55 protein-coding genes, 1 pseudogene and 1 riboswitch are annotated in these 57157 nt (G+C 58.4%); of the genes and pseudogenes, 32 read left to right on the top strand and 24 right to left on the bottom strand.

From position 1 onward, the window contains the following. Positions 1-435: 435 nt before the first annotated feature. Positions 436-906, top strand: coding sequence for an MEKHLA domain-containing protein (locus PY650_RS22765; RefSeq protein WP_285881852.1), 471 nt, complete (start codon positions 436-438; stop codon positions 904-906). A 377-nt stretch (positions 907-1283) separates the two neighbouring features. On the opposite strand, the gene PY650_RS22760 is transcribed toward PY650_RS22765, so the two are convergent. Further along, positions 1284-2075, bottom strand: a complete 792-nt coding sequence (locus PY650_RS22760; RefSeq protein ID WP_285881851.1) for a S24 family peptidase — start codon at positions 2073-2075, stop codon at positions 1284-1286. 275 nt (positions 2076-2350) lie between these two features. On the opposite strand from PY650_RS22760, the gene PY650_RS22755 reads away from it, so the two are divergent. Together PY650_RS22755 and PY650_RS22750 are read left to right on the top strand one after the other, a co-directional pair. Continuing rightward, positions 2351-2767 (top strand): hypothetical protein, encoded by a 417-nt coding sequence (locus tag PY650_RS22755; RefSeq protein WP_285881831.1) that lies wholly within the window; start codon positions 2351-2353, stop codon positions 2765-2767. Continuing rightward, positions 2739-3407, top strand: a complete 669-nt coding sequence (locus PY650_RS22750; RefSeq protein WP_285881830.1) for a DUF6362 family protein — start codon at positions 2739-2741, stop codon at positions 3405-3407. Before PY650_RS22755 ends, PY650_RS22750 begins: the two co-directional genes overlap by 29 nt. Before the next feature lie 21 nt (positions 3408-3428). On the opposite strand, the gene PY650_RS22745 is transcribed toward PY650_RS22750, so the two are convergent. Next, complete coding sequence (locus PY650_RS22745) at positions 3429-4145, bottom strand: class I SAM-dependent methyltransferase (protein WP_285881850.1); 717 nt, start codon at positions 4143-4145, stop codon at positions 3429-3431. Positions 4146-4659: 514 nt separating this feature from the next. On the opposite strand from PY650_RS22745, the gene PY650_RS22740 reads away from it, so the two are divergent. The 9 genes from PY650_RS22740 (at position 4660) to PY650_RS22700 (ending at position 14401) form a co-directional block, all read left to right on the top strand. Beyond that, a complete protein-coding gene (locus PY650_RS22740) occupies positions 4660-4989 on the top strand; it encodes a hypothetical protein (protein WP_285881829.1) in 330 nt (109 codons plus the stop codon). A 275-nt stretch (positions 4990-5264) separates the two neighbouring features. Next, on the top strand, positions 5265-6359 hold the full coding sequence (locus tag PY650_RS22735; protein WP_285881828.1) for an NAD(P)H-dependent flavin oxidoreductase: 1095 nt from the start codon (positions 5265-5267) through the stop codon (positions 6357-6359). A 93-nt stretch (positions 6360-6452) separates the two neighbouring features. After that, positions 6453-7973, top strand: a complete 1521-nt coding sequence (gene arfA / locus PY650_RS22730) for an arabinosylfuranosidase ArfA (protein WP_285881827.1) — start codon at positions 6453-6455, stop codon at positions 7971-7973. A gap of 73 nt (positions 7974-8046) precedes the next feature. Then, complete coding sequence (locus tag PY650_RS22725; protein ID WP_285881826.1) at positions 8047-9183, top strand: ABC transporter ATP-binding protein; 1137 nt, start codon at positions 8047-8049, stop codon at positions 9181-9183. Positions 9184-9367: 184 nt separating this feature from the next. Next, positions 9368-10636 (top strand): ABC transporter substrate-binding protein, encoded by a 1269-nt coding sequence (locus PY650_RS22720; protein ID WP_285881825.1) that lies wholly within the window; start codon positions 9368-9370, stop codon positions 10634-10636. Positions 10637-10702: 66 nt separating this feature from the next. Next, positions 10703-11584: a carbohydrate ABC transporter permease gene (locus PY650_RS22715; RefSeq protein ID WP_285881824.1), complete on the top strand. Its 882-nt coding sequence runs from the start codon at positions 10703-10705 to the stop codon at positions 11582-11584. After that, positions 11584-12408: a carbohydrate ABC transporter permease gene (locus tag PY650_RS22710; protein ID WP_285881823.1), complete on the top strand. Its 825-nt coding sequence runs from the start codon at positions 11584-11586 to the stop codon at positions 12406-12408. The genes PY650_RS22715 and PY650_RS22710 overlap by 1 nt, the downstream gene beginning before the upstream one ends. 138 nt (positions 12409-12546) lie before the next feature. Further along, complete coding sequence (locus PY650_RS22705) at positions 12547-13470, top strand: ArsR/SmtB family transcription factor (protein WP_285881822.1); 924 nt, start codon at positions 12547-12549, stop codon at positions 13468-13470. A 70-nt stretch (positions 13471-13540) separates the two neighbouring features. Continuing rightward, positions 13541-14401, top strand: coding sequence for a sugar phosphate isomerase/epimerase family protein (locus PY650_RS22700; RefSeq protein ID WP_285881820.1), 861 nt, complete (start codon positions 13541-13543; stop codon positions 14399-14401). Positions 14402-14655: 254 nt separating this feature from the next. Here the strand turns inward: PY650_RS22700 and PY650_RS22695 are convergent, their stop codons facing one another. The 4 genes from PY650_RS22695 to PY650_RS22680 form a co-directional block, all read right to left on the bottom strand. Continuing rightward, on the bottom strand, positions 14656-14859 hold the full coding sequence (locus PY650_RS22695) for a hypothetical protein (protein ID WP_285881819.1): 204 nt from the start codon (positions 14857-14859) through the stop codon (positions 14656-14658). 157 nt (positions 14860-15016) lie between these two features. Next, the gene (locus PY650_RS22690; RefSeq protein WP_285881818.1) at positions 15017-15163 is read right to left on the bottom strand and encodes a hypothetical protein; all 147 of its coding nucleotides are present in this window, start codon (positions 15161-15163) and stop codon (positions 15017-15019) included. Beyond that, complete coding sequence (locus PY650_RS22685) at positions 15160-15456, bottom strand: hypothetical protein (RefSeq protein WP_285881817.1); 297 nt, start codon at positions 15454-15456, stop codon at positions 15160-15162. The genes PY650_RS22690 and PY650_RS22685 overlap by 4 nt, the downstream gene beginning before the upstream one ends. 135 nt (positions 15457-15591) lie before the next feature. Then, positions 15592-16563, bottom strand: a complete 972-nt coding sequence (locus tag PY650_RS22680; RefSeq protein ID WP_285881815.1) for a polysaccharide lyase family 20 protein — start codon at positions 16561-16563, stop codon at positions 15592-15594. Between the two features lie 243 nt (positions 16564-16806). Here PY650_RS22680 and PY650_RS22675 point away from each other — a divergent pair, with 243 nt between their 5' ends. After that, positions 16807-17295, top strand: a complete 489-nt coding sequence (locus tag PY650_RS22675; protein WP_285881814.1) for a heme-degrading domain-containing protein — start codon at positions 16807-16809, stop codon at positions 17293-17295. Between the two features lie 45 nt (positions 17296-17340). On the opposite strand, the gene PY650_RS22670 is transcribed toward PY650_RS22675, so the two are convergent. Beyond that, positions 17341-18597 carry an AGE family epimerase/isomerase gene (locus tag PY650_RS22670; RefSeq protein ID WP_285881813.1) on the bottom strand — a complete coding sequence of 419 codons (1257 nt, stop codon included), beginning with the start codon at positions 18595-18597 and terminating at the stop codon, positions 17341-17343. A 270-nt stretch (positions 18598-18867) separates the two neighbouring features. On the opposite strand from PY650_RS22670, the gene metH reads away from it, so the two are divergent. The 3 genes from metH to PY650_RS22655 all read left to right on the top strand — a co-directional run bounded on the left by metH (position 18868) and on the right by PY650_RS22655 (position 23351). After that, positions 18868-22641 (top strand): methionine synthase, encoded by a 3774-nt coding sequence (metH, locus tag PY650_RS22665; protein WP_285881812.1) that lies wholly within the window; start codon positions 18868-18870, stop codon positions 22639-22641. A gap of 78 nt (positions 22642-22719) precedes the next feature. Beyond that, positions 22720-22953, top strand: a complete 234-nt coding sequence (locus PY650_RS22660) for a type II toxin-antitoxin system Phd/YefM family antitoxin (protein WP_285881811.1) — start codon at positions 22720-22722, stop codon at positions 22951-22953. Continuing rightward, a complete protein-coding gene (locus tag PY650_RS22655; RefSeq protein WP_285881810.1) occupies positions 22950-23351 on the top strand; it encodes a type II toxin-antitoxin system VapC family toxin in 402 nt (133 codons plus the stop codon). Before PY650_RS22660 ends, PY650_RS22655 begins: the two co-directional genes overlap by 4 nt. An 8-nt stretch (positions 23352-23359) precedes the next feature. Here PY650_RS22655 and PY650_RS22650 read toward each other — a convergent pair whose 3' ends face one another. Together PY650_RS22650 and PY650_RS22645 are read right to left on the bottom strand one after the other, a co-directional pair. Next, positions 23360-24124 carry a GntR family transcriptional regulator gene (locus PY650_RS22650; RefSeq protein WP_285881809.1) on the bottom strand — a complete coding sequence of 255 codons (765 nt, stop codon included), beginning with the start codon at positions 24122-24124 and terminating at the stop codon, positions 23360-23362. Beyond that, complete coding sequence (locus tag PY650_RS22645) at positions 24121-25005, bottom strand: glucosamine kinase nucleotide-binding domain-containing protein (protein WP_285881808.1); 885 nt, start codon at positions 25003-25005, stop codon at positions 24121-24123. Before PY650_RS22645 ends, PY650_RS22650 begins: the two co-directional genes overlap by 4 nt. A 552-nt stretch (positions 25006-25557) precedes the next feature. Here PY650_RS22645 and PY650_RS22640 point away from each other — a divergent pair. The 5 genes from PY650_RS22640 to PY650_RS22620 all read left to right on the top strand — a co-directional run bounded on the left by PY650_RS22640 (position 25558) and on the right by PY650_RS22620 (position 31001). Next, a complete protein-coding gene (locus PY650_RS22640; RefSeq protein WP_285881807.1) occupies positions 25558-26817 on the top strand; it encodes an ABC transporter substrate-binding protein in 1260 nt (419 codons plus the stop codon). Between the two features lie 298 nt (positions 26818-27115). Next, positions 27116-28069: a carbohydrate ABC transporter permease gene (locus PY650_RS22635; RefSeq protein ID WP_285881806.1), complete on the top strand. Its 954-nt coding sequence runs from the start codon at positions 27116-27118 to the stop codon at positions 28067-28069. 13 nt (positions 28070-28082) lie between these two features. Further along, positions 28083-28922 (top strand): carbohydrate ABC transporter permease, encoded by an 840-nt coding sequence (locus tag PY650_RS22630; RefSeq protein WP_285881805.1) that lies wholly within the window; start codon positions 28083-28085, stop codon positions 28920-28922. Further along, positions 28919-29983 carry a Gfo/Idh/MocA family protein gene (locus PY650_RS22625; RefSeq protein WP_285881804.1) on the top strand — a complete coding sequence of 355 codons (1065 nt, stop codon included), beginning with the start codon at positions 28919-28921 and terminating at the stop codon, positions 29981-29983. Before PY650_RS22630 ends, PY650_RS22625 begins: the two co-directional genes overlap by 4 nt. A 13-nt stretch (positions 29984-29996) precedes the next feature. After that, positions 29997-31001, top strand: a complete 1005-nt coding sequence (locus tag PY650_RS22620; RefSeq protein WP_285881803.1) for an ABC transporter ATP-binding protein — start codon at positions 29997-29999, stop codon at positions 30999-31001. A gap of 294 nt (positions 31002-31295) precedes the next feature. Here the strand turns inward: PY650_RS22620 and PY650_RS22615 are convergent, their stop codons facing one another. The 6 genes from PY650_RS22615 to PY650_RS22590 form a co-directional block, all read right to left on the bottom strand. Further along, a complete protein-coding gene (locus tag PY650_RS22615; RefSeq protein WP_285881801.1) occupies positions 31296-31772 on the bottom strand; it encodes a 6,7-dimethyl-8-ribityllumazine synthase in 477 nt (158 codons plus the stop codon). Positions 31773-31864: 92 nt separating this feature from the next. Beyond that, positions 31865-32012, bottom strand: a riboswitch (FMN riboswitch). Between the two features lie 91 nt (positions 32013-32103). After that, complete coding sequence (locus tag PY650_RS22610; RefSeq protein WP_285881800.1) at positions 32104-33165, bottom strand: ABC transporter ATP-binding protein; 1062 nt, start codon at positions 33163-33165, stop codon at positions 32104-32106. A gap of 11 nt (positions 33166-33176) precedes the next feature. Then, the gene (locus PY650_RS22605) at positions 33177-33965 is read right to left on the bottom strand and encodes an ABC transporter permease (protein WP_285881798.1); all 789 of its coding nucleotides are present in this window, start codon (positions 33963-33965) and stop codon (positions 33177-33179) included. After that, the gene (locus PY650_RS22600) at positions 33962-34852 is read right to left on the bottom strand and encodes an ABC transporter permease (protein WP_285881797.1); all 891 of its coding nucleotides are present in this window, start codon (positions 34850-34852) and stop codon (positions 33962-33964) included. Before PY650_RS22600 ends, PY650_RS22605 begins: the two co-directional genes overlap by 4 nt. Before the next feature lie 74 nt (positions 34853-34926). Then, entirely contained in the window at positions 34927-36030 is a 1104-nt protein-coding gene (locus PY650_RS22595) for an ABC transporter substrate-binding protein (protein ID WP_285881796.1), read from the bottom strand. A gap of 185 nt (positions 36031-36215) precedes the next feature. Then, positions 36216-37088 (bottom strand): MurR/RpiR family transcriptional regulator, encoded by an 873-nt coding sequence (locus tag PY650_RS22590; RefSeq protein WP_285881795.1) that lies wholly within the window; start codon positions 37086-37088, stop codon positions 36216-36218. Positions 37089-37269: 181 nt separating this feature from the next. Here PY650_RS22590 and PY650_RS22585 point away from each other — a divergent pair, with 181 nt between their 5' ends. The 6 genes from PY650_RS22585 (at position 37270) to PY650_RS22560 (ending at position 44914) form a co-directional block, all read left to right on the top strand. After that, complete coding sequence (locus tag PY650_RS22585; protein WP_432761567.1) at positions 37270-38037, top strand: N-formylglutamate amidohydrolase; 768 nt, start codon at positions 37270-37272, stop codon at positions 38035-38037. A gap of 122 nt (positions 38038-38159) precedes the next feature. Next, positions 38160-39731, top strand: coding sequence for an amino acid permease (locus PY650_RS22580; protein ID WP_285881793.1), 1572 nt, complete (start codon positions 38160-38162; stop codon positions 39729-39731). A 148-nt stretch (positions 39732-39879) separates the two neighbouring features. Next, on the top strand, positions 39880-41250 hold the full coding sequence (locus tag PY650_RS22575) for a glutamine synthetase family protein (protein WP_285881791.1): 1371 nt from the start codon (positions 39880-39882) through the stop codon (positions 41248-41250). A 145-nt stretch (positions 41251-41395) separates the two neighbouring features. Further along, on the top strand, positions 41396-42781 hold the full coding sequence (locus PY650_RS22570; protein WP_285881790.1) for an aldehyde dehydrogenase family protein: 1386 nt from the start codon (positions 41396-41398) through the stop codon (positions 42779-42781). Beyond that, positions 42778-43926 (top strand): iron-containing alcohol dehydrogenase, encoded by a 1149-nt coding sequence (locus PY650_RS22565; protein ID WP_285881788.1) that lies wholly within the window; start codon positions 42778-42780, stop codon positions 43924-43926. Before PY650_RS22570 ends, PY650_RS22565 begins: the two co-directional genes overlap by 4 nt. Positions 43927-44200: 274 nt before the next feature. Beyond that, positions 44201-44914, top strand: a complete 714-nt coding sequence (locus tag PY650_RS22560) for a ParA family protein (protein ID WP_285881787.1) — start codon at positions 44201-44203, stop codon at positions 44912-44914. Positions 44915-45120: 206 nt separating this feature from the next. On the opposite strand, the pseudogene PY650_RS22555 reads toward PY650_RS22560, so the two are convergent. The 5 genes and pseudogenes from PY650_RS22555 to PY650_RS22535 all read right to left on the bottom strand — a co-directional run. Further along, a pseudogene (locus PY650_RS22555) lies at positions 45121-45406 on the bottom strand (NADPH-dependent F420 reductase); the annotation flags it as partial. Between the two features lie 267 nt (positions 45407-45673). After that, positions 45674-46114 carry a DUF4411 family protein gene (locus PY650_RS22550; protein ID WP_285881849.1) on the bottom strand — a complete coding sequence of 147 codons (441 nt, stop codon included), beginning with the start codon at positions 46112-46114 and terminating at the stop codon, positions 45674-45676. Between the two features lie 63 nt (positions 46115-46177). Beyond that, complete coding sequence (locus tag PY650_RS22545) at positions 46178-47371, bottom strand: ImmA/IrrE family metallo-endopeptidase (RefSeq protein ID WP_285881786.1); 1194 nt, start codon at positions 47369-47371, stop codon at positions 46178-46180. A gap of 254 nt (positions 47372-47625) precedes the next feature. After that, positions 47626-47799, bottom strand: coding sequence for a hypothetical protein (locus PY650_RS22540; protein WP_432761566.1), 174 nt, complete (start codon positions 47797-47799; stop codon positions 47626-47628). A gap of 78 nt (positions 47800-47877) precedes the next feature. Continuing rightward, positions 47878-49356 (bottom strand): L,D-transpeptidase, encoded by a 1479-nt coding sequence (locus PY650_RS22535; RefSeq protein WP_285881785.1) that lies wholly within the window; start codon positions 49354-49356, stop codon positions 47878-47880. A gap of 230 nt (positions 49357-49586) precedes the next feature. Here PY650_RS22535 and PY650_RS22530 point away from each other — a divergent pair, with 230 nt between their 5' ends. The 3 genes from PY650_RS22530 (at position 49587) to PY650_RS22520 (ending at position 51277) form a co-directional block, all read left to right on the top strand. Then, the gene (locus PY650_RS22530; protein ID WP_285881783.1) at positions 49587-50426 is read left to right on the top strand and encodes a DUF4432 family protein; all 840 of its coding nucleotides are present in this window, start codon (positions 49587-49589) and stop codon (positions 50424-50426) included. 73 nt (positions 50427-50499) lie between these two features. Continuing rightward, positions 50500-50838 (top strand): protein tyrosine phosphatase family protein, encoded by a 339-nt coding sequence (locus tag PY650_RS22525; protein ID WP_285866278.1) that lies wholly within the window; start codon positions 50500-50502, stop codon positions 50836-50838. A 94-nt stretch (positions 50839-50932) separates the two neighbouring features. Further along, a complete protein-coding gene (locus PY650_RS22520; protein ID WP_285881782.1) occupies positions 50933-51277 on the top strand; it encodes a RidA family protein in 345 nt (114 codons plus the stop codon). A gap of 42 nt (positions 51278-51319) precedes the next feature. Here the strand turns inward: PY650_RS22520 and PY650_RS22515 are convergent, their stop codons facing one another. From PY650_RS22515 to PY650_RS22500, 4 genes are read right to left on the bottom strand one after another with little or no spacing between them, the layout of a single operon-like run. Then, positions 51320-52978, bottom strand: coding sequence for a thiamine pyrophosphate-binding protein (locus tag PY650_RS22515; protein ID WP_285881781.1), 1659 nt, complete (start codon positions 52976-52978; stop codon positions 51320-51322). Then, positions 52975-54177 (bottom strand): succinate--glutarate CoA-transferase, encoded by a 1203-nt coding sequence (caiB, locus tag PY650_RS22510; RefSeq protein WP_285881780.1) that lies wholly within the window; start codon positions 54175-54177, stop codon positions 52975-52977. Before caiB ends, PY650_RS22515 begins: the two co-directional genes overlap by 4 nt. Positions 54178-54194: 17 nt before the next feature. Continuing rightward, on the bottom strand, positions 54195-55154 hold the full coding sequence (locus PY650_RS22505; protein ID WP_285881779.1) for a DMT family transporter: 960 nt from the start codon (positions 55152-55154) through the stop codon (positions 54195-54197). Between the two features lie 19 nt (positions 55155-55173). After that, entirely contained in the window at positions 55174-56106 is a 933-nt protein-coding gene (locus tag PY650_RS22500; protein ID WP_285881778.1) for an alpha/beta fold hydrolase, read from the bottom strand. Between the two features lie 165 nt (positions 56107-56271). Between PY650_RS22500 and PY650_RS22495 the strand changes: the two genes are divergently transcribed. Together PY650_RS22495 and PY650_RS37170 are read left to right on the top strand one after the other, a co-directional pair. After that, positions 56272-57018 carry a ribonuclease T2 family protein gene (locus tag PY650_RS22495; protein WP_285881777.1) on the top strand — a complete coding sequence of 249 codons (747 nt, stop codon included), beginning with the start codon at positions 56272-56274 and terminating at the stop codon, positions 57016-57018. Between the two features lie 46 nt (positions 57019-57064). Further along, on the top strand, positions 57065-57157 hold a 93-nt coding region (locus PY650_RS37170), incomplete at its 3' end, for a MerR family DNA-binding transcriptional regulator (RefSeq protein ID WP_285880423.1).

Raw genomic sequence — 57157 nt, 5'->3', positions numbered from 1 at the left:
TAGGGAAGTCCGAAATCTCTGGCAAGGCGCTCCGGCGAAATGAATGTCCGTGATTTACATACTAATTAATATGTATGTTATTTCGAACTCGGTAGTGCCCCAATATGCCACGGTATCCGGCAGTACGACAATCCAGAAAATCGTTGTGTTTCAATGTGCTCCAGCGTGATCGTGCGTGATCGAAAAGGGGGTAGTGGGATGGTTGTGCACAATCAGAGCGCTCGCGCCGCCGACTTCGATGACGACCACTAGCCGAGTTTGTGATTGGGATTGGGCTACTGGAAGAAGGTTTTCCGATCCCATATTCGGCTAATTTTCGATGGTTGTGGTTTTTTTGATTTCTGCACCGGACCAATTACAAGCGTGAGTGAGATGTTCTATTTGGTTTCCAGCATTTCCGGCGTAAACCGCATGTGCATGACAGGAAAGATATCAATGGCCGCTAATCCAGAACGCAATGCCTCCGATTTGTGGGATGATCCTGAGTTCTTTGATCTGCTGACCGGAAGCTATTCCCGCATCGTTGGGACGCCCCTCATCGGCGAGGGGCTCGGGCCAAGCTGGCTTTATGACGATGCCCCGTTCGTGGTCGTGGCGCACAATATCGACGCCGATCCGCGTTTCATTTATGCCAATAAGGCCGGCCAGGCTTGTTTCGAATATCCCTGGGAGGAATTCATCACTTTGCCGTCGCGTCTTTCGGCGGAGCTTCCCAATCGCGCCGAACGTCAGCAATTATTGGATGCGGTTACACGCGACGGCTTTATCTCGGGTTATCGTGGGTTGCGGATCACAAAATCGGGGCGACGCTTCTGGATGGAAGACGGCATCGTCTGGCAGCTCATCGACCGCGACGGAAATTGGCGTGGGCAGGCCGCGACCTTTTCGAAATGGAAAGACGTGTAGACCAAGTGGCAGGAATCTCGGCCTATTGCTCGGGCAAGCCATCCCTGTCGCCGACACAAGCGTTTTAGTTGCCCGATAGCAAATCTCGACAGGCATGAATGACATTGTCTTTTTCTGCAGCCGGTGGGGGCGACATCGGCATTTGCGGCCATCCGATCCGGCCTCGCTGGCTTCGCACAAGATCTGCCAATCTTGCGCGGGTTCCTTCAGTCTCGGCCTGCTAGCTCGCAAAAGAGAAATTGTTAAGCCATATTGGTGAGTTTCGACATATTTTGTGTCGACACCATAAATGTCTTTTGCTTCGAGGCGCGGCCTGTAAGATTTCGGTCCAGCTGGAACGAGGTGGCAGAAAGGGGCATAGAAACAGCGGCGCGGCCCTATTTCCTGGCAATATGCCCACAGATGCGCCCTATGATTGTCAGTCGGGCCAACTCCACCGTAAAGGTTTCCAGCGCCGGGTTGTCAGAAATAATCTTGACCTCGCTTGGTTGGGTGAAGGGAACGCGCTGAAGGCGCTTGATCTGTGGTTCGCAATAGCCGTCGCTGATGGCATAGACTGTATCGGTCGCCATTTGGTTCTGCGAGAGATCGACGATCACGCGGTCGCCGGGCATGTACGTGGGCTGCATGGAATCGCCGATGACTTCCATAATGATGGTATGGTTCGGCGATGCCTTCGCTTCGTTGCGCAGATAGCCCGAGGGAATCAACCATTCCGCGACAATTTTGTGGCCAGCGACGTTGCCCGCGCCGACTGGCAGATTGATGACGTCACCGACAACGCCGCTGCCGGCGCCCAGTTTGACGTCCACTTCCGGCGTCGCACCTTCGACCTTCGGTTGCCAATGTTCCCGACTGTAGCTGAAGTCTTCGACACCCTCGGCAAATCCTTCGTTGTATTGTTCATCCGGGTCGAAGGAGGTGACCACCATGCGTGGCCCCGGCCGCTCTACCTTCCTTGGACCCTCGCCGGTCAGGAGATAGCCGGCGGTAGTGCCGAACTTCTTTGCATAGCGATCGGCGATCTCGGGCCCGAATTCGTTCTGGCCGTTTTCATGCGCGCGGTAGGTCGATAGCCCAATACCGAGTGCCTCAGCCGCCTTTGTCGCTGAGGGATAATTTGCAGCTTCGCGCGCCGCCTTCAGTCGTTCGCCCATGGATTTTCGCATGATCCAACACTCGCCAAAGAACAAACACAAATAATGTTGACATGGGTATTTATATAAGCATATTTTGTGTCCATCAAGGTGCCAACGGTGAAATTCGCTGCGGACTGAAGCCATACATGATGGTGCAAGGGTGGAGGCGATGTCAAAGGCGCAAGCGCTATTCAAGCCAAGGCATCCCATTGCCGACGCCGGAACGGCGAACGGAAAGGTGACATGACCCAGGCGCTGTCGTTGATTGCGTTCATTTTTTCTTCCAGAAGGGAGGCGATTTCCCCATGAGTAAAGGTAGCCTCGATAGTCTTCTTGACGGCCTCGGCATCAAGCTGGTCCCGGTTCACCGCCGCCGCGCACCGGCCCAAAGTCATGCGCGTGGCACCATGCAGGAAATCAGGGGACAGCATGGCGACGGGCATCTGATCTTCGTCTTGCGCTGTATCCGCGAGACCGGCAACAACCGTGATGAACTTTGGTCGGATACGATCGGAGCCGTTTCCGACATTCTTGTTCAGCGGAAGGATTGGGCGCTGCTGCGGCCGGGCGATCTGCTGGCTGCCTTCGACGATATCGCGCTCGGCGCTTTGCGTGCCGATGCCGTGGCGCGGCGTCCATGGCCGGTACGCGCGACGCTTCGGATTTTGATCTATCGCGAACTGGAGAGACGCCTTGACGCACCGGAACGCCTTGCAGGATGACGATCTGTCGGAACCCGCGGCTGAGATCGCCAATCTGAGCCTCATCGTTCGCGCCCGTTTTGTCGAGGCTGCCGACACGATTATCCATCTTAGTGTGCGTGGCGTGCGCCCCGATCAGGTGCGCTCGCTTTGGCCCGATGTTATTCCCGAACCGAGCGACCACGCCGATATCAGCATCCGTTATCGCCCGGATGCGGCAGCCATCAGCCGTGCGGAAGAAGTGCTGCAGAACTGGTTGCTGACCCACGTCAGAGACGAAGAACGTCGTATCCTGCTTTCGCGATGGTCGGTCTGTCTTGCTGCGCCGAACATCGTTGGTTCCTTCCGCGATTTTTGCGGAAGGACTGGCCGGGTAAGGCGAACGGCGGAACGGCGCATCCAGAGCGAACTTCAAAACGTTGCTAATCTACTGCTGACGATTTCGCCAACGCTGCAGGAGCCCGATTGGTCACGCATATCGTCGATAATGTCGAATTCGACCGGCAGTCTCGAGCGGGTGAAAACTCCGCCGGCAAAGCATGAGGTGCACTGGCTTCCGGAAGATGCAAAGCCGGTCTTTGATGCGGCCAGCCCGGAACTAGCGGCGCTGGCGAAGCGACTGGAACGGGGGAACCGACGGCGTGCAAAATTAAGAGTTTGACTTCTCGCTATCGGCCCCGGTCTAAACCCAGGGCCATGTCAATCGGGTTTCATCGCCCAGGTTCTGCCGAGAGGTTTTGCTTACAAATGCAAAGATCCCGCTCGGCCGAGAGCTCGCGGAGGCACCAAAATCCGGCACAATGTATTCAGCCAGTAGCCGCAGCCGCGAATGCGGCAGATGGGCGCGCCATGGATCTCCGATCAAGACCTCGATGCCTTGTTCAAGGCAATGATCGAGAAACCCCGTCACGCGCTCGGCAAGCGCGGCATCATAGAAGAGGTCACCGACGCAGATAATGTCTGTGGCGGGAGGCTTGCCTTTTGTCAAATCAGTGAGAAGAGGCTTTATTGTCACCTCGTTGAGGGCAGCATTCAGCCCGGTCGCGGCAATCGCATAAGGATCCACGTCGGCCGCGATCACCTCCGTCGCGCCCGCCTTTGCGGCGGCAATACCGACAATGCCGGAGCCAGCGCCGAGATCGAGCACGCGGCGGCCGGCTACGATATGAGGCCCGTCGAGAAGATAGCGCGCCAGCACCAACCCTCCACCCCAGTAATGCGCCCAATAGGGTGGACTAAACTCCGGATCCTGTTCGGCAAGCCGCCACAAGCCGCTTTGCGGTCCGGCCCTGTGCAGGCGAATTTCCGGAATCGACGGCACAGGCAGGACAGGAAGATTGGTGGAGATGAAATTCCGCGCCCTGCCTATCCTTTGACCCCATTCGCGCGGAAGTTTCATTGGGACCTGCGAAAGATCCTGATCGGGCTGCTGTCGATCGCGCTTGTCGGTCATCCGCTCGTCCGGCGTTGAACTGTTTCAGGGAAGGGGAGAGCATTCCTGCTCTTATCGTCGGACGATAGAATGCGATATTTTTAAGCGATTTCAAATGATTATATCTGGCGCAGTCAAAGATTTCCCAATCCTTGCAGCCTGCGCGTCGATTGCGGGTGTCGCCAACAGCGCCGAATAGGGATATTGATTTTGGCATGATGAGAACAGTTGCGGTGACGCACTGTTGACCACAAGCGGCCCAAACTATCGGCCGCTTGTTTCCTTTTAAGCGTTCCACCGGAAATCCCAAAGCGTGTTCACTGCACAAGCCTGTCGTGCCGGCATGCCGAAGCCGCTCGGCCATAGGCTGAAAGTCATGCGCGACGACGCTGTCGATCAAAAGCGGCGGGATGCATAGCGCGACGTCTGGTTTGGTGGGAAGCGGTCGATTGTCGATTCAAGTGTTTTGCGGAGATAGATCATGACGTTGAACGATTGTGTCGATGCACTAGGTGTCAAGCTCACCGTCGTCGTCGCTGGCCTTTCCGGCGGTATTTTGCACGGCTTATCCCGTCGTCGATATACCACAAGGGAAATCGTCGCGTCACCCATTTGCGGGGCGCTGGCGGCGGCCTATCTGACGGAGCCGGCGCTTTACTATCTGCGCGCGGTCAACTGGCCGTTGCCGCAAAAAGACGGTGCTGCCATGAATGCCACGGCCTTCGTGGTCGGTGTTTGCGCAATGTGGATCGCCGACCTGATTTTCCATGCGATTTCGCGATTGATCCGAGGCGGCAGGGCCACGCCCTGAATAGCATCGCCACTCGCCGTATTGTCGCAACTTTTTCAGACTGCTCTGATGGATTTGCCGATTTTGCCCCATGCCGGCCATTCCCCAGTCTCGCCCTCTCCTTGGCAGGACAGGGCCTCTTTTGTGATTCCGGACAGCTTTGCTGCAGCACATGGATCGGACCACGACGTTTCTATCGACAGGCGCCATAGCTTTCATCTGAACTAATCATTATCGCCGCCGTCGTTTGGCTGGTAATAGTGATTGCCGGAAATCGAAGATGAGAGGCGTTTGCGATGAGCCAATGGCCCGACAACAGGATTCTTGATCTGTTCGGTATCGACATCCCTATCATCCAGGCCCCGATGGCAGGCGCGACGACGCCGGAAATGGTGATTGCGGTCAGCGAGGCCGGCGGGCTCGGTTCCCTGCCGAGCGCGCAATATAATGTCGAGCAACTCCGGGCAGCTCTGGATATGATACGAGCAGCAACGAAAAAGCCGATCAATGTCAACTTCTTCGCCCATACCATGCCTGAAAGCGATCCCGCGCGACACATGGCGTGGCGCGCGCGGCTTGCGCCGTATTATGTCGAGACAGGGCTTGATCCGGCAGCACCAGTCCCGGCAGGCGGTCGGGCGCCGTTCGATACCTTTTTCTGCGAAGTCCTGGAGGCCTATCGACCCGAGGTCGTCAGTTTTCATTTCGGATTGCCGGATGCGGACCTGGTCCAGCGGGTACGGGCAACTGGAGCGAAGATTATCTCCTCAGCGACGACGGTGGCGGAGGCGCGGTGGCTTGCCGAGCGTGGGGTCGACGCTGTCATCGCCATGGGTTTCGAGGCTGGTGGCCATCGCGGCAATTTCCTGACGGTGGATATGGCGACCCAGGTCGGCACGATGGCGCTGGTGCCGCAGATTGCCGATGCTGTCACCGTTCCCGTTGTTGCAGCGGGCGGAATTGCGGACGGGCGCGGGATTGCCGCAGCTTTCGCACTCGGCGCCGCCGCCGCTCAGCTCGGCACCAGCTATCTGTTTACGCCCGAAGCGAAAATTCCTCTGGTTCACCGCGCGGCACTGGAGCGCGCAGGCGACGACAACACTGCGTTGACCAATGTCTTTACCGGACGGCCGGCGAGGGGGGTGATGAACCGTATCATGCGCGAAGTTGGGCCACTCTCCGACTTAGCTCCTGCCTTTCCGACGGCTGGCGGTGCGCTGGCGCCCCTGCGCGCCAAGGCCGAGGCGGCTGGTTCCGGCGATTTCACCAACCTCTGGTCCGGTCAGGCTGCGAAACTGGCGCGGTCGCTCCCATCGGCAGAGTTGACCACTCTTTTGGCGCAGGATGCGCTCGCGCATATGAAGCGGTTGGCGGGCATGGCGCTCAAGTAAAACAAAAAATGCGATATAAAACAAAAAACTTGAATTAAAAAATTTTCCATAATACTCTCGCCAGCAACCAACAGCAATAAGCGAGGGAACACGATGAAAGCTCAAGCCGTCATCAACAAGGACTTTACCGTCTCCAACGTCGACAAGCGGGTCTTCGGCTCGTTTTTGGAGCATATGGGGCGGGCGGTTTATACCGGAATTTATGAACCGGCTCATGAGACGGCAGACAAGAACGGCTTTCGTCAGGATGTTCTGGAGTATGTTCGCGATCTCGATATGCCGATCGTGCGTTACCCGGGTGGCAACTTCGTTTCTGCCTATCGATGGGAGGATGGGATCGGTCCGCGCGAAGAGCGGCCTGTGCGTCTCGACCTGGCCTGGCGGACGCGCGAAACCAACCAGGTCGGCGTCAACGAGTTCTCCGACTGGGCGAAGCTCGCCAAGACCGAAATGATGCTCGCCATGAACCTCGGTTCGCGTGGCCTCGATGATGCGCGTAACTTCCTGGAATATTGCAATCATCCAAGCGGTACCTATTGGAGCGACTTGCGCATCAAGCATGGCTACAAAGACCCGCACAACGTCCGCATCTGGTGCCTTGGCAACGAGTTGGATGGTCCCTGGCAGGTGGGTCATAAAAGTGCCGCCGAATATGGTCACCTCGCCAACGAGGTCAGCAAGGCGTTCAAATATTTCGATAAAACACTTGAGACGGTGGCCTGCGGTTCATCCAACGACAAGATGAAGAGCTATCCCGAATGGGAGGCGACCGTTCTCGATCAGGCCTATGAGAGCGTCGACTATATCTCGCTGCACAAATATTTCGGCAATGAGGAGCAGGATACGCTCAATTACTTCGCCAAGGCGATGGATCTTGACCGTTATATCGTCACCGTCGGCGGCATCATCGACTATATCAAGGCAAAGAAGCGCTCGAAGCGCGATGTGAAGATCTGCTTCGATGAATGGAACGTCTGGTATCACGATCGCAAGCAGGACGGTGAGCGTATCGCGAGCTGGAATTGGCCGGAAGCGCCGGCGCTGCTTGAAGAGGTCTATAACCTCGAGGATGCGTTGTTCGTAGCCTCGCTCCTCAATGTGTTCATTCGCCGTTCCGATCGCGTCAAGATCGCCTGCATGGCGCAGCTCGTGAATGTCATCGCGCCGATCCTGACGCGCACCGATGGCCCGGCCTGGCGCCAGACTATCTATTATCCGTTGCAGCTTGCGTCGAAATATGGACGTGGCACGGCGCTGAACGTTGCCGCATCAGGGCCGACCTATGATTGCGAGGTCGCCCAGGACGTGCCCTATCTCGACATTTCGGCGGTGCTGCATGAGGGCGGCAGAAGCATCGCGCTTTTCGCAGTCAACCGCAGCGTCGATCAATCGCTCGATCTGTCCGTCGCGCTTCAGGGCTTCAAGAACGTCAAAATCGAGAAACACACGGTTATGGCCGGCGAAGATCTCAGGGCCCGAAACACGGTCGACGCGCAGCACACCGTTGTGCCGAAGGACGGCTCCGGTCTTGTTCTGACGGATGAGGGCGCTCTTGCCGGCAAGCTGGCGCCGAAATCCTACCACTTCATCCTGCTGTCGGTCGCAACAGCCTGACAGGCGGGTCCACTGGACGGTGGCGCAAGAGGCCGCCGTCCGGGGGAGAGTTGATCACGGGAGGATCAGCACCATGGTGGGAATTCTAAGTGCCGACGTTCAAAATGCCAAAGTTCAGAATTTAGGAATCCAGTTGACGGATGTGAGCAAGTCCTTCGGTGCGCTGAAGGTTATCCACGGCGTTGACATCAAGATAGAGCAGGGCGAGTTCGCCGTCTTCGTTGGCCCGTCCGGCTGCGGAAAATCGACCTTGTTGCGCATGATTGCCGGCCTGGAGGAAACGTCAGGTGGCCGGATCGAGATCGAGGGCCGGGATGTCACGCACAAGGAAGCATCCACGCGCGGCGTCGCCATGGTTTTCCAGTCCTACGCGCTTTATCCCCATCTGACCGTCTTCGACAACATGGCCTTCAGCCTGTCCGTGGCGGGGCGACCCAAGGCCGAGATCAAAGAAAAGGTCCGGTCTGCCGCCGAGGTTCTGCGTTTAACCGATTACCTCAAGAGCAAACCCAGCCAGCTTTCCGGCGGCCAGCGGCAGCGCGTCGCGATCGGTCGCGCCATTGTCCGTCAGCCCCGGGTTTTTCTGTTCGACGAACCGCTGTCAAATCTCGACGCCGAGTTGCGCGTGAAGATGCGCATGGAGATTGCCCGATTACATCGCCAGATCGGTGCGACGATGGTCTATGTCACCCACGACCAGGTCGAAGCCATGACCCTTGCTGACAAAATCGTGGTGCTGAAGTCCGGCGTTGTGCAGCAGGCCGGGGCGCCGCTCGACCTCTACCGCAACCCCGACAATATGTTTGTTGCAGGCTTTATCGGTTCGCCAGGAATGAACTTTCTCTCAGGCAAGGTAACCGGCAACGCTGACAATCGCCTGGTCATCACGCTTGACGATCAGCCCGAAACCTCAATCGCCCTACCTCTGACGGATGCTTTGCCGCAGACAGGGGCCAAGGTTTTCATCGGCGTCAGGCCCGAGCAAATGGCGCTTAATGGCGAAATTCGGTCCGCGTCCCTAAAGGTGAAGGCGGAGTTCATCGAGGAACTCGGTGGTATCGCATACCTGCACGCGTTGACCCGCACCGGCACGGAACTGACGATCGAATGCCGCAGCGACCACCGTCCAAAACCGGGCGAACCGGTGGTGCTGACGATGACGCAGGAAACGCTGCTGGCCTTTAGCGAAAATGGCAGTCGTATCCGATAATATCAGTTTTTCTGATACGTATCGCAAAATCTTGAGCATGCAGGCAGTTTGAGAGTGTGCAGGCATTTCGAGAATGACGGAGCGCGGCCGGCAAGAGGATGCCGGACGTTTCCGGTGGGTCTTCCGGCTCGGTGGAGCGAGCCGGTTCAATGGCAATCATGCCCCTGTGGAGGAGGAGACAGACATGAGACGACTTTTGAAATTGGCGATGGCAGCCGCTTTGACCTTGCTGCCGGCAACGGCGGTCTTTGCGCAGACTGAAATCACCTGGTGGGACTTCCTTAGCGGTGGCGACGGCGTGCGCATGAAGGCGTTGATCCAAAAATTCAACGACACGCATCCAGACATCAAGATCAATGCAACGACGCTGGAATGGGGCGTGCCCTTCTACACAAAGGTGCAGACGGCGGCCGCGGTCGGTCAGCAGCCCGATATCATGACCTACCACATCTCGCGCTATCCGCTGGCCGTACCGACCGGCATCCTGCGCCCGTTTACGGCCGATGAGCTTTCGGCGGCCGGCATCAAGAAGGAAAACTATGTCGATGCCGCCTGGAACTCGGCAAGCGCCGACGGCAAGACCTACGGCATTCCCTTTGATGTCCACTCCATCATTCTCTACTACAACAAGGACGTACTGAAGCAGGCGGGCCTGCTCGGCGATGACGGTTTGCCGAAGGGGCTGGATGGGCTCGACAATTTCAATGCGGTGCTGGGCAAGATCAAGGCGCTCGGCAAGGTCGAATATCCGCTGTCGATCAATAGCGACCAGGGCGCTTCCATCTGGCGCATCTTTTACACGCTCGTCGCCCAGCAGGGCGCCAAGTTCATGGATGGCAAGGAAATCATGCCGGGCGATTCCAGCCTGAAGGCGCTGGATGTGATCACAAACTGGATCAAGAGCGGTTATTCCCCGCAGCTCGTCTCGTATGAGGCCTCGATAGCGCTCTTCACTTCGGGCAAGGCGGCGATGCATATCAACGGGGTCTGGGAAGTGCCGACCATGGTCGACCTGGAAAAGAAAGGTCAGCTCGGCTTTCATTGGGGTGCGATCGAAATTCCGAACCTGATGGGGCAGCAGGCCACCTGGGTCGACTCCCACTCCTTTGCAATTCCGGCCAGCACCGTCAAACCAATCTCGGAGGATAAGGTCAAGGTGGTGCTCGAAGTGATCCGTTGGATGAACGAGAATAGCATCTCTTGGGCAAGCGCCGGCCACATCCCGGCCTACAAGCCGGTGACGGCAAGCGCCGACTTCAAGAATATGCAGCCGAACGCCGTCTATTCGAAACTTGCCGATACCGCCGTCTATGATCCGATCTCGCCGCTCGCCGGCGTCGCCGGACCGATCTACGAAGCCGCGCAGAACTTCATCATTCCGGCAATCAATGGCCAGCTCGATCCGAAGGACGCCATCGATCAGATGCGCGAAGAGCTGCAGGGCCAGCAATAACAGCTCTGAGCACCAAGGCCGACCGGAATTGTTCCGGTCGGCAATCGGCCGGCAAAAGGAAGCGCTATGTTTTCGAGCGAAGGACGAAAGAAGGCTCTGACCGTCGTGCTGATGGTGGCGCCCTTCGTGATTGTTTACCTGACAGTATTTGCCTATCCCGTTTACAAGATGTTCGCGTTGAGCTTCACCAACGCTCCGCTGATCGGCGACGGCCAATGGATAGGCTTCGACAACTACGTCAAACTCTTTAGCCAGAAGCTGTTTTATACCTCGATGTGGAACACGGGCTATTTTGTTCTTTTGAGTGCCGCGCCCAATACGTTGATCGGGCTTGCGCTGGCGCTGATGGTCGTTCGGTTGAATGGCCGGCTGCAGAGCCTCGTGCTCGTGCTGTTCTTCATTCCCTACATTCTGCCCGTATCGGTCGTCACGACGATCTGGAAATGGGTGCTGGACCAGCAATTCGGCATCGCGCAAAACGTGATCCAATTGTTTACCGGTCGTCCTGTCAGCGTTTTCCGCGATCCGATCTGGGCGATGCCGATGGTTGCGTTTGTGACGATCTGGTGGACAAACGGCTTCAACCTGCTGCTCTTCATCGCCGCGCTCAAGAACATCCCCAACGATTATTATGAAGCCGCAGCCCTTGACGGCGCGTCTCGGCTGCAAGCATTTCGGCGCATAACCTGGCCGCTGATCTGGCCGGTGACGACGCTTGTGCTGACGCTGCAACTCATCCTGCAACTGAAGATCTTCGATCAGATCTATCTGCTCACCGAAGGCGGGCCGTTCAATTCGACCTATGTGTTGCTGCTGCTTGTCTATCGCGAAGGCTTTCGCCTCAGCCACGGTGGCGCCGCTTCGGCGATCGCGGTCATATTGTTCCTGATCATCGTGGCTGTTTCGGTGTTGCAGTACCAGCTTTTGAGAGTGAGGAGGGCAAGCTGATGCCAGGACGCGCGATCGGCAATTCGCTGCTGTTGATCTTGACGCTTTTCATCGCCGGTCTCTGGGCCTTCCCGATCTACTGGGCGATCATAACTTCGGTGAAGCCGGAGCAGGACGTTATTGCAAGCACCACCTTCATCCCGCGTGTCTTCGATTTTTCGTCCTATTATTTTGCGCTGTTTGAGACCAACTTGCCGACCTGGTACTTCAATTCGGTGGTGACATCGATCAGCGTGACGGTGATCGTCATTTTTATCAGCATGATGTGCGGCTATGCGCTGTCGCAGATTGTCTTCGCCGGGCGGCGGGTGCTCTATTTCGTTATTCTGGCAAGTTTCATGGTGCCGTCGCAAGCGTTGATCATCTCGCAATTCGTGCTGATGCAAAAGCTCGGGCTGATCAATACGCTGAGCGGCATTGTCCTGCCGCAACTCATCGTGCCGGTTGTGGTCATCGTCTACAAACAGTTCTTTGATTCCGTTCCGAAGGAGCTGCGCGAGGCGGCAAAGCTCGATGGCTGCGGCGAATTCCAGATCCTCTTCCGGCTTTACCTGCCGCTGAATTGGGGGATCACCACTGCGCTGGCAATCATCACCTATATCATGGCCTGGAACGCCTTCATGTGGCCCTTCCTGGTATCGAACTCCGAAAGCACCATGACGGTTACGGTCGGTATCACTCAGGTCGATGATGCTTTCGGCATCAAATACGCCCGGGACATGGCCGTGGCGATCCTCGCCGCCATGCCCGTTGCGGTTGCCTATCTCTTATTCCAGAAACGGGTGACGCAGGCCTTGATGTTGTCTTCGGGCATCAAGGGATGAGCGGCTGCGTTTCCCTCACCGGCCCGCGGTATCCTCTCCCGGACCGCGGGCCGGCACCCCGAAAAAGTGAGAGGAAAACAACCGAAGAGCGTGATATGAGCGCAAGATTGGTATGATGTGGAGATTTGACAGTTCGATATGGAGACGAAGCTGCTAACAGTTGATCCGATGAAGGATACAGAGGTCGTCGAGGCCCTGGGGTCGGCCACACGTATCGAAATCCTCAACCTGCTCCGTCTCAAGGGTCCCTTGAATGTCAATGACATAGCGGCGCATATGAAGCTGCCGCAATCGACCGCCGCCATCAATATCAAGTCGCTGGAGAAGGCTGGGCTGATCGAAACCCATACGATGAAGGCGAGCAAGGGCAACCAGAAGATCTGCTCCAGCGTTTACGGCGAAATCCTCATCCGCTTCGAAAATCGCTCCACCAGTCTGCGTGAAGACGTCGTTGCCGTCAGCATGCCCATCGGGCTGTTCACGGAGTTCGAAGTCGGGCCCCCTTGCGGACTTTGTTCGGTCAATAACGTCATCGGCATGCTCGATGTGCCGGGCGTATTTCTCGACCCGCAACGCATGCAGGCAGCGCTTCTCTGGTTCACACGCGGTTATGTCGAATACAAGTTTCCAAACAATGCCAAAGTCAGCGGGCGTCGGATCCAAAAGGTGGAATTCTCGGCAGAACTCAGTTCCGAGACGCCGGCCACCAATTCCAATTGGCCATCCGATATCTCCATCTGGGTCAACGGCATCAAAGCGGGCCACTGGACGTCGCCCGGCGATTTCGGCGACCGGCGTGGGCTTTATTCACCAAGCTGGTGGAAGCTCAGCGGCTCCCAATATGGCAAGTTGAAGACCTGGAGCATTGACGATCAGGGCACCTGGATCGATGGTAGCATGGTTTCGATGCAGACGATCACATCGCTCGGGCTGCACGACCATCACTCGATCCGCTTTCGCATTGGCATCGATGAGACAGCGGGCAATCCTGGCGGCCTGAATATTTTCGGCAAGGGCTTCGGCGATTTCGATCAGGACATCGTCATGTCTCTCTATTTCTGATTTGCTGCCGACCGGCCGGTTTTCTGCAGATCGCGATTGTCCATCGCGGTCAAAAAACGAGGAGATATCCATGGCTTTCACGGCTGATTTGGCGGATCGTTTTGCCGTTTCCACATGGTCGCTGCATCGTGCCCTGGGAGGCACCTATCCTTACAGACCTGGCGGCCCGGACGTACCGGCGCGCCTGCCGACTTATGGGGAAGGCTCGGTAGAGCTGATCGATCTTCCGAGACAATTTGCCGAGCGCGGCATTTTCCGGATGGAGGTCTGCTCGTTTCATCTGCCCAGTCGCTCGCCTTCCTATCTTGCCGACCTGCGGAATGCCTTCGATAAGGCGGGTGTCAAGCTGCAGACGCTTTTGGTCGAAGACGGCGACCTCAGCAGTCCTGAGACAGCCGAGCGCGATGCTGAATGGATGGCAAGCTGGATCGAGATCGCTGTCGCGCTTGGAGCTGAGAACATGCGTGTGATTGCCGGTAAGTCAAAGCCGACCGACGAGGCGCTGGCTCGGGCAGAAAGACATCTTCGTTGGCTGGCCGATCGGATCGCCGGCGCAGATATCCGCCTTGTCGTTGAAAACTGGTTTTCGCTGCTGCCGGGGCCGGTCGAGGTCCACCGTGTCCTGGACGCGCTCGACGGCAAGCTTGGTCTCAACGGCGATTTCGGCAATTGGAAAGGTGCGGGCAAATATGACGATCTGGCTCAGATCATGGGCCGCGCCGAGCTCTGCCATGCCAAGGCGCATTATTCGGACACCGGCCTCGATGTCGAGGATTATGTCCGTTGTGTCGAGCTTTCCAATGCCGCCGGTTACAAGGGCCCGTTCACGCTGATCTACGATTCCTCATTTTATGCAGACGAATGGCTGGGCATTCTTGAAGAGCGCGATTGCATCACCGGTGTGTTGCGGAAGGCGGCTGCAGCGGCGTGATGGTACGGCGCCACCGACGAGGAGGGCCTCCTTCGCGACACGCGGGCTTTACCTTCGCAAGAAAAGTCAAAAAGGCAACCGTCGGGGAACAGGGATGGCAGCGCCGGCCGGCAGATGTCGACGAGGGAAAGGCTCCCGCGTTCGTGGCCTATCGACCTATCGTGGCGGGGCTCACGCCAATAGCTGAGCCGGCCATCGAAGATTGATCCCCATCGGTAAGGTGCCAGTGTTTGCCTGAAACGGTGCTGCGAATTTCAGTGAAATTCGTATTCGTGCAGGGCGCCGAGCAGTCGATCCTGCGTCTGATAGCCGGCGTCATAGAGGTTGATCGCGACATTGGCCGCGGACAAGCCTTCCTGGCTATGCAGATTGATGCTGCGTTCGGCGCACCAAGCATAAAGCGCGCCTGCGAGAATATCGACGTCGTCGAAAAGGGGCGAGTTGACCATCATAGACATTCGCTACACCGTGGTTGGAAGCTCAAACATGAGCGGGGCGGAGCATAGACTGCTTTGATTCCAAAAGTTTGCAATCGACTTCTCGCGCCGGCGTTAACGCCCGCCTGTTATGAACGAGATCCAGTCTCGTATCGGCACAGATGCTTGTCTGACGACGCTACTGCGGCGTCTGATCGGGCGCGTGCGGCGCCGGGTTGACGGTCTGATCCCTGCCGTTATGCGGTACCACGAACAGGAGAACGCCCAGGACAAGCGCCAGCGCCACCATGATCAGAAGAATAAGTCTCGGCCGCGAAGGCATCATTGAGGAACCGGGTGAGACGCCTCGACTGCCGCTTCGATCAATTCCTCTGCATAGGAGAGGGCGGAGGCCGTGTCCTCGCCATCAAGTTTCAATTCCCGGCATTTGCGGTGCAAGGCCCGTCGAATCTCCGACAGCAAATCCGCGTCGATATCGACATGGCCTTCACAGAAGACATGCGTCAGCGCGGATTGCGCGACGACCTCGAGGACTGCGACACGTCCCTCGATTTCGCCGAGTGAAGGAATGGCATTCCTCTCCACATGATGTTTGCAATCACGATGAGTGGTAAGCATTTCAGAGCTCCTCCTCTGCTGAAGCAGATAACCAATGAGAGGCGAAAAGGTTCAGCCAAATTCTATGAAAATCTGGTCCCGAAACGATTGCTTTTTTTGAATGACGTCATCGACGCTGAAACGCGCGAAAATCGGTCACTTCAACGGGCAGAGCTTCACGTCAGACAATACATCAGCACAGCGCGGTGAGCGACGAAAATCGTCATAATAAAGTGTCCAATCTGTCGTATCGGCAGCGCGATAGGGGCCAAACTTGAAATATTGGTTTTTGCCCAGGCCCTTGTCGGCATGACCGATATGTCCCTTAACGGTGACAATCCATTTGTCGTTGGCGAAGAGCTCGATATGGCCGGTCCCGTCAGGGCCTGGCTTGCTGTAGATGGCAAAATCGATCCAGCCGGAATCCGGCGTCGGCAGCTTGTTGCCGCGATCGGTGACCGTGATGGCGGCGGTGCAGCCGGTAAATTCCTGGCCGTCCTCCTTGCTCCACTTGCTATCAGTGGCGACCAGGGCACGCATCTGGTTCGTGTCGGCACGGAACCAGACCGGCGTCTGATTGTCGTCACATGTCTTTGCCCCGGCGCTAACATCGGTTTTTGGTGGGGCGATATAGTTGGTTTCAACCGTGGCGAAAAGTTTTCCATTGTTCAGCCGCAGCGCGAGGAATGGGCTGAAGTCGCCCTTTGCCTTTGGCCCGATCTCGCGTTTCCACTGCGCAATGAGGTAGCGATGATCACCTGAGGGAATGGGGTCGGCGAATTTGACCGCAAAGCCGTACCAGACACCCTGGTTATAGGGGACACGAGATTTGGTGCGTTCCCAGACTTCCGCGCGCTCGCTGCAGTTTTCCTTACCTGGAGCGCATAGCGGCTTGACGCTGAGCTTCAGCGCACCGGTGCCGGTGCGCTTTACGTCCGATTGGAATTCGACCTTGCCGGCTTCCTGTTCAAAATTGTCACGATAATAGAGATGGCCCGTGGGGGCGAAGTCGCTACCATCGAAACCATCGTGCAGAACCAATTGTGCGGGGTCCTCGGCCAATGCCGGTGTCATGACGCAGGTGCAAGTGCAGGCCAGGATGGCGGGCAGTGCAAATTTTGCATTCATGACGGGAGGCTCCTTCGGCGGGGTGATCGTGGAACAATATCAATACCTGTTCGTCTTCAAGGGGCAAGGGGATCAGCCACCCGACGTTGGTTTAGTGTAGGTCGGCCGATGCCCGGAAAAATTGGTGGAAATTCTGATCCTCTAGCGAAAATGGCGGCTCGATTTCGACGTAACGAAGGAGAGCAGTAGACAAATCGCCTCGTCCGCGTTTGATAAGCCGATCAATTTGGAGGAAGGATTTCCATGACGATCGAACAAGACCTCAGCCGCATCGCGCTTCAGGAAGAGACGCTGCGCTTCGACGCTTTCGATCTTTCGACCGCCTGGGTGCTCGGCAAGCTGCTGCACGACCTTGCCAGCGAGCGCAATTTGCCTGTCGCGATTGACATTACGCTGCATTCCATGCCGGTCTTCTACATCGCGCTGCCGCGCTCGACGCCCGATAATTCCAACTGGATTCGCCGGAAGCGCAATATGGTGTTGCGCTATTTCCGCAGCAGTTATGCAAGCACGCTGCGGCTGGAACAGCAGGGTAAGACGATCGAGCACAACGGGCTTTCAAGCGCCGACTATGCCGCATCCGGCGGCAGTTTTCCGATCTTCGTCAACGGCACAGGCTGCATCGGCGCCGTTACCGTGTCGGGACTTCCGCAGCGCGAAGACCACAATCTCGTTGTTGAGGCGCTGGCACTCACGCTTGGCCACGAACTGCACAATCTCAGCCTGTCTTAAAAGACGAGTGCGGCGTCACGCTCGAGGCGGACGCCGCTCACGGTCTCAGATTTTCCCGCCGGCCTCGGCGATGACCTTGGTCAGGCTGCCGGTAGCCGGGAAGAGCGGGATGAGGCAAGCCTGCAGGGCGTGATAAATATCGCCTTTGCCGGGGAAAAGCGTGTGGGCAGGAACCAGGTCTTCCGTCAGTTCCTCGTGCCAGCCGCCATTTTTGCGGTCGATGAAGGCGCGGCCGATAGTGCCCCAGATCTTGCGATAGCCCTCCTCGTGGAAACCGCTCGGTATATGTTCGTTGAGATAGTGCGCGGCACCGGCTCCCTCGCAGGCCGGCCACCAGAGCTTGTTGCGCTTGGCAGGAACATCAGCCCAATCGAGCGTATAGAAGAAGCCACCCTTGTCGTTGTCCCAGCCCAGTGACATCGACTGGGAGAACAGGCCCTTGGCGGCGTCCGGCATCCAATCGTGACGCTTGTCGCCGAGACACCAAAGCTGAAGGACGAGACGCGCCCATTCCAACCAATGGCCGGGTGTCGTGCCGGAGGGGCGGAACATTTCGTTGCCGCGATAATCCTTGTCGAGCTCCCAGTCGGCATTGAAATGTTCGGCCACGCGCCAGCCAACGGAACCGGCGGAGCGGCGGATGACGAGATCGGCGATGCTCTCGGCCTTGTCGAGATACGTTCTGTCGCCAGTCGCTTCGAAAGCGGCCATAAGCGCCTCCGTCAGGTGCATATTGGAATTCTGGCCGCGATAACTGCCGCCATCGATCGGCGACCAATCCTGATTGAACTCCTCGGCGATCGCGCCGTGTTTTTCTTCCCAGAATTTCGTGTTCAGAATTTCGCTGACATCGGCGAGCATTCCGTCAGCAAGCGGATGACCGATGGTCTTGGCGGAGGAGGCGGCGAGCAACACGAAAGCGTGGCCATAGCCTTGCTTGCTGGCATCGACAGGGCCGTCATTGTTGAGTGACCAGACATAGCCGCCATGAGTGGTGTCACGGTGATGCTTCCAAAGATAATTCATGCCGTGATCGACGATGTCCTCGGAGCCGGGACGGCCGAGCAGCGAACCGATCGAGAAGCAATGCACCATGCGTGCGGTCGAATGAATTCCACGCACGGGATTGACCGGGTCGAGCGGCTTGCCGGCATCGTCCATATCGTAGAATCCGCCCTTGGGATTGACGCCGCGATACTGGAAGAAATCGAAAAGCCCGTTTGCTTGATCCAACAGCCAGCGCCGGTGGTAGGCTCGTGTGCTAAAATTTCCGAGTTCTGCCGTTTCACGCTGTATGCTCATACCATCCTCCCAAGGTTCTTTTGCCATAAGCCCTATAGCGCCGCCTGAAAGTCCTGTCATGACTTTATGGAATGAAACTGTGTCGGCTGTTTAGCGTTGTCCATGCCCGTAGCGGTCACCGGGCGTCGCCTCGTTAAAGTTGGGAGATGCGGTAAACGACAGAGGCATTTGGCCTTGCGCCGTGCGTCTTCAGGGCATAGATATGTTGACATAAAGATATCTTTATGTGATCTGGATGCGAGGTCGCAATCAGGCCAATGGAGTTCGCTTATGCTTGACAATCTTTTTGGTTCAGAAACGGCGAAACGCGATGGCAGCGAAGTGTTCGCCGCCCTGAGGCAGGCAGCGAGCGAGCGAATCCTCGTGCTTGATGGCGCCATGGGCACCCAAATCCAGGGGCTTGGCTTCGACGAGGATCATTTCCGCGGCGATCGCTTCATCGGCTGCGCCTGTCATCAGAAGGGCAACAACGACCTGCTGATTCTGACGCAGCCTGATGCCATCGAAGAAATCCACTATCGCTACGCCAAGGCCGGCGCGGATATTCTCGAAACAAATACGTTCTCTTCGACCCGTATCGCGCAGGCCGACTATCAGATGGAAGGTGCGGTCTACGATCTGAACAAGCAGGGCGCGGCAGTTGCCCGCCGGGCGGCGATCCGCGCCGAACGTGAAGACGGCAAGCGCCGTTTCGTCGCTGGCGCCATCGGCCCGACCAACCGCACCGCTTCGATTTCTCCCGATGTCAACAATCCCGGCTATCGCGCAGTCAGCTTCGACGATTTGCGCCTGGCCTATGGCGAGCAGATCGACGGCCTGATCGACGGCGGTGCCGATATCATCCTGATCGAGACCATCTTCGATACGCTGAACGCCAAGGCGGCAATTTTCGCCTGCGAGGAACGGTTCGAAGCCAAGGGTGTTCGCCTGCCGGTGATGATTTCCGGTACGATCACCGATCTCTCCGGTCGCACCCTGTCTGGCCAGACGCCGTCGGCCTTCTGGAATTCGGTGCGTCATGCCAGCCCCTTTACCATCGGTCTCAACTGTGCGCTCGGCGCCAATGCCATGCGGCCGCATCTGCAGGAACTTTCGGCTGTTGCCGATACCTTCACCTGCGCCTATCCCAATGCCGGCCTGCCGAACGCGTTCGGCCAATATGACGAAACGCCTGAGATGATGGCGGCGCAGGTCGAAGGCTTCGCCCGCGACGGCCTCGTCAACATTGTCGGCGGCTGCTGCGGCTCGACGCCGGAGCATATCGCCGCGATCGCTCAAGCAGTGTCAAAATTCCAGCCGCGCCAGCTTTCCGAGCACCGCCCGTTCATGGCGCTCTCCGGTCTCGAGCCCTTCGAGCTGACGAAGGACATTCCCTTCGTCAACGTCGGCGAACGCACCAATGTCACCGGCTCGGCGAGATTCCGCAAACTGATCACCAATGCCGACTACACGGCAGCGCTGGCTGTGGCCCGTGATCAGGTCGAAAACGGTGCGCAGGTTATCGACATCAACATGGACGAGGGTCTGATCGATTCGGAAAAGGCGATGGTCGAGTTCCTCAACCTGATCGCCGCTGAGCCGGATATTGCCCGCGTGCCCGTCATGATCGACAGCTCGAAATTTTCCATCATCGAGGCGGGTCTGAAATGCGTGCAAGGCAAGCCGATCGTCAACTCGATCTCACTGAAAGAAGGCGAGGAAAATTTCCTTAAGCAGGCGCGATTGCTGCGCAATTACGGTGCTGCTGTCGTCGTCATGGCGTTCGACGAAAAGGGGCAGGCCGATAGTTATCAGCGCAAGGTCGAGATCTGCGCGCGCGCCTACAGGCTTCTGACGGAAGAGGCCGGGCTGTCGCCGGAAGATATTATCTTCGATCCGAATATCTTCGCGATCGCGACCGGCATCGAAGAACATAACAACTATGGTGTCGATTTCATCGAGGCGACACGCACAATTCGAAAGACCATGCCGTTGGTGCATATCTCGGGCGGCGTGTCGAACCTCTCCTTCTCCTTTCGCGGCAACGAGCCGGTGCGCGAGGCAATGCATGCCGTGTTCCTGTACCACGCCATTCAGGCGGGCATGGACATGGGTATCGTCAACGCCGGCCAGCTTGCTGTTTACGACAACATCGATCCCGAGCTGCGTGAAGCCTGCGAGGATGTCGTTCTCAACCGGAGGCCCGACGGCACCGAGCGGCTGCTCGAGATCGCCGAGCGATTTCGCGGCGCCGGCAGCCGCGAAGGCAAGGTGCAAGATGTTGCCTGGCGTGAATGGCCTGTCGAGAAGCGGCTAGAGCACGCACTGGTCAACGGTATCACCGAATATATCGAAGAAGACACCGAAGAGGCACGGCAAAAGGCGGAGCGCCCGCTGCATGTCATCGAAGGGCCGCTGATGGCCGGCATGAATGTCGTCGGCGATCTCTTCGGCTCAGGCAAGATGTTCCTGCCCCAGGTGGTGAAGTCTGCTCGCGTCATGAAGCAGGCCGTTGCAGTGCTGCTGCCTTATATGGAGGCGGACAAGCTTGCCAATGGCGGCGGCGAGCGTCAGGCGGCGGGTAAGGTGCTAATGGCGACCGTCAAGGGCGATGTGCACGATATCGGCAAGAACATCGTGGGTGTCGTCCTTGCCTGCAACAACTACGAAATCATCGATCTTGGCGTCATGGTGCCGGCGACGAAGATTCTGGAAACGGCAATCGTCGAGAAGGTCGACATTATCGGCCTCTCCGGTCTGATCACACCGTCTCTGGACGAAATGGCGCATGTTGCTTCGGAAATGGAGCGGCAAGGGTTTGATATTCCATTGCTGATCGGCGGCGCGACGACGAGCCGCGTCCACACGGCCGTGAAGATCCATCCACGCTATGAGAAGGGGCAGACGGTCTACGTTACCGACGCAAGCCGTGCCGTCGGCGTCGTCTCGGCGCTGTTGTCGCCGGAGGCCAAGCAGGGTTATGTCGACACCGTTCGCGCCGAGTATGCCAAGGTTGCAGCGGCGCATGCCCGCAGCGAGGCGGAGAAAGTGCGCTTGCCTATCGCAAGGGCTCGCGAGAACGCCGAAAAAGTGGACTGGGCGAGCTACAAGCCGGTGACGCCGCAGTTCTTCGGAACGAAGGTGTTTGAGAATTACGATCTGGCGGAGTTGGCCCGATATATCGACTGGACGCCATTCTTTCAGACCTGGGAATTGAGGGGCCGCTTCCCTGCGATCCTCGAAGACGAAAAGCAGGGCGAGGCAGCGCGTCAGCTTTACGCCGATGCGCAGGCCATGCTGGAAAAGATCATAGCGGAAAACTGGTTCCGTCCGCGCGCCGTCATCGGTTTTTGGCCCGCGGGTGCGGTCGGCGATGACATCAGATTGTTCACCGGTGAGGACCGCATCGAGGAACTTGCGACCTTCTATAGCCTGCGTCAGCAACTGTCGAAGCGGGATGGTCGCCCGAACGTGGCTCTGTCGGATTTCGTGGCGCCGGTGTCGAGCGGTGTCAGTGATCATGTTGGCGGCTTCGTCGTCACGGCTGGTATCGAGGAAATCGCCATTGCCGAGCGTTTTGAACGCGCGAACGACGATTATTCCTCGATCCTCGTCAAGGCGCTCGCCGATCGCTTTGCCGAAGCCTTTGCCGAGCGGATGCATGAGAGGGTGCGGCGCGAGTTCTGGGGCTACGCAAAGGATGAAGACCTCAACGGCGACGAGCTACTGGCGGAAGCCTATGCCGGTATCCGCCCGGCGCCGGGCTATCCTGCCCAGCCCGACCACACTGAGAAGGCGACCTTGTTCCGTCTGCTCGAGGCGGAAGCGGCAACCGGCGTGAAGCTCACCGAGAGCTACGCCATGTGGCCGGGCTCTTCCGTTTCCGGTCTTTATATCGGCCATCCCGACTCCTATTACTTCGGTGTCGCCAAAGTCGAGAAAGATCAGGTGGACGACTATGCGGCCCGCAAGGGCATGCCGGTTGCGGAGGTGGAGCGCTGGCTGGGACCGGTGCTCAATTATGTGCCGGAAAAGCGAGATGCCGCGGTGGATGACGCGGCATGACGGATATGATTTGAAGGTGGAGTGGAAAATGCCGCTGAGAGATGCTACATTTAGCTAAGTTAGCTAATGGAGCATGCGATGCAGGTTACGATTCATGGTGCCAAGACCAATCTTTCGAAGCTTATCGATGCCGCCTTGTCGGGCGAAGAGGTTGTGATTGCAAAGGGGCAGAAGCCGGTAGTGAAGCTTGTTCCTGTGGCTCAGACGACATACACGATCGGCCTTCTGAAGGGCAAGGTTCCCGGAAAGGGACCCGATTTCTTCGAACCAATGCAGGAGGATGATCTGGCGCTTTGGGAAGGCGCCAAGTGAAATCTCTTCTGCTCGACACTCATGCTTGGGTATGGTCTTTGACGGCAGACGAGCGCTTGTCCGCAAAAGCTACAGCTTTGATTGAGCAGGCGGCAAGTGTTTTTGTCAGCCCGATCACTCTTTTCGAAGTCGGTCAAAAGGTTCGTATCGGCAAATGGCCGGAAATGGAGCTGTTTGCCAACAAACTGGCAAAGCTTCTGGAGGAACAAGGTGGCCGCATTGCTGCGCTTACGCCGGAGATTTGTTTGCGTGCGGCGATGCTAGAGTGGGGCCATCGTGATCCGTTTGACCGGCTTATTGCGGCGACCGCGATGGAAAACAATATGCCGTTGATATCTGTCGACGAGGTTTTCGACAGCCTTTCTGATCGCCCCGATTGGATTGCCCGGCTTTGGTGAGCTTGGGGCTACGTCGCCCCGATCGTCAGCTCCGCAACAAAGTCATAAGCGTCCCCTCGATAGAGTGAACGGGTAAATTCCACGGCGCGGCCGGAGCCGAGGTAGGAAATGCGCTCGATCGACAGGCCTGCAGCCCCGACCGGGACGCCGAGCAGGCCGGCGTCGGCTTCTTTCATGTTGGTCGCGGAGATGCGCTGCACGGCACGGACCGGGCGGACTTGGCGCTTTTCGAGCTCGGCGTAAAGCGAGGATGTCACGATCGATGGGTCGGGCAGGAATTCGCCGGAGACGCTGGCATGCTCGATGGCCAGTGGCTGATCGTCGGCGATGCGCAGGCGGCTTAGGCGGGAGACCTTCGTGCCGGCGGCAAGGCCGAGGATCATCATTTCATCGGGCGAGGGCGTGTGCACACCCTTGTGTAGCCACTCGGATCGCGCCGTCATGCCGCGCCGCGCCATGTCCTCGGTGAAGGAGGTCAGTTGCGACAGGCGCTGTTCGACCTTGGAGACAGGTTTGGCGACGAAAGTGCCGGAGCCGTGGCGGCGGACGAGGACGCCCTCGGCGACGAGATCGTCGATCGCCTTGCGTACCGTCACGCGGCTGACGGCGGCATATTCTGCGATGTCACGTTCCGGCGGCAGGGCATCGCCATGCTTCAGCGTTCCGACCTTGACGGCGTCTTCGAGTGTGCGGCGCAATTTGACATAGAGCGGGCCGGTGCCGCCGGCGAGCAGGCGTCCCGGCAAGAAGATGCGGCTCAGATCCTCGGTCATGGCGTGCTCCCCCTGTTACTTTGCAGGAGCTTGGCCGCCAATTCGACCGCGCCACGCAATACGTCGCCTTTCGGTTCGGTGAGAAGCGCCTTATGGCGTGCATCGAGCCAGGAATGATAGGCCTTCGAGAGGCCGCCGAGCAGGCAAATGGAGGGGCATTCGGGCCATAGCAGGGCATCGAGACTTTCGGTGATGGCATTTGCTGCCGCCTTGACGATACCGACAGCGATCTCATCGCCTCTTTCGGCATATTCGAAGACCATCGGCGCATAACCCGCGAAATCCTTCGGCTTGGAGCCATGCGCGAATTCGACGATGCGTTCGGGATCGACGCCAAATTCCGTCATGATCTTTTCGGTTAGTGGCGAGGGCCGGCATACGCCATCATGCGCCAGAAGCGAGCGCTCCAAAAGGTCGCGACCGAGACGCGCGCCGCTCGCCTGGTCACCGACGATAAAGCCCCAGCCGCCAATGCCCCAGATCTTGCCGTTGCGTCGGGCATTGTAGACGGAGCCGGTGCCGAATGCGCCGATGATCCCATCGGCATCGCCGAGCGCTCCCTGTAGGGCAATCATCGCATCCGTGACGACCTGACCATTCGCGAAGGGCAGGGCCTTTTCGACGCGCTTGGCGTAGTCGCCGACATTAGCGCCGGCCGTGCCGACGACTGCAGGCAGTTCGTGAGCCAGCTCGGGATCGAGCCCGGCATTGTTGAGTGCCTGCCGGGCAGATGCGACGATATTGACCAAAGAGTTTTCGAGATCGGAAAGGATGTTTGCGGCACCCGCCTTGCCGGTGCCGAGAACTTTACCCATTCTGTCTGTCACAGCAGCGCGGCAGCTTGTCCCGCCGCCGTCGATACCGATCGCGAACTCTGCCATCGCACCCTCCGGATACCACCCATTCCCCGTTTTTTCTTACAATACCAAAAAAATACCATTTACCAATAGGCAAGGCTTCGCTTTTTTCGCTCCTGTATGTGATTGAAAAATATCAATAAAATTTTTTTGTCGGCTTTTCTTGCCCAAAAAAGTTAAATTCGGCTGGACAATTGGTATTTTTTTGGCCTTAATTCTTATCAAGGGAACAGTTCGAACAGGCATCGGTAGAACCGGCAGGATAATAATAGCCGGAGGCCTAGCAGAAGGTGGCGGACCTCTGCCGTTGTCAGAGCCGTTTGGATCAGGAGGATCCGTGCGACGGCGTTCGTCATGAATTTCCCGTGTATTGAGTTTCCGGTGTCTCTGTCCGGTCGTCCGGCAGGTCACGATTGGTTGGGCCGATCGGGCACAGTGCCTTGCGCGCCCTTTTTGCATATGGGGCCGGCAATATTGGCGGTCCTTGTGGAGCGTTGGCTATTTCCTTGGATATGCCAGCGGAATTTTCAGATCGAGAACAGTGCCTTGTTGCAGGCGCTTAAACAGGAGAGGGAAATGAAAAACAATGTTCTGAAAGGCTTGCTCCTCGCATCCAGCCTGCTGACTTCGGTCGGCTTTGCGCATGCGGCGGACGTGACGCTGACGGTCGAAAGCTGGCGTAACGATGACCTGCAGATTTGGCAGGAAAAGATCATCCCGGCATTCGAAGCCAAGAACCCCGGCATCAAGATCGTCTTCTCGCCGACGGCTCCGACCGAGTACAACGCGTCGCTGAACGCCAAGCTCGATGCCGGTTCCGCCGGTGACATCATCACCTGCCGCCCGTTCGACGCTTCGCTGGACCTTTTCAACAAAAAGCAGTTGACCGACCTGACGTCGCTGAAGGGTATGGATAACTTCTCGCCGGTCGCCAAGGCCGCCTGGACCACCGACGACGGCAAGTCAACCTTCTGCGTGCCGATGGCTTCGGTCATCCATGGCTTCATCTACAACAAGGACGCCTTTGACAAGCTCGGCCTGAAGGTTCCCGCAACCCGCGACGAATTCTTCGCACTCTTGGACAAGCTCAAGGCAGACGGCACCTACATTCCGATGGCCATGGGCACGAAGGACCTCTGGGAAGCCGCGACCATGGGCTACCAGAACATCGGCCCGAACTATTGGAAGGGTGAAGAGGGCCGCCTGGCTCTGATCGCCGGCAAGCAGAAGCTGACGGATGCTCCGTGGGTCAATCCCTTCAAGGAACTCGCCAAGTGGAAGCCTTACCTCGGTGATGGCTTCGAAGCCCAGAGCTACTCGGACAGCCAGAACCTCTTCACGCTCGGTAAGGCCGCCATCTATCCGGCTGGTTCGTGGGAAATCTCGTTGTTCAACACGCAGGCTCAGTTCAAGATGGGTGCCTTCCCGCCGCCGGTCGCAAAGGCTGGTGATACGGCCTACATCTCCGACCATCCCGATATCGGTGTCGGCCTGAATGCCAAGAGCACGCATCCCGAAGAAGCCAAGAAGTTCCTGAGCTGGGTTGCTTCCGACGAGTTCGCCAACATCTACGCCAACGCGCTGCCGGGCTTCTTCAGCCTGAATTCGCACCCGGTGAAGATGAGCGATCCGCTCGCCCAGGAATTCGTCTCCTGGCGCGACAATCATAAGTCCACCGTTCGTTCGACCTACCAGATTTTGTCGCGCGGCACGCCGAACCTGGAAAACGAAACCTGGACGGCATCTGCCAACGTGATCAACGGCACGCAAACCCCGGAAGCGGCTGCCCAAAAGCTGCAGGACGGCCTCGACAAGTGGTTCAAGCCGGCCAAGTAAGCCTGCTTTGACGCGATCCGGTGAGGGGCCTTATGGCTCCTCACCTCATGCTCTCCCTGAAAAATGCAGATGGAGAGACGAACGGAGGCACGGCTCCCCGCCCTTATGAGGAAGCCCATGACGCGCCCTCGTTATTTCTTATGCCGATAAGCCGCTGGACTGGCGCCGTCGCTACACCAGCGTTGTGCCGTGCCCGATATTGTTTCTCCATGCTTGGCTGGGGAGCGGCAACAGCGGGCGGATTTGAACATTTGCGCTGCCGCCCTGATCAGCAGCCAATAAAAACAGGCAGAAAGCCATGAGCGAAGCCGTTATATCAGCCGCTTTTCATGCAGTTCCGATCAAGCGCCAAAGGCGTTGGCATATCTTCGTTTTTCTTCTTCCGGCCTTCATCGTCTACACGGCGGTGATGATCCTGCCTCTGATCGAGACATTGCGGCTATCGCTCTATAACGTCGTCGATAACCAATCGACCTTTGTGGGTCTCAACAATTTCAAAGTGTTGTTTGGCGATGATCGCTGGTCGCATGACTTCTGGAATGCGCTTCGCAACAACTTTATCTTCTTCGTCATCCACATGTGCGTGCAGAACCCGATCGGTGTCGCGCTCGCAGCACTCCTGTCGCTTCCGAAACTGCGGTTCGTTGCCTTCTACCGCACCGCCATGTTCCTGCCGACGTTGCTCTCCTTCGTCATCGTCGGTTTCATCTGGAAACTAATCCTGTCGCCCTTATGGGGTGTGGCGCCCGATTTGATGGGCCTGGTTGGCCTAAAGTCGTTCTTCGCTCCCTGGCTCGGCAAGCCTGGCACTGCGCTGGTCACGGTCGCATTAATTTCGGTCTGGCAATATGTCGGCATCCCGATGATGCTGATCTATGCGGCGCTCTTGAACATCCCGGAAGAAGTCGTCGAGGCGGCGGAATGCGATGGCATCACCGGTTGGAGCCAGTTCTGGAAAATCAAGCTGCCGCTGGTGCTGCCGGCGATCGGCATCATCTCGATCCTGACTTTCGTCGGCAATTTCAATGCTTTCGACCTGGTCTATACCGTGCAGGGCGCTCTGGCTGGGCCGGATGGCTCCACAGACATCCTGGGCACGCTGCTCTATCGCGTCTTCTTCGGTTTCCAGCTGCAGCTCGGCGACCGCTCGATGGGTGCGACGATCGCAACCGTGATGTTCCTGATCATCCTCGCAGGCGTCTCGTTCTATCTTTTCATCGTCCAGCGGCGTATCCGCCGTTACCAGTTCTGAGGAGAGGCGAACCATGTCCAAGGCACGAACTTCCCTTGTCCGCTCCGGCCTCGTGCATCTGGCGTTGATCGCCTACACGTTGCTTGCCGTTTTCCCGGTTTTCCTGACCATCATCAATTCCTTCAAGGATCGCGCCTCGATCTTCCGGGCGCCCCTCAGCATCCCGACGCCCTCCAGCTTTAGTCTGATCGGTTACCAGACCGTTCTGAAACAGGGTGATTTCCTGACTTATTTCGAGAACAGCTTCATCGTAACGATCGTCTCGATCGTCTTGACCCTGCTGTTCGGCGCCATGGCAGCTTTCGCACTGTCGGAATACCGCTTTCGCGGCAATACGATCATGGGCCTTTATCTCGCGATCGGCATCATGATCCCGATCCGCCTCGGCACGGTCGCCATTCTCCAGGGCATGGTGGCCTTCGGGCTGGTCAATACGCTGACGGCGCTGATCCTGGTCTACACGGCGCAGGGCCTGCCGCTTGCCATCTTCATCCTGTCGGAGTTCATGCGCACCGTGTCGGATGACCTGAAGAATGCGGGCCGCATCGATGGGCTCAGCGAATATGCGATCTTCTTCCGCCTGGTGCTGCCGCTGGTTCGGCCGGCCATGGCGACGGTCGCCGTCTTCACCATGATCCCGATCTGGAACGACCTGTGGTTCCCGCTGATCCTGGCTCCGAGCGAGGCGACCAAGACGGTGACGCTGGGATCGCAGATCTTCATCGGTCAGTTCGTCACCAACTGGAACGCCGTGCTGGCGGCGCTGACACTCGCCATCCTGCCGATCCTCGTCCTTTACGTCATATTCTCCCGCCAACTTATTCGCGGCATTACCTCTGGAGCAGTCAAGTGAGCTCATCCGAAAAGCCGATCCGCGTTCTCGTCGCAGGCCTTGGCAATATGGGTCGCAGCCATGCGCTTTCCTATCACAACAACCCCGGTTTCGAGATTGTCGGCCTCGTCAACCGCTCCAAGTCGGTGCTGGCGGAACAATTGCACGGTTATAAGATCCATCCGGATTTCGAGACAGCTCTGAAAGAGTTGAAGCCCGATCTCTGCTCCATCAACACATACTCCGACAGCCATGCCGACTATGCGGTCATGGCCTTCGAGGCAGGCTGCGACGTTTTTGTCGAAAAGCCGCTGGCGACCACCGTTGAGGATGCGCAGCGCGTTGTGGCCGCAGCCAGGAAGGCCGGTCGTAAGCTGGTGATCGGCTATATTCTGCGTCACCATCCGTCCTGGATGCGGCTGATTGCTGAAGCCCGCAAGCTCGGCGGTCCTTACGTCTTCCGCATGAATCTGAACCAGCAGTCGAGCGGGCCGACCTGGGAGACGCATAAGGCGCTGATGCGCACGACATCACCGATCGTCGATTGCGGCGTGCACTATGTCGACGTCATGTGCCAGATCACCGATGCCAAGCCGGTCGAAGTGCGCGGCATGGGCCTGCGCATGTCGAATGAGATCGCGCCGGACATGTACAATTACGGCCATCTGCAGGTGATCTATGAGGACGGCTCGGTCGGCTGGTATGAGGCCGGCTGGGGGCCGATGATTTCCGAGACCGCCTTCTTTGTAAAGGATGTGATGTCGCCGAATGGCGCAGTCTCGATCGTTATGGACCCAAACGCCAAGTCGGACGACATCGATACGCACACCAAGACCTCGATCATCCGGTTGCACACGGCCGAAACTGGCCCGGACGGCAAGTTCATCCGGCCGGACCAGGATTTGCGTATGGACGGTGAACCGGGTCACCAGGAGCTCTGCGACCTCGAGCAGGCCTTCGTCCTGAAGGCCATCCGGGAAGATGTCGACCTCAGCCGCCATATGGCCGACGCCGTTCAATCGCTGCGCATCTGCCTCGCCGCCGACGAGAGCGTGCGCACCGGCAAGCCCGTTTATTTATAAGGGATTAGAGACTGTGGGATCGCTTCAACTGAAATCCATCCGCAAGGCCTATGGGACGCACGACGTGCTGAAGGGCATCAACCTCGAGGTGAAAGACGGCGAGTTCGTCATCTTTGTCGGCCCGTCCGGCTGCGGTAAGTCTACTCTTCTGCGCAGCATCGCCGGTCTTGAGGATGTGACCGCGGGTGCGGTCTTGATCAACGGCAAGGATGTGACGGTCACGCCGCCCGCTAAGCGCGGCATTTCCATGGTGTTCCAATCCTACGCGCTTTATCCGCACCTGACGGTGAAGGACAACATGGGACTCGGCCTGAAGCAAGCCGGCACCGCCAAGGGCGAGATCGACAGCCGTGTCGACAAGGCGTCCAGCATGCTTTCCCTCGAACCCTATCTCGCCCGCCGTCCGGCCGAGCTTTCCGGTGGCCAGCGTCAGCGCGTCGCTATCGGCCGCGCCATCGTGCGCGAGCCGGAACTTTTCCTGTTCGACGAACCGCTGTCGAACCTCGACGCGGCGCTGCGCGTCCAGACCCGTCTTGAAATCGCCCGCCTGCATCGCAGCCTGAAGGCCACGATGATTTATGTCACCCACGATCAGGTCGAGGCCATGACATTGGCCGACAAGATCGTCGTGATGAACGCCGGTGCGATCGAGCAAATCGGTTCACCGATGGAGCTTTATAACCGTCCTGCGAATATCTTCGTTGCTGGTTTCATTGGTTCGCCGCAGATGAATTTTATCCCTGCGGAAAAGCTCGAGCAGAGCGGCGCAACGACCATTGGCATCCGTCCGGAGCACATCACCTTGTCGCGTGAACAGGGTACTTGGTCCGCCAAGGTCATCCATGTCGAACATCTGGGCGCCGACACGATCATCTATCTCGAATCCGACCACACCGGCCTTCTGACCGTGCGCCTCTTCGGCGAACATAAATACGTGCCGGACGAAACGGTCTATGCGACGCCGGATGCCGGCCACATGCATCGCTTCGATGAGAATAATCAGGCCATTCGGGCGTAGGCATGCGTCTTGCAACGGAGATCGAGGCACGCATGCCGAGCCGTAAGGAGGCTCGGCTGCTGCGGCAGCCGAAGTCGGCGCCGGATATTGGTCGTCCTCAAAGTGGACGTCGATAGCGACGGGACGCCGATTACCTATTCCGAGACGCTAGGGTCGGCGGAGCGGGTGACCTTCAAGGTCGATCTCGGATGATGCTACGGCATAAAGATTGGGGACAATGCGCAGAACGGTCATTGCCATGCTCACTGCCGGAGAAATGGAGACGGGCCTTTGCCGCGCCTCCACCATGTTACCTTAGACCGTGACCGATGGCAGCAGCTTGGCACGTTCGCTCAGGATCTGCCGGCAGGCGGACGCGAGTTCGCGACCCTTGATGATGAAATGCTCTTTGAAGAATTGGATATGGGCTTCCGATTCCTGGAAGTGATGCGGCGTCAGGACGGCCGACAGGACGGGCACCCCGGTGTCGAGTTGCACGCGCATCATCGCATCCAGAACGGTGTTGGCGACGAATTCATGGCGATAGATGCCGCCGTCGACAACGAAAGCGGTGGCGACGATCGCGGAATAGCGGCCATTGCGAGCGAGGGTCTGTGCATGCAGCGGAATTTCCAACGCGCCCGGTACGTCGAAAATATCAATGGGGGATGCCCCCTCTGCCGTCTGCCATTCGGCGATGAATGAATCGACGCAACGATCGACGATGTCGGCATGCCACCGGGCCCTGATCAGCGCAATGCGGCTCGGCTGGGTGGAGATCGAAATGGTCATGAATTTTGCCTTTCAAGGGTTGTTGTCAAATATCCCTTGGGCGAACACGCAGGACTGCAACGCTCCCTCAAAGAGGAGGAGAGTGCGATCCAGCTTGCTCTCTTCCATCCGGACTATACCGTCGGCTCCGGCCTCTCACCGGATCTGCTGACCCTTCTGGCAGACCAGAAGGCGCTCGCGGGCTCGGAGACCAACCTCCATACCGCCGGTGGGGAATTACACCCCGCCCTGAGAACGGCGGGACTATAAATGCGGTGCAAGAAAAATCAAAGAAAAACGCCGGGCGATTTGCCCGGCGCTTGCGAAAAATCTATCCGCTTGTCCTCGTCGGTCAATCCTGAATCACCAGCAGATCGGAGGAGGCGAAGCGCAGGGTAACCTTCTCGCCAACGCTCGGAGGCATCGTGCCCGGGCTGTTGAACATGTCGAAGGAAATGGTGTTGCCGCCGACATTCATGCGCGTGCGGATGACCGAACCCAGGAAATGCGCCGAGGAGACTTCACCTGTCAGTGCGGTATCGCCCTTGGCCGATTCCGCCAGCGAACCGGCTTCCGGGCGCAAGGCGAGCGATACCTTATCGCCCGGCTTATAAGCCGTAACCGACTGCTTCAAGGTGACGCCCTGGTCGCCGATCATGATGCGGCTGTTATCGGGATCAACGACCTGGCCTTCGATGAGGTTCAACGTGCCGACGAAAGACGCGACGAAGCGGGTAGCCGGGGTGTTGTAGATCTCGAAGGGCGTGCCAATTTGGTCGGCGCGCCCGGCGTTCATGACGACGATGCGGTCGGAGATCGACAGCGCTTCTTCCTGGTCGTGCGTCACGAAGACGGTGGTGATGCCGAGTTGCTGCTGGATGGCGCGGATTTCTTCGCGCAGCGATACGCGGATCTTGGCATCGAGGGCCGAGAGCGGTTCGTCGAGGAGCAGAACCTGCGGTTTGACGGCGATAGCGCGGGCGAGCGCCACACGCTGCTGCTGGCCGCCGGACATCTGGAAGGGATAGCGGCCGGCGAGATGATCGAGCTTGATCAGGCCGAGCATTTCCTTGACGCGCTTATCGATCTCGGGCTTGGCAACGCCGGCGACCTTGAGACCGAAGGCGACATTGTCGTGCACGGTCATGTTCGGAAACAGGGCGTATGCCTGGAACACCATGCCGATGTTGCGCTGGTTCGGCTTCAGCGGACGTTGGTCCTTGCCGTCGATCGTCAGCGTGCCGGCGCTCGGGGTTTCGAAACCGGCGATCATGCGCAGAACGGTCGTCTTGCCGCAGCCAGACGGTCCGAGGAAGGAGACGAACTCCCCTTTCTCGATATGCATGGTGAAGTCGTGAACGACTTGGACGTCGCCGAAGGACTTCTTGATGTGTGTGAGTTCGAGAAAAGCCATGGTGTGAAGCCTTATGCCTTAATCGGAGCGGATTTGGAGAAGCGTGAAACAAGCTGGAGCAGGCCCATGCTGAGCCAGGTTACAGCGAGCGCGATGATCGCCAGCGCCGACGGCTCGTAAGCCCGGTTGGCGCCGATGAGCTGCATATAGGGTCCGAAGGCCGGACGGTTGAGCAGCGACGCCATGGTGAATTCACCCATGACGATCGCAAGCGTGATGAAAGCGCCGGAAAGCACACCGCTCATCACATTCGGGAAGATGCATTTGAACATGATCGTCGTCCACTTTGCACCCAGGCTTTCCGCCGCTTCCGTCAGCGTGCCGACATCGATCGTGCGCATAGCCGTGTCCACCGAACGGTACATATAAGGCAGCGATAATACAATGTAGGAGCAGACGAGCAGGAGGTTCGTTGTCTGATTGTAGCCGGTCAGCGGCAAGATCGACGACGAATTATAAAGGCGGAGATAGCCGAAGACGATAACGATGGCCGGAATGACCAGCGGCATCAGCGTGACGAATTCGACGAAGGGACGGATCTGTGGCAGACGCAGCCGCACCCAATAAGCCGTCGGCACGACAAGCAGCATGCCGAAGATGATGGTCAGGAGCGCCATCAGCATCGAGAAGCCGAAGGCGGTCAGGAAGCCCAGGTCTGAGAAGACCGACCTATAGGCATCGAAGCTATAGACGTCGCGCCGCATGCGCAGCGAGAATTCCAGCGTACCGATGAGCGGAACGAAGAAATAGATGACGCCGATGGCGACTGCGATCCAGGCAAAGAATTTTTGCAGCTTCATTTTTGCCACCGTTCAGCGCGCATGCGCATCAAGATATAGATGACGTTTGAAATACCCGTGATGACGATCATGCCGAGCGCCAGCGCATAGCCAAGGTTGGCATTGTGCAGCACGTCGCCGCGGATCTGCGCATAGAGCACGATCGGGACGATGTTCAGCGAGCTGCCGGTCAGCGCGATAGCGGTTGCGATGGCACCGAAGGAATTGGCAAACAGCAGCAGCGTCGTGCCGAGGAGGCTTGGCCAGAGGATAGGCAGGGCGACCATCAGCCAATATTGCTTGTTGGTGGCGCCGAGAATGGAGGCGGCTTCACGCCATTCTTTCTTCATGCCGTCGAGCGCCGGCGTGATGATCAGCACCATCAACGGAATCTGGAAGTACATGTAGGTGATGGTGAGACCGAAGAAGCTCAGAAGATTGAAGCCGGTCGCGTAAAGGTTCAAACCGAAATGGGCGAGCAATATGGTGACAAGGCCTTGGCGGCCGAGCGTTGCGATAAAAGAGAAGGCCAGCGGCACGCCCGCGAAATTCGAAGCGACGCCGGAAAAGGTCAGAAAGGCACTGCGGATCCAGGTGGGGAGACCGCCGAGTACGAGCGCCCAGGCGAGATAAAAGCCGATGATCGCGCCGCCAAGCGCGGAGGCAACCGAGATCTTGATGCTGATCCAATAGGCGCTGAGGATGGTCGGCGTGAAGAGGTCGCCGAGGTTCTTGAGCGTGAAACTCCCGTCCGGCGTCAAAAACGCGCCCATGACGAGATAGAGCGTCGGGATAATCAGGAACAACAGCGTGAAGATCACGAAGGGGGCAATGCCCAGCCAGTCGACGACGATGCGCTTGTTGATCAAGGGTGCGGTACTGACTGCTGATGTTGTGACGGTGCTCATGAGAGGCCCCAATTTGCGGCGTCGGAAAATGGAAAACCTCCCCGCCGAAGCGGGGAGGTTCAAGTCAAGCCAGATTACTTAACGTTCGAACCGACAACGCTGTCCCACTGCTTGGTGATGACGGCCGAACCTGCCTTCTGCTCGTCAAGCGTCGGGAAGGTGGCCTTTTCATAGGCTGCTGCCGGCGGCAGCTTGTCGAGAAGTTCTTGCGGAACCTTCTTGTTCTTTGCCAGGTCGTTGAAGCGGATCGGGTGGCAATAGCCCTTCAACCAGCCGATCTGGCCCTCGTCGGAATAGAGGAATTCCATCCAGAGCTTGGCAGCGTTCGGGTGCGGAGCGAAAGCCGAGATCGCTTGGACGTAAACGCCAGCGATAACACCCGAAGCCGGGACCGTAACGTCGACCGGCGGGTTGCCGTTCAGGCTGTCGCGCCATGCAAGACCATTATAGTCCCAAGCGATGACGATCGGGGTGGAACCCTGAGCGAGCGAAGCGGACTTGCCGATGATCGGAACGAAGTTGCCAGCCTTGTTGAGCTGGGCGAAGTACTTCAGGCCAGCGTCGCCAACCTTGGTTGCATCCTTCTCGCCAGCAGCGAGACCAGCAGCGTAAACGGCCTGAACAGCCTGGTTGGAAGCGCGCGGGTCGCCGGCAAGCGATACCGTGTTGGCATAATCCGACTTCTGCAGGTCAGCCCAATCCTTCGGCGGATTCTTAACGACGTCCTTGTTTACGACGAAGGAGAGAACGCCGTAGTAGTCGCCGTACCAGGAGCCGTCAGCATCCTTGGCGCTGTCCGGGATCGAGTCCCAGGTGGAAACCTTGTAAGGCAGCAGAAGGCCGTCCTTCTTGGCGGTCGGGCCGAAGGAGAGGCCGACGTCGATCACGTCGGGAGCCTGCGGGCCGGTGTTGCCCTTGTTGGCGCGGATTGCTTCAACTTCATCGCCCGACCCGGCGTCCGGGTTCAGTTCGTTGACATCGAGGCCGTACTTTGCCTTGAAAGCGGCAATCAGGTCGCCATAACCGCACCAGTTGTGGGGCAGGGCGATGGTGGTCAGCGTGCCTTCCTTCTTGGCGGCAGCGATGAGGTCCGCGCTCGGTTCAGCAGCTGCGATAGCGCTCGAAGCTACGAGCATCGCAGTGGAGAGCGTCAGAAGACGATGAATTTTCGAGATCACTGGTATTCCTCCTTTTGGGTTTTCAGTGTCTGGCTTGCTGTTAATGACGTTGCATGAAGGTTGTGTGACGGGTTGCGGCGGGTTGCGTTTCCTGAAACGTCGGGGATTTACTTTTATCCGCTAACGATGACAGGCTCTATCTTGTCGGCCGTTCCCCAGGTCTTAATTTTATACTTCTCCTCCCTCTAACCCAGCTTGCGGAACAGCCTTGTTTGTTCGAACAGGCCTTCAAGCGTTTTCATGCGCTCACTGGTCTCATCCCAGGTCGAGCTTTGTACGGCTTCGATCAGGGCCTCGACGATGAAGAGGGTGACGACGGAGGAATCCCAAGCCGATGGAGCCTCGATTTGCACACGGAACGTGTGTTTGGCATGCTTGGCGGCGGGGGTCGCCCATTGGTCGGTGAAGACGATGATCTCGGCCCCGTGGCGGCGTGCGGCAGCCGCGAGGCTGACTATTTCCTGCTCGTAGCGACGGATATCGAAGATCACGAGCAAGTCGCCGGGGTTCATGTTCAGAACATATTGTGGCCAGGAACTGGAATTGGAGGAGAGCAGGGTCGTGTTCGGGCGGATGACCTGCATATGGGTGAAGAAATATTCGGCAAGCGCGCCGGTGATGCGGCCACCGACGAAATAAAGCCCGCGCTTGCGCTCCGACAGCAGTGCAGCGACGCTATCGAAGGTTGCCGCATCGATATCCGCCAACGTTTGGCGCAGGTTGCTCATGATGGTATCGGCAAAGCGGTTGAGGATATGTGTGCCGGGGGCATTGGATGCCCAGCGATCATGTTTCGTCAGCGGATTTGAGATGGTCGCCTCGACCTCCTGATGGAGGTGGGACTGAAAGTCCGGATAACCCTTGAAGCCGAGTTTCTGCACCATGCGGGCCACTGTCGGCGTGGAAACCCGCGCATTTTCGGCAACCGTCGTGATGCTGCCCAGCCCTGAAACCGGGTAGTTGTCGAGCAAGCTTTTGGCGAGCTGCTTTTCGGCGCGCGTCAACGCGTCGAATTGGGCATGGATAACGTCCGAAACTGTTTTCGACGCATTGCTCACTCGATTTTAGCTCCCCAGGGACGGTCTTTTGCCAGTCTCCTATAAAGATATAACTACGCTGTCACATTTGGTGTCAATGTCACAAATGAAGAAATAATTTCAGTTCCCAGTTGACAGCCGTCGAAACCTGAAGAATTCTTTTCTTGTAAACATTTCATTAGGCAGCGGTGGGGCTCCTTTGATGCTTGCTCGGCAGGAGATTCTGACGGAAGCGGACGGCGATTGCGTTGCGGTCGAACGACCGACCGGAGCAAGCCCGGTTCTGATCATTTGTGAACATGCTTCGCGCACGCTGCCGGAATATTTCGGCGATCTCGGCCTTTCGAGCGAAGCGCTTTCCAGTCATATCGCCTGGGACCCCGGTGCGCTGGCCGTCGCCCGGAAAATGTCCGATAACCTCGATGCCACGCTGGTCTATCAACGCTTCTCGCGCTTGATCTACGACTGCAATCGGCCGCCGGAAAGCGCGGGCGCCATGCCGGAAACCAGCGAGATCTACACGATCCCCGGCAACCAGCACCTGCAGGCGGCCGACCGACAGGCACGGACCGAGGCTCTTTATCTACCATTCCACGACCGCATTCGGGCTCTGTTGAAGGAACGGGCGGCGAAGGAACAAAAAACCGTGATCGTGACGGTGCATAGTTTTACGCCCGTGTACAACGGCAGGCAGCGGGCAGTGGAGCTCGGCATTCTGCACGATGACGACCGCTTTCTGGCCGATCGAATGCTCGATGCGGCCAGAAAGGCGCCGGTCTACCGCACGGAGCGCAACGAGCCTTATGGGCCAGAGGATGGCGTTACCCATACGCTCAAACTGCATGGGCTCGCCAATGGTTTGCATAACGTTATGATCGAGGTCCGCAACGACCTCATCCAAGATGACGTCGGCCAAGGGGTCGTGGCCGGCTATCTGACAGGGCTTATCCAGAGCAGCCTGGAAGCCTGAACATAAAAGAAGACCTCGGGGAGCAGTTCAACTGCGATCGGGCCGCACGGCAAAAGCCGGTGGCACACATGGCACATGGTTTTCCGCAATTCCGCGGACGGCCGGGTTTTAGGGGGAATGACATGTCTGATTACACAGAGTTAGACAAAAAGCAGGACGTGCATATTCTGCACTCCATGGGCTATGCCCAGGAGTTGGAGCGGCGCATGAGCTCGTTCTCGAATTTCGCCGTATCCTTTTCGATCATTTGCATTCTTTCGGGCGGCATCAATTCGCTCGCCCAGGCGACTTCGGGTGCAGGTGGCGCCGCGATCGGCATCGGCTGGCCAGTCGGATGCTTCATCTCTTTGGTCTTCGCCATAGCCATGGCGCAGATCAGCTCGGCCTATCCGACGGCTGGCGGGCTCTATCACTGGGGTTCGATCCTCGGCAACCGCTTCACCGGCTGGTTGACAGCCTGGTTCAACCTGCTCGGCCTCGTCACCGTTCTCGGCGCGATCAATGTCGGCACCTATTATTTCTTCTTCGGTGCTCTCGGCGGCTATTTCGGCATGGTCGATACGACACTGGTCCGGATCCTGTTCCTCGTCGTCATCACCGGCCTTCAGGCACTCGTGAACCACATGGGCATCGGGCTTACGGCGAAGCTGACCGACTTTTCCGGCTATTTGATCTTCGCGACTTCGATCGCGCTCGCGGTCGTGTGCCTGATCGCTGCGCCGTCCTACGATTTCGCACGGTTGTTCACCTTTACGAATTATTCTGGCGTGGCGACCATCGCTGCCGACGGATCGGCGACTGGAGCACCGGTCTGGCCGCAGGTATCCACCTTCTGGGTCTTCGCGCTCGGCCTCTTGCTGCCGATCTACACGATCACCGGCTACGATGCTTCGGCGCACACCTCGGAGGAAACTCTGAAGGCTGCGCATTCCGTTCCGCGCGGCATGGTAGCCTCGGTACTTTGGTCGGCATTGTTCGGTTACATCATGCTTTGTGCGTTCGTTCTGATGCTGCCGAATATGGACGATGCCGCAAAACAGGGCTGGAACGTCTTCTTCTGGGCGATGGATGCCCGGGTCAATCCCATCATCAAGGATATCCTTTATTTCCTGATCTTCGTTAGCCAGTGGCTTTGCGGCCTTGCGACGGTCACCTCGGTATCGCGCATGATCTTCGCGTTCTCGCGTGATGGCGGCCTTCCGGCATCGAAGGGGCTCTCCAAGGTCAGCCCGAAATTCCGCACGCCGGTATCCGCGATCTGGACAGGCTCGGTTCTTTCGGTGCTGTTCGTCTGGGGTTCTTCGCTGGTCTCGATCGGCGACACGCCGGTCTATACGATCGTCGTTTCATGCACCGTCATCTTCCTCTTCTTCTCCTTCGCGATCCCGATCACGCTCGGTCTCTTCGCATGGGGTACGTCGAAGTGGGACAAGATGGGCCCGTGGAATCTCGGCGAGATGGGGTTCAAGCTTTTTGCCGTGCTCTCGATCCTCGCGATGATCGTCATCTTTGTTATCGGCATTCAGCCGCCGAACGACTGGGCGGGCATCATCACCGTCGGCTTCCTTGTCCTGACGGGGATCGTCTGGTTCGGTTTCGAACGTCGCCGCTTCCGAGGCCCGCCGATCGGCGAGGAGATCGCAAGGCGCAAAGCCGAAATCGCAGCCGCCGAAGCAGCAGTCGGCGAACGCTGACCGTCGGGGCTCATTTCTCAAACGGCGGGGCCGCCTGCGCGCGGCCCCTTCACCGGCATAAACGAAACGCACGGCGCTGCGTCGCGCCCTGCCGCAAGCCGTCGTTTTGTTGTCCGAAGTCCTAATTCACTATTCAGGCGGATCACTCATGAGCACTAGCTATACGTTCGACGACCTTAAGCAGGATGTGGCCGAGGGGCGCATCGATACGGTTCTGGCATGTCAGGTTGACATGCAGGGTCGCCTGATGGGCAAGCGTTTCCAGGCGGAATTCTTCGTCGAGAGCGCCTTTAAGGAAACGCATAGCTGCAATTATCTCCAGGCGACCGACATCGAGATGGAAACCGTCTCGGGCTACAAGTCGACGAGCTGGGAGAAGGGCTATGGCGACTATACGATGAAGCCTGATCTTGCCACGCTTCGTCGTATTCCCTGGCTCGAAGGTACGGCGCTTGTCCTTTGCGACGTCCTCGATCATCACACGCATGAAGAGGTGGCACATTCCCCGCGCGCGATCCTGAAAAAGCAGGTGAAGCGATTGGAAGCCATGGGCCTCAAGGCCTATATGGCCTCGGAGCTCGAGTTTTTCTTATTCGATCAAAGCTACGACAGCGCGCGAGAGTCCGGCTACCGCCATCTGAAGCTCGCCAGCGGCTACAACGAGGACTACCACATCTTCCAGACCACCAAGGAAGAAGAGGTGATGCGGGCGATCCGCACAGGGCTGCAGGGCGCCGGCATCCCGGTCGAAAATTCCAAGGGTGAAGCTTCCGCCGGCCAGGAAGAGATCAATGTCCGCTATGCCGACGCGCTGACCATGGCCGACCGCCACGCGATCATCAAGAACGGCTGCAAGGAAATCGCCTGGTCGAAGGGCAAGGCCATCACCTTCCTGGCGAAGTGGAGCTATAGCGCCGCCGGCAGCTCCTCGCATATCCACCAGTCGCTCTGGAGCCTCGACGGCAAGACCCCGAAGTTCTTCGAAGAGGGCGGCAAGTACGGCATGTCGCCAATGATGAAGCACTATGTCGCCGGCCTTCTGACCCATGCCAGCGAGATCACCTACTTCTTGGCTCCCTACATCAATTCCTACAAGCGCTTCATGGCCGGCACATTCGCGCCGACCAAGGCAATCTGGAGCAAGGACAATCGCACAGCCGGTTATCGTCTTTGCGGCGAAGATACCAAGGCGATCCGCATCGAATGCCGCGTCGGCGGTTCTGATCTCAATCCGCATCTGGCGTTTGCGGCGCTGATCGCCGCCGGCCTCGATGGTATCGACAACAAGCTGGAGCTGGAAGCGCCGTTCGTGGGAGATGCCTACGGCGCCCGTGAGGTCCGCGAAATTCCGCGCACCCTGCGCGATGCGGCGACGGCCATGACCGGTTCGAATATGCTGCGCACCGCTTTCGGCGACGATGTTATTGATCATTACACACGTGCCGCCCAATGGGAGCAGGAAGAGTATGATCGTCGCGTTACCGATTGGGAAGTGGCGCGCGGATTCGAAAGGGCGTAAGCCTGGTTGCAATATGCTTCCCGCCCGGTTTTCATGCCATCGTCGGGCAGGAGCAGCGCTTGGATGAGCTGCGCATTCACCGCATCCTTTCACGGGCGGACCATCCGGCGATCCTATTGGTGACTATAAAAACAGGATTTCGATCATGACCATGATCACATGCATATCCCCTGTGAACGGGGAGGTTTATGCGCAGCGTCCGGCGCTGTCGCTGGAGGGCGCAAAGGAAGCTGTCGCCCGTGCTCGCATGGCGCAGAAGGATTGGGCACGTCGCCCGCTGGAGGATCGCGTTCAGCTTGTTCTGAAGGGCGTTGCCCGGCTCAACGAAATGGCCGATGTCGTGGTGCCGGAGCTCGCCTGGCAGATGGGCCGCCCGATTAAGTACGGCGGCGAATATCGTGGCTTCAACGAGCGCTCGAATTATGTGGCCTCGATCGCAGCCGACGCATTGTCGCCGATGGTCGTGGAAGACAGCGCGAATTTCGCGCGCCGCATCGAGCGCGAGCCGCACGGAGTAGTCTTCGTCATCGCCCCGTGGAACTATCCCTATATGACGGCCATCAACACGGTCGCTCCGGCACTAATGGCCGGAAATACCGTCATTCTGAAGCATGCCAGCCAGACGCTTCTGGTCGGTGAGCGGCTGGTGCAGGCTTTCGTCGAGGCGGGCGTTCCAGCCGATGTCTTCCAGAACATCTTCCTCGATCATGAGACGACGTCGGCGCTGATCGCTGCAGGCAGCTTCAACTTCATCAACTTCACCGGATCGGTCGAAGGCGGACGGTCGATCGAGCGCGCCGCCGCGGGCACGTTCACCAGTCTCGGCCTCGAACTTGGCGGCAAGGATCCGGGCTATGTCATGGACGACGCCGATATCGATGCCGCTGTCGATACGCTGATGGATGGCGCGACCTATAATTCCGGCCAATGCTGCTGTGGCATCGAGCGCATCTATGTGCATGAGACGCTCTATGATGCCTTCGTTGAGAAGTCGGTCGCCTGGGTGTCGAACTACAAGCTCGGCAATCCGCTCGATCCGGAGACCACGCTTGGCCCGATGGCGAACAAGCGTTTCGCCAAGGTGGTGCGCGAGCAGATCGCTGACGCAGTTGCCAAGGGCGCCAAGGCGCTGGTCGATCCCAAACTTTTCCCGGCCGATGATGGCGGCGCTTATCTCGCGCCGCAGATCCTCGTCGACGTCGATCACTCGATGGCCTTCATGCGCGAGGAAACCTTCGGTCCGGCCGTCGGTATCATGAAGGTGAAGAGCGATGCCGAAGCGCTGGAATTGATGAACGACAGCCCCTATGGACTGACCGCGTCGCTGTGGACCAAGGATGTTGAGCGCGCCTCCCTAATCGGCCGCGACATCGAAACCGGCACCGTCTTCATGAACCGCGCCGACTACCTCGATCCGGCGCTTTGCTGGACCGGCGTCAAGGAAACCGGCCGGGGCGGCTCGCTCTCCATCATCGGCTTCCACAATCTGACGCGCCCGAAATCCTACCATTTGAAGAAAGTAACAGCATGAGCACTATCTCAGCCAATTGGAGCTATCCGAACGCCTTCAAGCTCGGTCGGGGCCGGATTACGGAACTGGCGGATGCCTGCAAGAGTTTGGGCATGAAGAAGCCGCTCCTGGTCACCGACCGGGGACTCGCCTCGATGGCGATCACCAAGACGGCTCTGGATATTCTTGAAGACGCTGGCCTCGGCCGCGCCATCTTCGCCGATGTCGATCCTAATCCGAACGAGAAGAACCTCGATGCCGGCGTCAAGGCCTTCAAGGATGGCGGTCATGACGGCGTCGTTGCCTTCGGCGGCGGCTCGGGGCTCGATCTCGGCAAATGCATCGCCTTTATGGCCGGCCAGACGCGGCCGGTCTGGGATTTCGAGGATATCGGTGATTGGTGGACCCGCGCGAGTGTCGAAGGCATCGCCCCGATTGTCGCCGTGCCGACCACCGCCGGCACCGGCTCGGAAGTTGGCCGCGCCAGCGTCATTACCAATTCCGCAACACATGTGAAGAAGATCATCTTCCATCCAAAGTTTTTGCCGGGCGTTGTCATCGCGGACCCGGAACTGACCGTCGGCATGCCGAAGATTATCACCGCCGGGACGGGGATGGACGCTTTCGCCCATTGCCTGGAAGCCTATTCCTCACCCTTCTATCATCCGATGTCGGCCGGTATCGCAATGGAAGGCATGCGGCTCGTCAAGGAATTCCTGCCGCGCGCCTATAGGGAAGGCACCGATCTCGAAGCCCGCACCAACATGATGAGCGCCGCCGCCATGGGCGCCGTCGCCTTCCAGAAGGGACTTGGCGCCATTCACGCGCTGTCGCATCCGATCGGCGCCGTGTACAACACCCATCACGGCATGACCAATGCCGTCGTCATGCCGGCCGTCCTTAGTTTCAACCGCAAGGCCATCGAAGACAAGATCGCCCGTGCCGCCGCTTACCTCGGCATTTCCGGCGGTTTCGACGGTTTTTATGACTACGTGCTGAAGCTGCGAGCCGAACTCGGCGTACCCGATAGCCTCTCGGCCATGGGCATTGCGCCTGATCGCATCGATGAGCTGTCGGCCATGGCCATCGAAGATCCGAGCGCCGGCGGCAATCCGGTGCCGATGACGCTCGAAAACACCAAGGCGCTGTTCCACGACTGCTTCTAGTCGTATTTTTGTGAGTTTTCGGTCGTGCCGCGAGACAATTGCGGCACGATTTTTTGTGCTTGTCTGCTGAGATCGGCGCTGGCAATCTTCACCAGAAAGTCGTGTGCCAATGGCTCTGCCAGCCGTTTCGCCGATGCAACATCGCGCTGCCGCCAAATTGGCAATTAAGGCTTTATTAACCATATCTCGAAACAATGCGTTAACTGCACCGATGACTCAGATGGTGTGGAAAAGAGCGATGTTCGTGCTCACCGCCATCTGCCGGAGACCGACAATGCCAGTTATCACATTTGCGAATACGAAGGGTGGGGCGGGGAAGACGACAGCGGTTCTGCTGTTGGCCACGGAATTGGCGCGGCGCGGCTATCGCGTCACCATTCTCGACGCTGACCCGCAGCACTGGATTTCGCACTGGTATGAAAGTTCCGGCCATGTGCAAAACATCTCGGTCATCGACTTCGTGACCAGCGCATCTTTGCCTGTACATCTTTCAGAGAACAGTGCGACGGATTATTTCATTCTCGATCTGCCGGGCGCTCGCACACCACTGCTGGCAACGGCGCTTGGCCTTTCCGATCATGTGCTCATTCCGATCCAAGGCTGCGCGATGGATGCGCGAGGCGGGGCGCAGGTGCTGGAGTTACTGCAATATCTGGAACAACGGGCCGGCATTCACATCAATCATTCGGTTGTTCTGACCCGCGTGAATTCGATGGTGACGACCAGAGCCCTGCAGACGGTGAAAGCGCTGCTATCCGAGCGGAGTGTTACGGTTCTCGAAACGCCGATTATCGAACGCTCGGCCTTCCGCGATATCTTCGACTGCGGCGGAACGCTCTATACGATGGACCCCAGTCGGGTCAGCAATCTCGACAAGGCGCAGGAAAATGCCCGCGCCTTTGCAGAGGAAATGATGCGGCTCCTGCCGGCGCGGCTGACGGCTTCGGCCCGTAGCGCTGACCAAGATGCGATCCGCAGCGCAGCCTAACGAACTTCGATAATAAAAAAAGGCCGCCGGATCGCTCCCCAGCCACTAAAGCCGCAGAAGGTCGCGGTGGTCATACCGCTATGCGCCAATGCGATCGAACGGCCGGATAGGGACCTGTCGTTTGGCACTTAATCGTAAGACTGCATCTCCAATAAAATCATATCGTTAGCGCGGCACATAATTCGAGATTTGGCATTTGAAGGTCCGCCAATCTCCGCCGCTGCAGCGTCATCGTTGCTCACCAGAAACACGACTCTTCTGCCACCATGGACGGCGGGGTCTTTGGCAAGAATGGCGGCGATCAAATGGTTGAAGCCCTTGACCAATCTTGCGCCAGTGAAGGCCTGCGCGATGAACGTGGACGAAGGCTGCCCGAGAGGTCGGGGCGACCGGGTTGGTGATGTCGATGATCACTTTGCCGTCGAGTGCGTCACCGCAGTCGCCCACGACTGCAGCCGCGCCGGAGTGCGGCACAGCGAGGATGACAATATCGCGGGCGGGTATCCGATTTGAATGCCAGGTACGATATTGCCGCATTGTCGCCCCTGCATCTTTCATTCACCGACATTTATCGGTTTTATCTTTTGTAGATGGCTTAGTCGGAGATACGCGGGACCTCAGAAAGTCCCGGACCCACGCTGCGGAAACCCATTCGGCGGCAACAACTAGGCGAGATGACGAATTCTTTGGTGGGAGCGCGGAAAGATTTCGCGAAGCAAAAGTCATCAGCTCCGATGTCTGGATGAGTTGGATTCTTGATCAGAGCTGAGCGCGCCAACCGGTCCTGAAATTGAGCTCCGTCAGCATCTGAAAGCTGTTACACCAACGAACATCAAGATCCCTGCAGACATCAGGGATCCTGCGGTTTGCTCGCTTCGTACTCGGCTTGGAGGCCTCGACTGTGACGACAATTCGGTCTCCGCGATGGGCCAAGGCATGGGCAATCAGGAATGGATCGCGGCCGACCTCAATGATTTCGGCATCGTTGAGATCGGGCGCATATTTTTCGATGACGGCCTGAACCAAGGTTGGATCGACATCTTCATCCAGCTTTAGGGCGTCGCAATTGTCGCCCTCCTTCAGCCATTGCGCCAGTTCCGAGCCTTCTGTAATCTCTTCGAGGATTTCGAGCGGGATCTTTAGCGCTCCAGTCTCGCCCATATGAACGAGCCAGCCCCAGAACTCGGGAACACGTTGAATCGGTTAGTAGAGATTATGCGCCGTAATGAGGACGTTCGCGTCGAGAAGATGCACACCGCCCCCTTACGCCACGCCGTCGGTTAGCGAGAAGACGTTGTTCGGCTTCACGCCCAGGATCGCCGCGGCCTTGGAAGGCGACAGGGCTCCGTCCGCCAGCATCCGTCTCGAAAGGCTCAGCAGGCGATTGCCAAGCCGATGTCGACGCACGAGATAATAGCTTGGTCCGCCTTCGCTTTCGCGCGAACTTTCGCGCTGAGCTGCTTTGTTGTTCAGCCATTGCTGGCGGAAGACAGCTGTCACCGACGACCACATCACACGGTCGATAATCCCTTCGCGGTAGAGCTTATAGGCAACCATCGAATGACTGACCTGCCGCAGCTCCGCGATTTCGCTGATGCGCGCCCTTACCACTTCCTCGGTCGCTCCGCGCAACGCAACCTCGCCGGCGATCTCGGCCGAAGGCAGCAGGATGCGACCCGCCACGTCGTTGCAGAAGGTTTCGATGGCCGATATTGGCGTGCCGCCGCTCACACCAGTCTGTCCAAGCCAAATGTGGGCCAGTTCGTGTAGCAGTGTAAACGACCAGGCTTGGTCGCTGTCCTGGTCGTTGACGACGACAAAGGGCGCAAGCGTGTCGGACAGTGCGAAGCCTCTGAACAATTCGACATTAAGCGCGCTGTGGTGACTGCCGAGATTGCCGATCAACAAGACGAATATCCCTGCCGCCTCGGCACGTTCCCGCAGATAGGCGAAGCCACGGGCTGTGCCTCGACCATTACCCGATCGGAAAGAATGGAGACTGAAACCCAAACGCTCACTGATCGCCGCGGCCAGACCCTGTGCTCCACGGCGATAGTCATAAGAAGCAACGAAATCGAGCGGTTCGGCCTCTTCTTCGCTCTCCAGCAAGGATCGCACCATTTCCTGGCGGGCGCGGACCTCGCGCAGCAGGGTATCGACCAGCGCCGCGTCGCGCTGTGCATATTCGTCGGGAAGGGTCCGAAAGTCCTCGCCACGCGCCGCGGTGGCCGGAGGTTCGGCAAGGTAGAAGGTAAGGAGTGGTCGGCGGTACTGCGTCGACATCTTGATCAACTGCGGGCGGGTCGGCTCGACCTGACCGTCTTCAAGCATTGCAAGGCGATCGCTGCCCGCAACACCGCGCGCATCGGCAATGCCGAGCTTGTCGGCAGCATCTTTTACACTGAGCCCCGCGGTCTCGCGCGCCCACCGCAGAATCAATGGGTTGACCTTTGGCACCTTTCACCTCTGTTCGGGCAAGTAGATACTTGGTTTGATTTGATCATGCAGTCGTTACGAAAGATATAGGCATCCCGGCGTGCGAAGCCACCCGACGCCGCATCACTCTCTGTCGACGGCCGTCGCGCCGGCGCCGGAAAAAGACAAGCTGGTCTCGACGACGACAGGACCCGATTCCTGTTCATTTCGCGCTGACATCGACGACGATGATTTCAGTTCGATGCTAGTGGTAAGGTGACTGAAAGCTGTTAGCATCACTCGATAAAGGCGGGTTCCTCCTCCGTCTCGGTGTCATCGCTTTGCGAGGCGACGATCTCGCTTTGCACGGCGTGCCTGCTCAGCAGGCCGGCGTCCTCGAGAGCTTCGACGTTCGGCAGGTCGCGCAGCGTCTCCATGCCGAAGGCCGAGAGAAAGTGCGGCGCCGTCACATAGGTATAAGGCGCCCCCGGCGGGCTACGTGGTCCGGAAGATCGCTCCAGCGGCCTTCTTATATGCGTCCAGATGGATCAATCGACGAATTCGACGACCACACCGGGTTTGACCATCTTGGCGAGCTCTGTCGCATCCCAGTTGGTGAGGCGCACGCAGCCATGGCTCTGCGACTTGCCGATCTTCGAAGGGTCGGGCGTCCCGTGGATGCCGTAGGTCGGCTTCGACAGCGCCATCCAGACAACACCGACCGGGCCGTTGGGGCCGGGCGGAATGTCGAGGATCTTGTCGTTGGCGCCCTGCTTGAAGTTGATCTTCGGATTGTATGTGTAGCCGGGATTGAAGGCGACCCGTTCGACCGTCACAGTGCCGGAGGGCGACGGCGTGTCGGTCGAGCCGATGCTCGCGGGATAGGCGGCAATCAGGGCGCCGCTAGCATCGTAGGCGAAAACCTGCTTGCGGCCCTTGTCGGCGAGAATTTTCGCGACGCTGCCGGTTTTGCCGGGACCGGTATTGACCACTTTGATCGTGCTGCCGGGAACCGTGAAGTCGACGCCGCGATTGAGCTCTTTGAGATAGCCTTCGTCCATATGAAAGCGTTCGGCCAACATTTCCGTGGTCGACGTGTAGCCGAGTGACGGCATCTGCGCCTTTGCGGCATAATCTTCAGGAATAGACGCTACATAAGGGCCGGCGGCATCGGCAGGCGTGATCGTGTAGTTGACGATCGGCATGCCGCCTGACAGGCGCAATTGCTCGAGGATCGTTTCCGTGTCGTTCGGGTTCAGCGTTTGGCCGGTCATCTGTTGGTAGGCGTAGATCGCCTTGGTGACGTTGGCGCCCATGCGGCCATCGATCGCGCCCGGCGAAATGCCCTGGCGGGCGAGGAAGACCTCAAGCGCGGTGATCTCCATTTTCGACTTGCCCTTCAGCGTGATGACGGGCTCGGCCGGCGGCTTGCGCTCGATACCGGGCGTCTGCTCCTGGGGATCGATCGATGCGTAGTCGTTGCCGCTCGGATTGGGTTGGTACTGGCCGTTCACATCCGGCAGCGACTGGTTGTCGAGCGGCTCGCGCTGGATATCGCCTTCGCGCGGGATGCCGCTGGTGATGACGCCGCGGTCCTGGTCCTGCTGGCCATAGCCGTTGTCGACATAACCACCGTCATTCCCGTAGTTGCCGCCGCGATATTGGCGATAGTCGCGATAGCCGCCATTGTCGGAAAGCTGCGTGTCGCCATAGCGGTTGGTGTCGCCATAGCCGTTATCATTGGAGACGTTGCGGCCGGGCGCGCGCGGATAATAGGTGCTGGCGCGCATCTCGGTGGCAAGGACATTGCCGTAGCGGTCGATCAATACGCGATGGCCGCGTCCGTCGCGTGCGACGCTCACGACGCCTTGCTCCGGATATTGATCGAGGATTCGTCCGTCGGGGGTCACCAGAATGATGTCGTTGTTCCCGTTGCGGTAGTATTGTGCCTGCGCATCGGTCAATGCGAGAGCAGATGCCGTGGCTGCTAGGGCCAGGCTAAGGCTTAGTTTCAGGAACCGGTTCACTTCTGTCGAATCCCTCGGGTGATGGCTGAGCCGACACACACATGGCAATTTTGACGCCAGTATGGAATTAAAGATTATCATGCTGAATAAAAGATAAAATTTTGTGTGATCAAGGCGCGAAGTTAATGTTCGATAAGAGAAATCACATTTAATTTTCGCCCTGTCCCGTTTTGATACCATTTTGATGAGGGACTGCCGATCGAGGGCCGACCCAAGGAGGATTATAGGAGATGATGGATTTTTCCGCGGACAAGGGACCGAAACTGACGCTGGATGAAAGCTCCGTGCTGGATATCTCCGCCTGCATCGTCGACGGCAACAATCTTGCGCCGGGACGCGCGATCCCAGATGACGGCGACCCGCGCATCGATCATTCGCTGGAAGGCTTCCTCTTCACCTGCGGCCCGGATCATATTCGCCATCCGCAACCGATGTCGGGCGCTTTCGAGGGCAAGCGCTATCCCCTGCACGGTTCTTTCTCCTCGCATCCCGCCAAAATCCTGTGGACCCGTTTCGAGGACGGTAATGCCGAGTGCCGTGCCGATATCGATGTCGTCACCGCCGAACGCCTCACGGCACGGCTGGAGCGTCATTGGCGCATCGACGGAGCAACGGGCGAGGTTTCGCTTAACGACCGCATCGTCAACACCAGCGTCGAGGCTATGCCGGTCTTCCTGATGTATCACATGAACGTCGGTGCCAAATGGTTTGATGACGGTGTGCGCCTCTCCGGCCAGATGCTGGAGAACGGCGGTTTTGCCTGGACCTTCGGCGAGGGTTCGGGCGGTCTCTTCTGCGTGCCGGCGACGGCCAAGGGTGAGGATTGGTCGGAAGTGCGCCTCGGGCCGATCGCTGCCATCGGCGGCAAATCCCTGCGGGTCCGCTTCGGCACGGATACGCTGCCCTTTCTGCAGGTCTGGCGCAATCAGCGCGCGCCTGCCCATATCCTTGGCATCGAACCCGTTTCGCACCGTTTGGCATCACGCGGCGAGCTCGAGGATGCCGGTGAATTCAATATTCTTCAGCCGGGGGAAGCAAGGAGTTTCGCGCTCAACTTTGCATTCGCCTGAAGGAGCTGAGCGGTTGACGCTTGCTTTATGGCGGCGTAGACCATGACCCTCGGTTTCACAGAGGAAATGAACCATGGACATCCGCCAGATCGATGACGAATATTCGGTTTCCGGCCAGATCACCCTGGAGGACCTCGATCAGATCAAGGCCATGGGTTTCAACTCGATCGTCTGCCACCGCCCGGACAATGAGAGCCCGGATCAGACGCCGTTTTCGGTCATAGCAGCCCGCGCCAAGGAGCTTGGTCTCGAAATTGCGCATGTGCCCGTAGGGCCGATGGGCGTGACCGAAGAGGCCGTGGAAGGCATGGTCGACGCGCTCGACGAATTTCCGCGGCCGATGCTTGGCTATTGCCGCTCCGGCGCGCGCTCGACGGCGATCTATCAGAAGACCCATCATATTCGCGGGTGAGCCACCGCGTCCCTAACATGAACGAGATTGAGGGCGTTGCTGATGAGCAGCGCCCGGTTTGTTACCCGTCACCGGACAACATCAGGAGAGAACTATGAGCATCAAGCGTATCGATGTCGGAGCCCGCATGAGCGGCGCTGTCATCCACGGCAACACCGTTTACCTCGCCGGTCAGGTTGGTGAAGGCGAAAGCGTCACCGATCAGTGCAAGTCGGCGCTGGCCGAAGTCGACCGCCTGCTGGCTGCTGCCGGCAGCAACAAGTCGAAGATCCTGCAGACGCTGATCTATCTCTCCGACATTTCCTATTTCGGGGAAATGAACGCTGCCTGGGAAGCCTGGGTCGATCCGGCCAACACGCCGGCGCGTGCCACCAGCGAAGCCAAGCTTGCTGCACCGAAGTACAAGGTCGAGTTCATCGTCACCGCCGCCATCGACTGATCTGACGTTCGATTGCAATTTGAAAAGCCGGTGAGCTCGTGCTCACCGGCTTTTTGATTTTGAAATTTCCGTCAACGTCCTGGACGGCGTGATCGCCTCGGGATCGAGCACCACTTCGATGATTGCCGGCTTGCCGATGGCCCGTGCGCGTTCGAAGGCGGGGCCGAATTCTTCGGTTGTCTTTACCGTTTCGCCATGGCCACCGTAGGCGCGGGCAAAGGCAGCGAAATCCGGATTGCTAAGCGCTGTGGCGCTGACGCGGCCGGGATATTCCCGCTCCTGATGCATGCGGATGGTGCCGTACATGCCGTTGTTGATGACAAGCGCGATCAAGGGCAGGTGATATTGCACGGCAGTCGCGAACTCCTGGCCGTGCATCATGAAACAGCCGTCGCCCGCAAAGCAGATCACTTCACGCTCCGGAAAAAGCTGCTTGGCAGCGACGGCCGCCGGCAAGCCGTAGCCCATCGAGCCGGAGGCAGGTGCGGCCTGCGTGTTGAAGCGGCGGAAACGATGGAAGCGGTGCAGCCAAGTGGCGTAGTTGCCGGCGCCGTTGGTGAAGATGGCGTCGGGCGCGGTGTTGGCCTCGATCCAATCCATGATCCGGCCCATATGCACGGTGCCGGGACTTTTTTCCGGCGTTTTCGACCAGGCGAGATAGGCAGCATGCATGCGCTCGGTCCGCTCCGCCCAACGAGGTTCCGCCGGAGCTTTAAGGTCGGCCAACGCGGCTGCGAAATCGGCGGGGCTGGCACAGATCGCCAGATCCGGCCGGTAGACGCGACCGAGCTCGGATGGATCGGGATGAATATGGATAAGCTGTTGTTGCGGGTAGGGGATGTCCATCAGCGTATAGCTGGAGGAAGGCATCTCCGAGAAGCGGCCGCCAAGCAGGATCAAAAGGTCGGCCTCCTTGATCTCCCTTGCCAGTGCCGGATTGATGCCGATGCCGACATCGCCGGCGTAATTCGGGTGCAGATGATCGAACAGCATCTGCCGGCGGAAGGAACAGCCGATCGGCAGCTTGAAGCGTTCGGCGAAGCTTTTGAGATCGGTCACCGCGTCCTCGTCCCAGCGCGTGCCGCCGAGGATGACCATTGGCCGTTCGGCCGCGATCAGGCGCAAATAGAGATCGTCGATCTGGCTGCGTCCGGGATGGGCTGCCACCGGCATGTAGCGCTTGGCATGCGGGGCTTCGACCTCGTCGCGCAGCATGTCCTCGGGCAGGGCCAGCACGACCGGGCCGGGCCGACCCGATGTCGCAATGGCGAAGGCGCGGGTGACGAATTCCGGAATGCGGGCGGCATCGTCGATCTCGCCGACCCACTTGGCAAATTCGGTGAAGGCGCGACGGAACTCCACCTCCTGAAAGGCCTCGCGCTCGCGCGCATCGCGTTGAACCTGGCCGATGAAGAGGATCATCGGGATCGAATCCTGTCGCGCAATGTGCAGGCCTGCGGAGGCATTGGTCGCGCCCGGACCGCGGGTGACCATGCAGATGCCGGGTTCGCCCGTCAAACGGCCCCAGGCGTCCGCCATCATCGCCGCGCCGCCCTCCTGACGGCAGACGAGCACGTCGATATCGCTGTCATGCAGCGCATCGAGCACGGCGAGAAAGCTTTCGCCGGGAACGCAGGATATACGCCGGACGCCGTTTGCCTTCAGGGCTTCGACGATGAGTTGGCCGCCGGTACGTTTCATTTTTTTGCCTTTCCCTCCAGTTCCGCCAATTCGGCCAGAACCTCCTCCTGATGTTCGCCAAGACGCGGGCTCGGCCGCCTATAGATCAACGGCGTTTGCGACAAGACGACCGGCGTGCGCACGCTCGGGATGACGGTGCCGGCAGCATCCTCGAGATCGATCCGCAAACCACGGGCCTCAATCTGCGGGTCCGCAAACATGTCTTCGATCGTATTGATGGCGCCGGCCGGCACCGCATTGTCCTCGCAGGCTTTCAAAAGATCCGCTTTCTTCCAGGAAAGCGTTTTTGCCGAGATGAAAGCGCGGACGTCGTCGCGATGGGAGACGCGGGCCTTGTTGGTCGCATAGCGCTCGTCATTGGCCTTTACCTCGATGCCGAGGATCGCGCAGAGGCGACGGAATTGCCCGTCATTGCCAACGGCAAGGATCAGATAACCATCGGCCGTCGGTACGACCTCATAGGGCGAGATATTGGGATGGGCATTGCCAAGCCGCGTCGGAGCCTTGCCGGAGATGAGATAGTTCAAGTTCTGATTGGCGAGCACGGCGGATTGCACGTCGAGCAGCGCCATGTCGACAAGCTGGCCTTCGCCGGTCTTTAGCGCATGGATCAGGGCCGCTTCGATCGCCGAGACCGCATAGATGCCGGTGAAGATATCGGCGATCGCGACGCCCGCCTTCATCGGCTGCCCGTCCGGCTCGCCGGTGATCGACATGAAGCCGGACATGCCCTGGACGATATAGTCATAGCCCGCGAGGCCGGCATAGGGACCGGTCTGACCGAAGCCGGTGATCGAGCAATAGACCAATTTCGGATTGATCTTTTTGAGGCTCTCGTAGTCCAAGGCGTATTTGGCCAGACCGCCGAGCTTGAAATTCTCGATCAGCACATCGGCGGTCTTGACTAGCCGTCGAACAAGGGTCTGGCCCTCTTCGGTCTTGAGATCGGCGACAATGGAACGTTTGCCGCGATTGGCGGAGTGGTAATAGGCGGCTGAAAGGTTTTGCCCATCCTTGCCCTCGACGAAAGGCGGCCCCCAGTGGCGCGTATCGTCGCCTCCATCCGGATTTTCGACCTTGATGACATCGGCGCCGAGATCCGCCAGCATCTGCCCAGCCCAGGGGCCGGCAAGAACCCGGGCCAATTCGATGACGCGAATGCCGGAAAGGGGCGGTTTCTTGGTCGTGTTGTCGGTCATGTCGTTCCAGATTGCGGCTACGGCGCGAAAGTGGTCTCAGATGTATCGGATACGGGCCTGGAAGCAAAGCGCCGCTCGCGCCAGAGAATGTAGAGGCCTGAGGCGATGATGATGAAAATGCCGACCCATTTGATCAGATCCGGGAAATTGTTGAAGACCAGCCAGCCAAAGATCGTCGCCGAGACGATCTCGAAATATTGCATCGGCGCCAGTGTCGAGGCCGGTGCGGCGCGATAGGCATGAACGGTGAGGATGCCAGAGACTGCGGCGGTGACGCCGACGCCGAGGAGATAAGCCATCGCGCTACCATCGGGCATGACCGAAGCGATGATGGGTGAGCCCGAGCGGTGACCGATCGAAAGGAGAATGAGGCAGATGGCCATGCCCCAGATACCGGTTTGGAATTGCATCGGCCAGACATCCTCGCTATGCGAGACGACACGCGTAATCATCACATAGATGGCGACGCAGAGTGCCGTGACGATCGGCAACAGCGCGACGAAGCCGACCTCCTCGAAACTCGGCTGAATGATCAGCATCGCGCCGAAGAAGCCGACGGCGCAGGCCGTGTAGCGTCGCCAACCGATCGTTTCCTTCAGGAAAATGCTGCTAAGGATGGTCAGCATGATCGGCTCGACGAAGAAAATGGCGATGGCGTCGGCCACCTCCATGACCTGCAGCGTCGTAACGAAGGTGACCATCGACAACGTTAGCACGCCGGCGCGAATGGCATGCACCCCGCTGCGGCGCAGGGACCATCTCCCCCATTGGCCGCGCAGAGCCATGATCGGCAGCGCAAATAGCCACTGAAAGATAAAACGCGCGGCGGTGACTTCCGCCGGCGGTATGGTGGTTGCGGCAAGCTTCGAGAAGATGTCCATGATCGGTGACAGGACGACCGACAGGAACATCATCAACAGGCCGAATGTCAGTTCCGACTGACGCAAACGGGGCAGGGAGCTGCCGGTGACGCTCATTCAAACATTCCTTTGGGAATCAGGCCCTTGCCGTCACTTGCTGACACCAGTCCGCAAAATCCGAAATGGCTGCGGCCGCGCCGATCTCGTTCAGCGTCTCATGCCGCATGTCCTGGCAGATGGCCATGGTGATATGCGAGAATCCGGCCTTGTTCAAATGGTTTGACAGCCAGGAAATCGCTTTTCCATTGTTCGTCGCCGGGTCATGCCCGCCGCCTAAGAGATGGATCGGCATGTCGTGCCGAAGCCGATCGAGATGGGTTCTTTGTGGCGCACGGAAGGTCAGTTCGAAAATATCCAGCCATAGCGAGACCGAGGCATTAAAGCCGCAGAGCGGGTCGGCGATGTACTTGTCCACCTCCTCGGGAATGCGCGACAGCCAATCGAATTCGGTGCGCCGGTTTGCGATCGACTGGCCCCAGGCGCCAAAGGTCAGCTTCGAAAGCAGCTCGCTTGGCACATCCGAACCCTTCAGCATACGTTCCGCTTTTAAGATGAGCTGGGCGACGCGCCCGGCGAGCCCCGGATTGAAGTTCGCGTTCCAGACAGTGACGGCGTCAAATTTGTTCGGATGCGCCACCGCCACGTTGAGGCTGATCAAACCGCCCATGGAATGGCCGAAGAGGACGACCGGCAGGCCGGGATGGGCGGCGGCGCCAAGCTCGCGCATGGCCAGCACATCGGCGATGACTTGGCCGACCCCGCCTTGCCGGGCAAAGCGCCCGATGGGCGCGTCGGGGGCCACCGTCTCGCCGTGGCCGCGGTGATCATGGGCGTAGATATGAAAGCCGCGCTCCGCCATCGCTTCGGCGAAACGCTGATAGCGACGGGAATGTTCGGCAAGGCCGTGGCTGACGAGCAGCACGCCGCGCGCGCCGCCCTTAGCCGGCACATGATGATAGGCGAGTGTCGCGCCCGTCGGGCTAACCAGATGCCTCGTTTCGGCAAACATGCGCGTTTCCTCCTATCCGGACGAAAGGTTATTGCCGGTGGGATTGCAATGGCGGGCAGGCAAAGCTCACAGAAATAAATCACGAAGGCGTCTGCGATTGAGGGTTGCGCCCTGCCAACCAAACTGCTTATTTGTTCTCATATTGTTCTGTTTTGGAGGCGTGGAATGAGGCATCGGCTTCATGGATTTGCAGTTGCGGTTCTGACTGCGGCGGTGATGGCGACAAGTGCGCTAGCGCAGGACAATAGCCGGGGCAGGACACGGTTCATTCTGGCGGCAAGTTGGGAGCCTGCCTTCTGCGCGACGAACCAGAAGAAGGCAGAGTGCAGAAGCCAGTCGGCGAATGATTATGACGCCAAGAACTTTTCGCTGCACGGTCTTTGGCCGCTACGCCGGGAATATTGCGATGTTTCCGACGATCTGAAGCAGTCCGATCGCTTGAGCGACTGGAAAGACCTGCCGGCTATTCAATTGTCGGCGGAGACCAAGGCCGCGCTGGACAAAGTCATGCCCGGTACTAAATCCGGTCTCGAGCGACATGAATGGGTCAAACACGGCAGTTGCACGAAGCTCAGCGCCGATGACTATTTCGCAGGTGCAGTGGGTTTGATCAATGAACTCAATGCTTCCGCCGTGCGCGATCTTTTTGCGCAGAATATCGGCAAGACGCTCGATGCCGAAACCATCAAGGCCGCCTTCGACAAGAGCTTCGGTGAAGGCGCGAGCAACCGCGTGAAGATGAGCTGCCGCCAGGTCGGCAAGGTGCGCGTGATTTCGGAACTAACGATCGGCCTGTCGGGAGACGCCATCCAGCCGTCGCAAGGCGGCGAGCCACGTCTCGAGCAATTGATCCAGGGCGCCGGCAGCACGTCGTTCGGCTGCGATCGAGGCTTGGTCGACGCGGCGGGTTAGAACAGTTCGCTTGCAATCTTAGTGAATCTATGTATATCCGTCCAAAATGGGGAGATTTGTGAGCATAGGCGAAGCGGCGGAAGTTTTGGGCGTGTCGATCACGACATTGCGCCGATGGGAAGCTGAAGGCCGTCTGGTG

The organism is Martinezella calliandrae (genome assembly GCF_030272695.1).
Classification (GTDB): domain Bacteria; phylum Pseudomonadota; class Alphaproteobacteria; order Rhizobiales; family Rhizobiaceae; genus Rhizobium; species Rhizobium calliandrae.
Note: the sequence above shows the minus strand (reverse complement) of the source record. Positions and strands in the feature narration are given on the sequence as shown.

Coding starts and splice junctions, on each gene's coding strand:
- PY650_RS22765 (WP_285881852.1), top strand. CDS start 436: ATGGCCGCTAATCCAGAACGCAATGCCTCCGATTTGTGGGATGATCCT.
- PY650_RS22745 (WP_285881850.1), bottom strand. CDS start 4,145: ATGAAACTTCCGCGCGAATGGGGTCAAAGGATAGGCAGGGCGCGGAAT.
- PY650_RS22725 (WP_285881826.1), top strand. CDS start 8,047: ATGGTGGGAATTCTAAGTGCCGACGTTCAAAATGCCAAAGTTCAGAAT.
- PY650_RS22570 (WP_285881790.1), top strand. CDS start 41,396: ATGACCATGATCACATGCATATCCCCTGTGAACGGGGAGGTTTATGCG.
- PY650_RS22560 (WP_285881787.1), top strand. CDS start 44,201: ATGCCAGTTATCACATTTGCGAATACGAAGGGTGGGGCGGGGAAGACG.
- PY650_RS22740 (WP_285881829.1), top strand. CDS start 4,660: ATGACGTTGAACGATTGTGTCGATGCACTAGGTGTCAAGCTCACCGTC.
- PY650_RS22705 (WP_285881822.1), top strand. CDS start 12,547: ATGGAGACGAAGCTGCTAACAGTTGATCCGATGAAGGATACAGAGGTC.
- PY650_RS22760 (WP_285881851.1), bottom strand. CDS start 2,075: ATGCGAAAATCCATGGGCGAACGACTGAAGGCGGCGCGCGAAGCTGCA.
- PY650_RS22615 (WP_285881801.1), bottom strand. CDS start 31,772: ATGACCATTTCGATCTCCACCCAGCCGAGCCGCATTGCGCTGATCAGG.
- PY650_RS22700 (WP_285881820.1), top strand. CDS start 13,541: ATGGCTTTCACGGCTGATTTGGCGGATCGTTTTGCCGTTTCCACATGG.
- metH (WP_285881812.1), top strand. CDS start 18,868: ATGCTTGACAATCTTTTTGGTTCAGAAACGGCGAAACGCGATGGCAGC.
- arfA (WP_285881827.1), top strand. CDS start 6,453: ATGAAAGCTCAAGCCGTCATCAACAAGGACTTTACCGTCTCCAACGTC.
- PY650_RS22735 (WP_285881828.1), top strand. CDS start 5,265: ATGAGCCAATGGCCCGACAACAGGATTCTTGATCTGTTCGGTATCGAC.
- PY650_RS22610 (WP_285881800.1), bottom strand. CDS start 33,165: ATGGCTTTTCTCGAACTCACACACATCAAGAAGTCCTTCGGCGACGTC.
- PY650_RS22635 (WP_285881806.1), top strand. CDS start 27,116: ATGAGCGAAGCCGTTATATCAGCCGCTTTTCATGCAGTTCCGATCAAG.
- PY650_RS22680 (WP_285881815.1), bottom strand. CDS start 16,563: ATGAATGCAAAATTTGCACTGCCCGCCATCCTGGCCTGCACTTGCACC.
- PY650_RS22670 (WP_285881813.1), bottom strand. CDS start 18,597: ATGAGCATACAGCGTGAAACGGCAGAACTCGGAAATTTTAGCACACGA.
- PY650_RS22495 (WP_285881777.1), top strand. CDS start 56,272: ATGAGGCATCGGCTTCATGGATTTGCAGTTGCGGTTCTGACTGCGGCG.
- PY650_RS22580 (WP_285881793.1), top strand. CDS start 38,160: ATGTCTGATTACACAGAGTTAGACAAAAAGCAGGACGTGCATATTCTG.
- PY650_RS22585 (WP_432761567.1), top strand. CDS start 37,270: ATGCTTGCTCGGCAGGAGATTCTGACGGAAGCGGACGGCGATTGCGTT.
- PY650_RS22505 (WP_285881779.1), bottom strand. CDS start 55,154: ATGAGCGTCACCGGCAGCTCCCTGCCCCGTTTGCGTCAGTCGGAACTG.
- PY650_RS22575 (WP_285881791.1), top strand. CDS start 39,880: ATGAGCACTAGCTATACGTTCGACGACCTTAAGCAGGATGTGGCCGAG.
- PY650_RS22660 (WP_285881811.1), top strand. CDS start 22,720: ATGCAGGTTACGATTCATGGTGCCAAGACCAATCTTTCGAAGCTTATC.
- PY650_RS22650 (WP_285881809.1), bottom strand. CDS start 24,124: ATGACCGAGGATCTGAGCCGCATCTTCTTGCCGGGACGCCTGCTCGCC.
- PY650_RS22675 (WP_285881814.1), top strand. CDS start 16,807: ATGACGATCGAACAAGACCTCAGCCGCATCGCGCTTCAGGAAGAGACG.
- PY650_RS22685 (WP_285881817.1), bottom strand. CDS start 15,456: ATGCTTACCACTCATCGTGATTGCAAACATCATGTGGAGAGGAATGCC.
- PY650_RS22515 (WP_285881781.1), bottom strand. CDS start 52,978: ATGAAACGTACCGGCGGCCAACTCATCGTCGAAGCCCTGAAGGCAAAC.
- PY650_RS22645 (WP_285881808.1), bottom strand. CDS start 25,005: ATGGCAGAGTTCGCGATCGGTATCGACGGCGGCGGGACAAGCTGCCGC.
- PY650_RS22565 (WP_285881788.1), top strand. CDS start 42,778: ATGAGCACTATCTCAGCCAATTGGAGCTATCCGAACGCCTTCAAGCTC.
- PY650_RS22695 (WP_285881819.1), bottom strand. CDS start 14,859: ATGTCTATGATGGTCAACTCGCCCCTTTTCGACGACGTCGATATTCTC.
- PY650_RS22640 (WP_285881807.1), top strand. CDS start 25,558: ATGAAAAACAATGTTCTGAAAGGCTTGCTCCTCGCATCCAGCCTGCTG.
- PY650_RS22755 (WP_285881831.1), top strand. CDS start 2,351: ATGAGTAAAGGTAGCCTCGATAGTCTTCTTGACGGCCTCGGCATCAAG.
- PY650_RS22525 (WP_285866278.1), top strand. CDS start 50,500: ATGGACATCCGCCAGATCGATGACGAATATTCGGTTTCCGGCCAGATC.
- PY650_RS22630 (WP_285881805.1), top strand. CDS start 28,083: ATGTCCAAGGCACGAACTTCCCTTGTCCGCTCCGGCCTCGTGCATCTG.
- PY650_RS22500 (WP_285881778.1), bottom strand. CDS start 56,106: ATGTTTGCCGAAACGAGGCATCTGGTTAGCCCGACGGGCGCGACACTC.
- PY650_RS22690 (WP_285881818.1), bottom strand. CDS start 15,163: ATGATGCCTTCGCGGCCGAGACTTATTCTTCTGATCATGGTGGCGCTG.
- PY650_RS22710 (WP_285881823.1), top strand. CDS start 11,584: ATGCCAGGACGCGCGATCGGCAATTCGCTGCTGTTGATCTTGACGCTT.
- PY650_RS22530 (WP_285881783.1), top strand. CDS start 49,587: ATGATGGATTTTTCCGCGGACAAGGGACCGAAACTGACGCTGGATGAA.
- PY650_RS22715 (WP_285881824.1), top strand. CDS start 10,703: ATGTTTTCGAGCGAAGGACGAAAGAAGGCTCTGACCGTCGTGCTGATG.
- PY650_RS22600 (WP_285881797.1), bottom strand. CDS start 34,852: ATGAGCACCGTCACAACATCAGCAGTCAGTACCGCACCCTTGATCAAC.
- PY650_RS22520 (WP_285881782.1), top strand. CDS start 50,933: ATGAGCATCAAGCGTATCGATGTCGGAGCCCGCATGAGCGGCGCTGTC.
- PY650_RS22720 (WP_285881825.1), top strand. CDS start 9,368: ATGAGACGACTTTTGAAATTGGCGATGGCAGCCGCTTTGACCTTGCTG.
- PY650_RS22605 (WP_285881798.1), bottom strand. CDS start 33,965: ATGAAGCTGCAAAAATTCTTTGCCTGGATCGCAGTCGCCATCGGCGTC.
- caiB (WP_285881780.1), bottom strand. CDS start 54,177: ATGACCGACAACACGACCAAGAAACCGCCCCTTTCCGGCATTCGCGTC.